Origin of the sequence: Rhodoplanes azumiensis, from assembly GCF_042682915.1 — a bacterium.
In the GTDB taxonomy this organism is placed as follows: Bacteria; Pseudomonadota; Alphaproteobacteria; order Rhizobiales; family Xanthobacteraceae; genus Rhodoplanes; species Rhodoplanes azumiensis.
In genome coordinates this window covers 168,629-224,627 of sequence record NZ_JBHUIW010000001.1, presented here as the reverse complement: position 1 = coordinate 224,627, position 55,999 = coordinate 168,629, and the positions used below count along the sequence as shown (strand labels likewise).

Annotated in this window: 50 protein-coding genes and 1 tRNA gene (1 of these 51 only partly in view); 29 read left to right on the top strand and 22 right to left on the bottom strand. The window is 70.8% G+C overall.

Annotation, left to right across the window (positions count from 1 at the left end):
• The 3 genes from ACFSOX_RS01030 to ACFSOX_RS01020 all read left to right on the top strand — a co-directional run.
• Positions 1–416 carry the 3' portion of an alpha-E domain-containing protein gene (locus tag ACFSOX_RS01030; protein ID WP_378475935.1) on the top strand. It extends 526 nt beyond the left edge of the window, so the window shows 416 of its 942 coding nt (coding positions 527–942); its start codon lies beyond the left edge, outside the window; the stop codon is at positions 414–416.
• 98 nt (positions 417–514) lie between these two features.
• Entirely contained in the window at positions 515–1,342 is an 828-nt protein-coding gene (locus ACFSOX_RS01025) for a transglutaminase family protein (protein ID WP_378475934.1), read from the top strand.
• 166 nt (positions 1,343–1,508) lie between these two features.
• Positions 1,509–2,255, top strand: coding sequence for a proteasome-type protease (locus ACFSOX_RS01020; protein ID WP_378476092.1), 747 nt, complete (start codon positions 1,509–1,511; stop codon positions 2,253–2,255).
• Positions 2,256–2,314: 59 nt separating this feature from the next.
• Here the strand turns inward: ACFSOX_RS01020 and ACFSOX_RS01015 are convergent, their stop codons facing one another.
• A complete protein-coding gene (locus tag ACFSOX_RS01015; protein WP_378475933.1) occupies positions 2,315–3,124 on the bottom strand; it encodes a class I SAM-dependent methyltransferase in 810 nt (269 codons plus the stop codon).
• Positions 3,125–3,507: 383 nt separating this feature from the next.
• A complete protein-coding gene (locus tag ACFSOX_RS01010; RefSeq protein WP_378475932.1) occupies positions 3,508–4,974 on the bottom strand; it encodes a caspase family protein in 1,467 nt (488 codons plus the stop codon).
• Between the two features lie 283 nt (positions 4,975–5,257).
• On the opposite strand from ACFSOX_RS01010, the gene ACFSOX_RS01005 reads away from it, so the two are divergent.
• Positions 5,258–6,031, top strand: coding sequence for an SDR family oxidoreductase (locus tag ACFSOX_RS01005; RefSeq protein ID WP_378475931.1), 774 nt, complete (start codon positions 5,258–5,260; stop codon positions 6,029–6,031).
• A gap of 312 nt (positions 6,032–6,343) precedes the next feature.
• On the opposite strand, the gene ACFSOX_RS01000 is transcribed toward ACFSOX_RS01005, so the two are convergent.
• Together ACFSOX_RS01000 and ACFSOX_RS00995 are read right to left on the bottom strand one after the other, a co-directional pair.
• Positions 6,344–9,352: a hybrid sensor histidine kinase/response regulator gene (locus ACFSOX_RS01000; RefSeq protein WP_378475930.1), complete on the bottom strand. Its 3,009-nt coding sequence runs from the start codon at positions 9,350–9,352 to the stop codon at positions 6,344–6,346.
• Between the two features lie 316 nt (positions 9,353–9,668).
• Positions 9,669–10,046, bottom strand: a complete 378-nt coding sequence (locus tag ACFSOX_RS00995; RefSeq protein ID WP_378475929.1) for a cyclophilin-like fold protein — start codon at positions 10,044–10,046, stop codon at positions 9,669–9,671.
• A 303-nt stretch (positions 10,047–10,349) separates the two neighbouring features.
• Here ACFSOX_RS00995 and ACFSOX_RS00990 point away from each other — a divergent pair, with 303 nt between their 5' ends.
• Entirely contained in the window at positions 10,350–11,600 is a 1,251-nt protein-coding gene (locus ACFSOX_RS00990; RefSeq protein WP_378476091.1) for a NupC/NupG family nucleoside CNT transporter, read from the top strand.
• A 100-nt stretch (positions 11,601–11,700) separates the two neighbouring features.
• Here the strand turns inward: ACFSOX_RS00990 and ACFSOX_RS00985 are convergent, their stop codons facing one another.
• The gene (locus ACFSOX_RS00985) at positions 11,701–12,189 is read right to left on the bottom strand and encodes a MarR family winged helix-turn-helix transcriptional regulator (protein WP_378475928.1); all 489 of its coding nucleotides are present in this window, start codon (positions 12,187–12,189) and stop codon (positions 11,701–11,703) included.
• Positions 12,190–12,599: 410 nt separating this feature from the next.
• Between ACFSOX_RS00985 and ACFSOX_RS00980 the strand changes: the two genes are divergently transcribed.
• Entirely contained in the window at positions 12,600–14,597 is a 1,998-nt protein-coding gene (locus ACFSOX_RS00980) for an FAD-binding monooxygenase (protein ID WP_378475927.1), read from the top strand.
• 11 nt (positions 14,598–14,608) lie between these two features.
• On the opposite strand, the gene ACFSOX_RS00975 is transcribed toward ACFSOX_RS00980, so the two are convergent.
• The 6 genes from ACFSOX_RS00975 to ACFSOX_RS00950 all read right to left on the bottom strand — a co-directional run bounded on the left by ACFSOX_RS00975 (position 14,609) and on the right by ACFSOX_RS00950 (position 19,880).
• Positions 14,609–15,187 carry a DUF29 domain-containing protein gene (locus ACFSOX_RS00975; RefSeq protein ID WP_378475926.1) on the bottom strand — a complete coding sequence of 193 codons (579 nt, stop codon included), beginning with the start codon at positions 15,185–15,187 and terminating at the stop codon, positions 14,609–14,611.
• An 89-nt stretch (positions 15,188–15,276) separates the two neighbouring features.
• Positions 15,277–15,630 (bottom strand): hypothetical protein, encoded by a 354-nt coding sequence (locus tag ACFSOX_RS00970; RefSeq protein ID WP_378475925.1) that lies wholly within the window; start codon positions 15,628–15,630, stop codon positions 15,277–15,279.
• A 147-nt stretch (positions 15,631–15,777) separates the two neighbouring features.
• Positions 15,778–16,017 (bottom strand): hypothetical protein, encoded by a 240-nt coding sequence (locus ACFSOX_RS00965; RefSeq protein ID WP_378475924.1) that lies wholly within the window; start codon positions 16,015–16,017, stop codon positions 15,778–15,780.
• A gap of 60 nt (positions 16,018–16,077) precedes the next feature.
• The gene (locus tag ACFSOX_RS00960; protein WP_378475923.1) at positions 16,078–17,706 is read right to left on the bottom strand and encodes a CTP synthase; all 1,629 of its coding nucleotides are present in this window, start codon (positions 17,704–17,706) and stop codon (positions 16,078–16,080) included.
• Between the two features lie 238 nt (positions 17,707–17,944).
• Positions 17,945–18,376, bottom strand: a complete 432-nt coding sequence (gene secG, locus ACFSOX_RS00955; protein ID WP_378475922.1) for a preprotein translocase subunit SecG — start codon at positions 18,374–18,376, stop codon at positions 17,945–17,947.
• Between the two features lie 376 nt (positions 18,377–18,752).
• On the bottom strand, positions 18,753–19,880 hold the full coding sequence (locus tag ACFSOX_RS00950; RefSeq protein ID WP_378475921.1) for an S-(hydroxymethyl)glutathione dehydrogenase/class III alcohol dehydrogenase: 1,128 nt from the start codon (positions 19,878–19,880) through the stop codon (positions 18,753–18,755).
• A 243-nt stretch (positions 19,881–20,123) separates the two neighbouring features.
• Here ACFSOX_RS00950 and ACFSOX_RS00945 point away from each other — a divergent pair, with 243 nt between their 5' ends.
• From ACFSOX_RS00945 to ACFSOX_RS00935, 3 genes are all read left to right on the top strand, one after another.
• Positions 20,124–21,323, top strand: a complete 1,200-nt coding sequence (locus ACFSOX_RS00945) for a GGDEF domain-containing protein (protein ID WP_378475920.1) — start codon at positions 20,124–20,126, stop codon at positions 21,321–21,323.
• A 138-nt stretch (positions 21,324–21,461) separates the two neighbouring features.
• A complete protein-coding gene (locus tag ACFSOX_RS00940) occupies positions 21,462–22,715 on the top strand; it encodes a GGDEF domain-containing protein (RefSeq protein ID WP_378475919.1) in 1,254 nt (417 codons plus the stop codon).
• Between the two features lie 302 nt (positions 22,716–23,017).
• Positions 23,018–23,094 (top strand) — tRNA-Arg (locus ACFSOX_RS00935).
• Between the two features lie 137 nt (positions 23,095–23,231).
• Here the strand turns inward: ACFSOX_RS00935 and ACFSOX_RS00930 are convergent.
• Positions 23,232–23,672: a MerR family transcriptional regulator gene (locus ACFSOX_RS00930; protein WP_378475918.1), complete on the bottom strand. Its 441-nt coding sequence runs from the start codon at positions 23,670–23,672 to the stop codon at positions 23,232–23,234.
• Between the two features lie 64 nt (positions 23,673–23,736).
• Between ACFSOX_RS00930 and ACFSOX_RS00925 the strand changes: the two genes are divergently transcribed.
• The 5 genes from ACFSOX_RS00925 (at position 23,737) to ACFSOX_RS00905 (ending at position 30,123) form a co-directional block, all read left to right on the top strand.
• Positions 23,737–25,896: a heavy metal translocating P-type ATPase gene (locus ACFSOX_RS00925; RefSeq protein WP_378475917.1), complete on the top strand. Its 2,160-nt coding sequence runs from the start codon at positions 23,737–23,739 to the stop codon at positions 25,894–25,896.
• A gap of 508 nt (positions 25,897–26,404) precedes the next feature.
• Complete coding sequence (locus ACFSOX_RS00920) at positions 26,405–26,983, top strand: TetR/AcrR family transcriptional regulator (RefSeq protein ID WP_378475916.1); 579 nt, start codon at positions 26,405–26,407, stop codon at positions 26,981–26,983.
• The gene (locus ACFSOX_RS00915; protein ID WP_378475915.1) at positions 26,980–27,783 is read left to right on the top strand and encodes an HlyD family secretion protein; all 804 of its coding nucleotides are present in this window, start codon (positions 26,980–26,982) and stop codon (positions 27,781–27,783) included. The genes ACFSOX_RS00920 and ACFSOX_RS00915 overlap by 4 nt, the downstream gene beginning before the upstream one ends.
• Complete coding sequence (locus ACFSOX_RS00910) at positions 27,780–28,766, top strand: ABC transporter ATP-binding protein (RefSeq protein WP_378475914.1); 987 nt, start codon at positions 27,780–27,782, stop codon at positions 28,764–28,766. The genes ACFSOX_RS00915 and ACFSOX_RS00910 overlap by 4 nt, the downstream gene beginning before the upstream one ends.
• Before the next feature lie 223 nt (positions 28,767–28,989).
• Positions 28,990–30,123 (top strand): ABC transporter permease, encoded by a 1,134-nt coding sequence (locus ACFSOX_RS00905; protein ID WP_378475913.1) that lies wholly within the window; start codon positions 28,990–28,992, stop codon positions 30,121–30,123.
• A gap of 117 nt (positions 30,124–30,240) precedes the next feature.
• Here the strand turns inward: ACFSOX_RS00905 and ACFSOX_RS00900 are convergent, their stop codons facing one another.
• Entirely contained in the window at positions 30,241–31,557 is a 1,317-nt protein-coding gene (locus tag ACFSOX_RS00900; protein WP_378475912.1) for a DUF2336 domain-containing protein, read from the bottom strand.
• Between the two features lie 265 nt (positions 31,558–31,822).
• Between ACFSOX_RS00900 and msrB the strand changes: the two genes are divergently transcribed.
• From msrB to ACFSOX_RS00880, 4 genes are all read left to right on the top strand, one after another.
• Complete coding sequence (gene msrB, locus ACFSOX_RS00895) at positions 31,823–32,236, top strand: peptide-methionine (R)-S-oxide reductase MsrB (RefSeq protein ID WP_378475911.1); 414 nt, start codon at positions 31,823–31,825, stop codon at positions 32,234–32,236.
• A 235-nt stretch (positions 32,237–32,471) separates the two neighbouring features.
• The gene (locus ACFSOX_RS00890; protein WP_378475910.1) at positions 32,472–33,665 is read left to right on the top strand and encodes a DNA cytosine methyltransferase; all 1,194 of its coding nucleotides are present in this window, start codon (positions 32,472–32,474) and stop codon (positions 33,663–33,665) included.
• Positions 33,662–34,081, top strand: a complete 420-nt coding sequence (locus ACFSOX_RS00885) for a very short patch repair endonuclease (RefSeq protein ID WP_378475909.1) — start codon at positions 33,662–33,664, stop codon at positions 34,079–34,081. The genes ACFSOX_RS00890 and ACFSOX_RS00885 overlap by 4 nt, the downstream gene beginning before the upstream one ends.
• Before the next feature lie 167 nt (positions 34,082–34,248).
• On the top strand, positions 34,249–35,106 hold the full coding sequence (locus tag ACFSOX_RS00880; protein WP_378475908.1) for a hypothetical protein: 858 nt from the start codon (positions 34,249–34,251) through the stop codon (positions 35,104–35,106).
• A 129-nt stretch (positions 35,107–35,235) separates the two neighbouring features.
• Here the strand turns inward: ACFSOX_RS00880 and ACFSOX_RS00875 are convergent, their stop codons facing one another.
• Complete coding sequence (locus tag ACFSOX_RS00875) at positions 35,236–35,853, bottom strand: transglutaminase-like cysteine peptidase (protein WP_378475907.1); 618 nt, start codon at positions 35,851–35,853, stop codon at positions 35,236–35,238.
• A 520-nt stretch (positions 35,854–36,373) separates the two neighbouring features.
• Positions 36,374–36,988 carry a PilZ domain-containing protein gene (locus ACFSOX_RS00870; RefSeq protein WP_378475906.1) on the bottom strand — a complete coding sequence of 205 codons (615 nt, stop codon included), beginning with the start codon at positions 36,986–36,988 and terminating at the stop codon, positions 36,374–36,376.
• A gap of 465 nt (positions 36,989–37,453) precedes the next feature.
• Between ACFSOX_RS00870 and ACFSOX_RS00865 the strand changes: the two genes are divergently transcribed.
• On the top strand, positions 37,454–38,263 hold the full coding sequence (locus tag ACFSOX_RS00865; RefSeq protein WP_378475905.1) for a TetR/AcrR family transcriptional regulator C-terminal domain-containing protein: 810 nt from the start codon (positions 37,454–37,456) through the stop codon (positions 38,261–38,263).
• Here ACFSOX_RS00865 and ACFSOX_RS00860 read toward each other — a convergent pair whose 3' ends face one another.
• A complete protein-coding gene (locus ACFSOX_RS00860) occupies positions 38,264–38,854 on the bottom strand; it encodes a PAS domain-containing protein (RefSeq protein ID WP_378475904.1) in 591 nt (196 codons plus the stop codon).
• A 353-nt stretch (positions 38,855–39,207) separates the two neighbouring features.
• Between ACFSOX_RS00860 and ACFSOX_RS00855 the strand changes: the two genes are divergently transcribed.
• Positions 39,208–39,942 carry a rhomboid family intramembrane serine protease gene (locus ACFSOX_RS00855; RefSeq protein WP_378475903.1) on the top strand — a complete coding sequence of 245 codons (735 nt, stop codon included), beginning with the start codon at positions 39,208–39,210 and terminating at the stop codon, positions 39,940–39,942.
• A gap of 346 nt (positions 39,943–40,288) precedes the next feature.
• Complete coding sequence (locus tag ACFSOX_RS00850) at positions 40,289–40,720, top strand: CBS domain-containing protein (protein WP_378475902.1); 432 nt, start codon at positions 40,289–40,291, stop codon at positions 40,718–40,720.
• 79 nt (positions 40,721–40,799) lie between these two features.
• Here ACFSOX_RS00850 and ACFSOX_RS00845 read toward each other — a convergent pair whose 3' ends face one another.
• Positions 40,800–42,758: a methyl-accepting chemotaxis protein gene (locus ACFSOX_RS00845; RefSeq protein ID WP_378475901.1), complete on the bottom strand. Its 1,959-nt coding sequence runs from the start codon at positions 42,756–42,758 to the stop codon at positions 40,800–40,802.
• A gap of 407 nt (positions 42,759–43,165) precedes the next feature.
• Between ACFSOX_RS00845 and ACFSOX_RS00840 the strand changes: the two genes are divergently transcribed.
• The 7 genes from ACFSOX_RS00840 to ACFSOX_RS00810 all read left to right on the top strand — a co-directional run bounded on the left by ACFSOX_RS00840 (position 43,166) and on the right by ACFSOX_RS00810 (position 50,057).
• Positions 43,166–44,419: a lytic murein transglycosylase gene (locus tag ACFSOX_RS00840; protein ID WP_378476090.1), complete on the top strand. Its 1,254-nt coding sequence runs from the start codon at positions 43,166–43,168 to the stop codon at positions 44,417–44,419.
• Positions 44,420–44,573: 154 nt separating this feature from the next.
• Positions 44,574–44,885: a DUF4242 domain-containing protein gene (locus ACFSOX_RS00835; RefSeq protein ID WP_378475900.1), complete on the top strand. Its 312-nt coding sequence runs from the start codon at positions 44,574–44,576 to the stop codon at positions 44,883–44,885.
• A 69-nt stretch (positions 44,886–44,954) separates the two neighbouring features.
• Positions 44,955–46,352, top strand: a complete 1,398-nt coding sequence (locus tag ACFSOX_RS00830; protein ID WP_378475899.1) for a cytochrome-c peroxidase — start codon at positions 44,955–44,957, stop codon at positions 46,350–46,352.
• Positions 46,349–47,083: a Crp/Fnr family transcriptional regulator gene (locus ACFSOX_RS00825; RefSeq protein ID WP_378475898.1), complete on the top strand. Its 735-nt coding sequence runs from the start codon at positions 46,349–46,351 to the stop codon at positions 47,081–47,083. Before ACFSOX_RS00830 ends, ACFSOX_RS00825 begins: the two co-directional genes overlap by 4 nt.
• Positions 47,084–47,203: 120 nt before the next feature.
• Complete coding sequence (locus ACFSOX_RS00820) at positions 47,204–49,045, top strand: thiamine pyrophosphate-binding protein (RefSeq protein WP_378475897.1); 1,842 nt, start codon at positions 47,204–47,206, stop codon at positions 49,043–49,045.
• A 127-nt stretch (positions 49,046–49,172) separates the two neighbouring features.
• Positions 49,173–49,439 (top strand): hypothetical protein, encoded by a 267-nt coding sequence (locus ACFSOX_RS00815; protein WP_378475896.1) that lies wholly within the window; start codon positions 49,173–49,175, stop codon positions 49,437–49,439.
• Between the two features lie 135 nt (positions 49,440–49,574).
• The gene (locus ACFSOX_RS00810) at positions 49,575–50,057 is read left to right on the top strand and encodes a hypothetical protein (RefSeq protein WP_378475895.1); all 483 of its coding nucleotides are present in this window, start codon (positions 49,575–49,577) and stop codon (positions 50,055–50,057) included.
• Positions 50,058–50,091: 34 nt separating this feature from the next.
• Here ACFSOX_RS00810 and ACFSOX_RS00805 read toward each other — a convergent pair whose 3' ends face one another.
• The 5 genes from ACFSOX_RS00805 to ACFSOX_RS00785 form a co-directional block, all read right to left on the bottom strand.
• Positions 50,092–50,463, bottom strand: a complete 372-nt coding sequence (locus ACFSOX_RS00805; RefSeq protein WP_378475894.1) for a hypothetical protein — start codon at positions 50,461–50,463, stop codon at positions 50,092–50,094.
• Positions 50,464–50,713: 250 nt separating this feature from the next.
• Positions 50,714–51,133, bottom strand: a complete 420-nt coding sequence (locus tag ACFSOX_RS00800) for a phosphate-starvation-inducible PsiE family protein (RefSeq protein WP_378475893.1) — start codon at positions 51,131–51,133, stop codon at positions 50,714–50,716.
• 115 nt (positions 51,134–51,248) lie between these two features.
• Complete coding sequence (locus ACFSOX_RS00795; RefSeq protein ID WP_378475892.1) at positions 51,249–51,680, bottom strand: response regulator; 432 nt, start codon at positions 51,678–51,680, stop codon at positions 51,249–51,251.
• Positions 51,681–51,876: 196 nt separating this feature from the next.
• Complete coding sequence (locus ACFSOX_RS00790) at positions 51,877–52,077, bottom strand: hypothetical protein (protein WP_378475891.1); 201 nt, start codon at positions 52,075–52,077, stop codon at positions 51,877–51,879.
• 621 nt (positions 52,078–52,698) lie between these two features.
• Positions 52,699–54,924, bottom strand: a complete 2,226-nt coding sequence (locus ACFSOX_RS00785) for a TonB-dependent receptor (protein WP_378475890.1) — start codon at positions 54,922–54,924, stop codon at positions 52,699–52,701.
• A 163-nt stretch (positions 54,925–55,087) separates the two neighbouring features.
• On the opposite strand from ACFSOX_RS00785, the gene ACFSOX_RS00780 reads away from it, so the two are divergent.
• Positions 55,088–55,984: an energy transducer TonB family protein gene (locus ACFSOX_RS00780; RefSeq protein WP_378475889.1), complete on the top strand. Its 897-nt coding sequence runs from the start codon at positions 55,088–55,090 to the stop codon at positions 55,982–55,984.
• Positions 55,985–55,999: the final 15 nt, after the last annotated feature.

Genomic DNA, 55,999 nt, shown 5'->3' with positions numbered 1-55,999 from the left:
GCATCCTCGACACCAAGTATCACCTGCTGCTGCCCGAGGACACGCATGTCGGCGGGCCGCTCGACTACTACCAGTGGGCCGCGATCCTGCGCTCGGTCTCGGCGCTGACCTCGTATCACTGGGTCTATCGCGAGAGCCTGAAGCCTTGGCTGATCGCCGACCTGTTGATCCTCAACCAGAAGATGCCACGGTCGCTCGCCAGCTGTTACGACAATCTGGTACGCTACTGCGACGACATCGCCGAGGCCTACGGCCGGCAGGGGGCGGCGCAGCGCAAGGCGCGCGGCATCCGCACCCGCTTGTCCAACCTCAAGATGGACGAGATCTTCCAGAGCGGCCTGCACGAATTCATCACCGTCTTCATCTCCGACAACAACGAGCTCGGCGGCACGATTTCGAAACAGTATCTGATGTGACGTTCGACCCGTGACGTTCGACCCGTGACATTCGCCACGACACTCGCCACGACACTCGACGTCACGTCTCCGCCGCCCGCGTCGCCACCGGCTGATCCATGCGCATTCGCGTCTCCCATCTGACGACCTACCGCTACGACCAGCCCGCCAGCCGGGTGATCCAGACGCTGCGCATGACGCCGCGGCCGCACGACGGCCAGCACGTCGTGCGCTGGCGCATCGACGTCTCCGCCGACTGTCGCCTGACCACCCAGGAGGACGCCTTCGGCAACATCACCCACGCCTTCTCGGCCGACGTGCCGACCGACCATCTCGAGGTGCTGGTGGAGGGCGAGGTGGAGACCCAGGACACCGACGGCATCGTGCGCGGCATCATCGAGCGGTTTCCGCCGAGCCTCTATCTGCGCGAGACCGACCTCACCCAAGCGGACCCGGCGATCGTCGCCTTCGCGCGCGACGCCACGGCCGGCGAGGCCGGCGGAACGATCGGCACGCTGCACGCGCTGGTCCGCGCCGTCCACGCCGAGGTGACGTTCGACACCGACCCGACCCATCCGGCGACCACGGCGTCGGAGGCGTTCAGCCTGCGCCGCGGCGTCTGCCAGGATCTGTCGCACGTGTTCATCGCGGCGGCACGCAGCCTCGGTATCCCGTGCCGCTACGTCGGCGGCTACTATTGGCGCAGCGACGGCATCACGGCCCAGGAGGCCGGCCACGCCTGGGTCGAGGCGCATGTCGCCGATCTCGGCTGGGTGGCGTTCGATCCGGCCCACGCGATGTGCGCCACCGACGCCCATGTCCGGGTCGCGGTGGGGCTCGACTATCTCGGCGCCGCGCCGGTGCGCGGCACACGCTTCGGCGGGCGCGGCGAGACGCTCGAAGTCGCCGTCCATGTCGACCAGGCGTTTCAGCAGGTCCAGAGCTGAGGACAACGGCCCACCGCCCCCGTGACGGCGGCGCGCGATCGTGCCTAGATGCGCGCCGGACCAGGAGGACTGAATGCTGCGGGCCGAACAGCGCCGGGTGATGCACCACGGCCGCGACGCCCGGGGGCGCGCCTCCGGAGGGTTGGACGCGAGGGGGCTCGACGGAATGACCTATTGCTGCGGAATCCTGGTGCGCGACGGGATCGTGATGATCGCCGACACGCGCACCAATGCCGGTCTCGACAACATCTCGACCTTCCGCAAGCTGCACGTGTTCTCCAATCCGGGCGAGCGCATCATGGCGATCGCCTCGGCCGGCAACCTGTCGCTCACCCAGTCGGTGTTGAGCCTGCTCAACGAGGGCCTGGAAAACCCGGACACCGGCGTGCGCGAGACGCTGATGAACGCGCCGACCATGTTCCAGGCGGCGCAGCGCATCGGCCGCGCCATCCGCTCGCTCGCCCACACCGAAGGCCCGGCGCTCGAGGCCGCGGACGTGAAGTTCGACCTGTCCTTCCTGTTCGGCGGCCAGATCAAGGGCGAGCGGCTGCGCCTCTTCATGATGTACTCGGCCGGCAACTTCATCGAGTGCACGCGCGACACGCCCTATCTGCAGATCGGCGAGCACAAGTACGGCAAGCCGGTGCTCGACCGCGCCATCACGCACGACAGCGACCTCTACGACGCGCTCAAGGTCGGACTGATCTCGTTCGACTCGACCATGCGCTCGAACCTGTCGGTCGGCATGCCGCTCGACACGCTGGTGGTGCGGCGCGACGCCTGCACGGCCGAGCTCGCCTACCGGATCGAGCCGGAGGAGCCCTACTTCCAGGATCTGCGCCGGCGCTGGTCGGCGGCGCTGCGCGCCGCGCATCTCGACATCCCCCGCCCGCCCTATCTGGACCGGATGTAGCGCCCTCGCGCCCGGCTGCCGCCGCCGGCGTCATACCGACCATGTCACATCGGCCGAGGTCATACCGGTCGGGTCAGGGCCTTGAGGGCGGCCGACAGGTGGCGCCGGACATTCAGCACGCGACGCAGCGGATCGGCCGTGCGCGCGAGCGCGGCGTCGCGGTCCTCGAAGGCGCCGGGACCGCCGCGCGGCGCGATGGTCGCGATCCGGCTCGGCGCCGCCGCGTGCGGCGCGAAGCTCACGGCGGCGAGATCGGACGGCCCGACATCGTCGCGCAACGCCAATCCGGAGAGCTGACGCCGCGCCCGCCAGCGCCCCGCGTCGGCCGCCGGCAGCTCGGGCTTCTGCAGCACCGCGACGGCGTCGTACCAGATGTTGCTGCGATAGACCGGGCGCCGCTGCACGTTGGTGTCCACGACCGTCAGGCCGCTCGCATGGGCGAGCGCCGGCAGGCCGTCCGGGTAATAGCGGAAACAGTCCTCCGGATAGCGATGGACATGCCCGGCGCTCGGCGCCGCCAGGAACGCGAGCCCGCGCGGCCGAAGAACCCGGGCGATCTCCTGCACGACACGCCAGGGATAGCGGGTGTGCTCGAGCACCTGGCTGCACAGCACGACGTCGCAGCTGTCGCCGTCGATCTCGCGCCAGTCGTAGCCGTCGGCGAGCACGACATCGACGTTCGGCCCCGCCGTGATGTCGGCGCCCCGATACGTCCAGCCGCGCGCCTCGATCGCGGCGCGGTGCGTGCCGGTCTCCGGGCCGCCGATCGCGCAGCTTCCGACGTCGAGCACCGCCAGCGGACCACCCGCGCACGGCGCGAGGTAGACGTCGAGAAACACCAGGAACTTGTCCATCGCCGAATCGTGCATCGCCGCGTCGCTCCTCTGATCCGCGACACAGCCCTACGTCGACAGACACAATTCAGCAATATCGAGACACATTCTGGGGTGGGGATCTCGGCCGGCGGAAATCGATCGCCGCAGGCCGGCGGCATGTCTGAAGCCTCTCCTTCGTCGTGCTTCGCCCAGGCGAGGACGCTGCATGATCTTCTTCGTCCCGCGGCGCGGACCGCCGGTCCGCGAGCCCGGGATCCATATCCCCTGTCTCGGTGGCTCACGAGACACAGGGCGTATCGATCCCGGGCGTGACGCTCGCGCGCCGCGCCGGGACGACAGACAGGCTGTTCAGCCGGCCACCGCCGCGCCCGTGCGAACGCGGGCCGGTCTCTGCTGTCGCTTCCCTGCCCGGCGGCTCACCGTCGGCCGAACCCGCCGAGCATCATGTTGAAGATCGGCGGCGGGCTGTTGTAGCGGGCGCCGCCCCCGCCGCCCCCGCTGTTGCGGCGCTCGCGCACCACCACCTTGCGCTCGGCCCGGCGGCTCGGCTTGGCGACGGCAGCAGGATCGTCGACCGCGGCCTCGGCGATGTCCTCCTTCAGGAGCGCCTGGTGCTGCGGGCCGTTGAGATAGCCCGAGGCAGGATAACCGCGCGCCGTCTGCCAGCGGGTGATCACGGCGCGGGTGTCGTCCGTGAACTTGCCGTCCGCCTTGGTGTCGAAGCCGAGCGCGGTCAGCCGCTTCTGCACGTCGCGCCGCTTGGCCTTGGTGAGGCCGAGCTTGTCCTCGGTGGCGAGGCTCGCCTCGGCCGTGAACAGCGCCGGGTCGGTCGCTGCCGCCGCCGCCTTCGGCTTGGCGGGTTGCGACTGCAGCGAGGCGATGCGGGCGAGCGCGATCGGGCGGAACTGGCCGTTCGGGAAGTTCAGCAGATAGGCGTTGAGCTCCTCGGGCTTGTTGGAGTCCTTGATGGTCCGCCAGAACTCGAGCTCCGCCTCCGACACGGCCGAGCGGGTCGGGCCGGACGTCACCGCCGCCGCGGCGGTGCCGCCGGACGGCGCCGGGTCGATCGCGGCGAGCGCCGGCGCACCCGTCGGGTTCAGGTAGACGGAGCCGGTGAGATTGGTGTGGCCCCACGGAAGCTGCTGCTTCTTGGTCTCCTCCGAGACCTGCGCCCGCACCCGGGTCATCGCCTGCTGGATCTCGATGCCGGGCGTCGCGATATGGGCGAGCAGCGCGCGGGTGAACGGGCTGTTGCCGCCGGTCTCGCCGTCGAGCGCGGTCTGGCCCGGGCCGGTCGCGAAGGCGATCAGGGTTCCCTCGCCCGACTTCATCTCGGCGAGACCGGACGACACCACCACGTTGCGGGTGCGGGTCGCCGAGCGGATCTTCGCCGCGAACGGATTGTCGCGGCAGGCGTCGAGCAGGACGAGCTTCACCTTGGCGTCGCTCATCGTCTGGTCGAGCGTGACATCGACGTCGATCGCCGCGCCGAACTTCACGTCCATCTCGGACTTGAGGTCGGCGTCGACCGGGATCAGGTAGTTCTTGCCGTTCACGGCGATGCCGTGTCCCGCGTAGAAGAACACGGCGACATCGGCACCCTGGGTCGACAGCGCGAAGTCGCGCAGCTTCGCCGTCATGGCGTCGCGGCCGAGATCCGTGCCCTCGACCACCTCGAAGCCGGCGTTGCGCAACAGGCTCGCCATCGCTTTGGCGTCGATCGCGGGGTTCGGCAGCGGGTCGACCGACTTGTAGGCGCCGTTGCCGACCACGAAGGCGACGCGCCGGTCCGCCTTTGCGTCCTCGGCCGCGACGGCAGCGACGAGGAGAGTCGCGAACGCGCACGCGACGAGACGCAAGGATGTCGAGGTGAGGTCGCGCATGGCCGGCACTCCGCCTTGTGGTCCGATTCGTGGTGCGCCTGGTGGACTTCACCGTGTGGCGCCCCACTGCGGGGGCATCGCGGATGGGATCGCGGTCGCGGGACGCCGTCCCCGAGCGGATCCGCACTGCACTGCGGGGAGCATACGTCACTGTCGCCACTGTTTGAAGACTATGTCGGAAAAGCGACCGATCACGTTTAAGATCAGAGCCGCCGGCCCGGTCCCGGGTCCGGACGATCCGAAAAAAACCGTTCCACGACAACCAGCCCGACGGAGGAAAGCCATGAGCACGGGGGCGACGCATGCGAAGATCGCGGTGGTGACGGGCGCCGGAACCGGAATCGGCCGCGCCGCCGCCCTCGCCCTGATGGCGGGGGGCTTCACCGTGGTGCTGGCCGGTCGCCGGCCCGAGATGCTCGAGGAAACCGCGCGGCTCGGCGCCGAGACCGGCGGCAGGAGCCTCTGCGTCCCGACCGACGTCTCCGACCCGGCCGCCATCAAGGCGCTGTTCGCAACCGTGCGAGAGACCTACGGGCGGCTCGACCTCCTGTTCAACAATGCCGGAATCGGGGCGCCCGCCGTGCCGATCGAGGATCTGCCCTACGAGACCTGGCGGAAGGTGGTCGACACCAACCTCACCGGGCCGTTCCTGTGCATCCAGGAGGCGGTGCGGATCATGAAGGCGCAGAGCCCGCGCGGCGGCCGCATCATCAACAACGGCTCGATCTCGGCCCATACGCCGCGGCCGCGCGCCGTCGCCTACACGTCCACCAAGCACGCCATCACGGGCCTGACCAAGCAGGTCGCGCTCGACGGTCGGCCGTTCGACATCTGCTGCGGCCAGATTGACATCGGCAACGCGGCGACGCCGCTGACCGAGCGGATGGCGCAGGGCCAGGGCGTGCTGCAGCCGGACGGCGAGTCGATGGTGGAGGCCCGCATGGACGTCGCCCATGCCGGCCAGGCGGTCGCCTACATGGCGAGCCTGCCGCTCGACGCCAACGTGCTGTTCCTCACCGTGATGGCCAACCAGATGCCGTTCGTCGGGCGGGGGTGAGCCGCCATCGGCCGCTGCGCACCCTGAGAGACGAAACGACGGTCCCGGTGCTCGCCCTCGTGCCCCGGGCAGGGCGTGGCAGGCCTTCGGCCTGCGGCGTCGCGGAGCCGGGGCCCAGCGGCGCCACGCCGAGCGCCACGCCGAGCGCCCCCACGGGGGCCGCACGACCCTGCCGCACGGCCGAGCGTTCGCCGCCCGCCGCGTTCGATCACCCCTGGAGCCCGGTTCAAGGCGCGTCGCGCCGCGCCCGGGACACGAGGCCTTCGCCGAGGCCGCACAGCGGAGCAGCGCGGTTCTGGTGACCGGCCCGCATCAAGCCGCGACGCCGGGCGCCGACGAGGCGCCGGCGTCGCGGTCGATCTGCACGACCACGCCGCCGAGCTCCTCGAACGCGGCCGTGAGCGCTTCGATCTGGCCGTCGAGGTCGCGGCTGCGGCCGGCGCGGGCATCCTCCTCCAGCCGGGCGGCGAGCGCGGCGAGGCGCGCGAAGCCGAGGGCGCCGGCCGCCCCCTTGAGCGTGTGCGCCTCCTGCTCGAGGCCGGCGGCCCCGGCGGCGGCATGCGAATGCAGCCGCGCGAGTCTTTCGCGCGCGTCGGTCAAGAAGGCCGCCAGCACCTTGCGGGCGCCGTCCGTCCCGATCTCCGCGCCGAGCCGGGCATAGGCGTCGCGGTCGAAGGCCGGCCGATCGGTCGGGGTCGGCTCCTCGTGCGGCACGGCGGGGTGGCCCGGATCGCCGGCGAGAGCACCGGCGGACGGGCGGCGCGCGGCACGGTCGCGCTTGGCGAGGAAACGGCGGATCGACGCCTCGAGCCGGTCGCGGGTGATCGGCTTGCCGACGAAGTCGTCCATCCCGGCCCCCCGGCAGGTCTCGGCGTCGTGCTTGAAGGCGTTGGCGGTCAGGGCGATCACGTGGACGGCGCCGGCCGGCGGCGGCAGGGCGCGGATCGCCCGCGTCGCCTGCAGACCGTCCATGCCCGGCATCATCATGTCCATGAAGACGAGGTCGTAGCCACCGCTCTGCACGGCGGCGACGGCAGCGGCGCCGTCGGCGACGAGGTCAATCGTGAAGCCGAGCCCTTCGAGCAGCTTCTGGGCGACGAGCTGGTTGGTCGGATTGTCCTCGGCCACCAGGATGCGCAACGGCGTCGCGTGGCCGAGGGGCGGCGGGTCGCCGTCGGGCGCGACCCCGCTCGGCTCCCCCCCGCCGGTCCCGGCCAGGATGGCGTCGCGCACCGCCTCGAAGGCGAGCGGCTTGTGCAGCATCGCGTCGAAGCCGACATACGGCGGCTGCGTCGTGGCGGCGTCCGCGAGAAGCACCAACCGGGCCGCGGCCATGCACGGCTCGGCCCGCAGCGAGCGGACGATCTCGGCCGAGGCGACCGTTTCGTCGATGACGATGCAGGTGAAGGGATGCGCCGTGACGGCGGCGTTCCACGCCATCGAGACGCCGAGCTCGCGGGTGTTGGCGGCGCTCGCCTCGGCACCGAGCAGCGCGAGCTGACGCACCAGCGCGGTGCGCGACACCGGATTGCGATCGACGACGAGGATGCGCGGCGCATCGGCCGCCATGCCGCCGAGAAGCGGCGTCTCGGGATCCTCCAGCGCGAGGTCGAGGCAGACCCGGAACGTCGACCCGTAGCCGGCGGCGCTGTCGACCGTGATGCTTCCGCCCATGTGCTCGACGAGGCGCCGGCAGATGGCGAGGCCGAGGCCGGTGCCGCCGAAACGGCGCGACACCGAGGTGTCGGCCTGGTAGTAGGCGGTGAACAGCCGCTCCATCGCCTCGGCCGGGATGCCGATGCCGGAATCGACGACGTCGAACGCGATGCCGACCCGCCGCGGCGTCTTCGACGCCACCACCGACACGTCGACCGTGACGCCGCCCATGTCGGTGAACTTGAGGCCGTTGGTGATCAGGTTGAGCAGCACTTGGCGGATGCGCGCGGGATCACCCACCACGGTGCGCGGCAGATCGGGCGTCAGGACCACGGCGAGGGCGAGGCCCTTCTGGGCGGCGCGCGCCGCGACGCCCCGCACCGTGCCCTCGACCAGGCGAGCGAGGTCGAACGGCACCGCCTCGAGCTGCAGGCAGCCCGCGTCGAGCTTGGAGAAGTCGAGCACGTCGTCGACGATGTGCAGAAGGTGCTCGGCGGACTCGCGCAGTGTGACGGCGAAGCGCGCCTGCTCTCCCTCGAGGCCGCTGTCGATCAACAGCCCCGACATGCCGATGACGCCGTTGAGCGGGGTGCGGATCTCGTGGCTCATCACGGCGATGAAGTCGGATCGCGTGCGGGCCGCCGCCTCGGCCGCCGCGGTCGCCCGCTGCAGGCCCCGCTGGTAGCGTTGGAGCAGCACAATGACGCCGACGATGATCAGCGTGAGCACGGCGGCGGCGACGAGGTAGCCGATGCGGTTGCGCTCGGCGGCGGCGAAGATCTCCTCGTCGGCGAGGCCGACCAGCACGAGGAGCGGCAGATCCTTGACGGCGCGGTAGCCGTAGGTGCGCGGGACGGCGTCGACCGGACTGCGCGATTCGTAATGGCCGACCGGCGTCCGCATCACGGTCGAAAAGAACGGGCTGCCGGCGAGCTTGAGGCCGATCACCGGCTCGCCGCTGCCGACCCGGATGCGGAGCACGCCGTCGGTGCCCACCAGCGAGATGACGCCTTTGCGTCCGAGGTCGATCGAATCGTAGAAGCGCGACAGATAGGCTGGATCCATCGACACCACGGCGACGCCGCGCAGGCCGCCGTCCGGTGCCGAGATGCGCCGCGAGAGATTGATGGTCCACTTGTTGCTCACGCGGCCGAACACCGGCTCGCTGATGAACAGCACGTCCTCGCCACCGGCCAGATGGACCCGGACATGGGCGCGATCGGAGAGATCGACCCGGGTGCGCCCCTCCGGATCGAAGTTGCTCATCAGGAAGCGACCGGTGGCGTCGATGATCGAGACCTGGACCGTGAAGTCGTTCGCCGCCTCGCTGACCCTCGCCCAGGGCCGGACGTCGAACCCGACCGGATCGCGGGCATAGAGCTCGCGCACGAACAGGAGCGTCTGGTCGGCCGCCCGGATCGAGCGGACGATGTGCTCCTCGAAGGCGCGGGCGAGATTGGCGGTGGTCTGCCGCGCCTCCTGGGCGGCGGCCCGGCGCTCCTCGTGGATGCCGTAGAGAGCGCCGGCCCAGATCGCGGCGATGCAGACGAGCCCGAGCAGCACGACGCCGTGGCGGCCGAGCCGACCGAGCCGCAGCCGGCCCGGCCATTCTCGGCCGAAAGCTGCGTCGAGCTTCGACAGGCCCTCGGACAGTCGCTTCGTCAAGGCGGACATCTCGGATTCTGCCGGGTCCATTTCCTCCGCCGTCCGGCGGATCGTCCCCGCGCTTCTGCGGGGGTGTCGTCGGCGCAACATGCCGCCGGTGCCGGCACGGAACCGTTAATGCCGCGCCGACAACGAGGGGTTTATTTTCCGACGATTGACGAGCCGTTGCCGCGGTCGGACGAAATATCGCCCGATCGGACGAGAATTCGCGGGGCGCATCGCCCATCCGGACGACAAAGGCCGAAGGCCGCCCGGTGGCCGGCCGAGCACCGGCTGAGCCGGAGCGGTGGTGCCGGCGGACGCGGGCCGTGGTCCCTCAATCGAGCCGGATCACCGTGACGCGCGCCCCCGCGGCGACGGCGGCGAGCGTCCTCACGTCGTCGTCGGCGCGGGCGAACAGGTTGCACGGCGCGGCGAGCCGGGTCTCTCCGTCCTGGCTGATCGGGGTGCGGCCGTAGCCGATGACGATCGCCGGCCCGTCCGGCCAGTAGGCGATCTCGCCCGGGGTGACGACGGCACGCGCCGCCGCCTCGCGAGGCGAGCGCACCGGCACCTCGAAATAGACCTCGTCGCCCCAGGTCAGCACCGAGGCCGTGAACGGCAGCGCCTCCAGCACGGCCGTGGCGGTCGGGCTGTCGTCGAGCAAGGTGGCGTCGATGGTCAGCAATCCGAAGTCGAAGCGAATCCGAGCCATTGCGGGTCTCCGCTGGCGGCAATGCCGCAACCATAACACGCCGGCGCGCCGCCGTCGGCCGGACCCGGGTGCTGCGACGTCGGAGCGCTACGCCGGAGCCCGGCACCTCCACGGGCGGCCCCGACAGGCCTGTCGGCGGGACCGGCCCGGGCGCGGTATCGAGGTGGCGCCGGCGCGCACGAATCCTGCTTTGATCGTCCCTGCGCGGACCGACCGGCGCGGACCGACCGGCGGGGTCCGACCGGCTTCGACCGCCCCGAACCGCGCCCCACAGCCGCCCTGGGAGCTCCAGCCGTGCCGTTCCTGCCGCAGCTTCAATCGGCCTTCGGGCTCCTCGTCCTGCTCGGCCTCGCCTTCGCGATCAGCGAGGATCGCGGCGCCGTGCGGCCCCGCACGGTGGCGCTGGCGCTCGCCCTGACGGTCGGCCTGGCGCTCTTGCTCCTGAAAGTACCGGGCGTGACGGCGGCGTTCTCGGGGATCGCCGCCGGGGTCGACGCCGTCGCGGCCGCGACCCGCGCCGGCACCGGCTTCGTGTTCGGCTATCTGGGCGGCGGTCCCCTGCCCTTCGACCCGAAGACGCCGGGCGCCGATTTCGTGCTCGCCTTCCAGGCGCTGCCGATCGTGCTGGTGGTCAGCGCGCTGACCACGCTGCTGTTCCACTGGGGGGTGCTGCAGCCGGTCGTGCGTGGCTTCTCGCTCATGCTGGAGCGGACGCTCGGCATCGGCGGCGCCGTCGGGCTGTCGACCGCGGCCAACATCTTCGTCGGCATGGTCGAGGCGCCGCTGTTCATCCGGCCGTATCTGGCCGGGCTGACGCGCGGCGAATTGTTCATGGTGATGACCGGCGGCATGGCCGGCATCGCCGGCACCGTGTTCGTGCTCTATGCGACCCTGCTGCGCGACGTGGTGCCGAACGTCGCCGGTCACCTCGCCGTCGCCTCGATCCTCGGCGCGCCGGCCGCCATCCTGGTGTCGCACCTGATGGTGCCGGACCCGGCCGGCGGCACCACCGCGGCGCCCACGACCGCGCCGGCCAAGATCGCCGACAGCACCATGGACGCGATCGTGCGCGGCACCACGGTCGGGCTCGAGCTGCTCCTCAACATCTGTGCCATGATCATCGTGCTGGTGGCGCTCGTGCACCTCGCCAACGCGATCCTCGGCCTGCTGCCCGACGTGATGGGCGCGCCCGTGACGCTGCAGCGCGGCCTCGGCCTCCTGATGGCGCCGGTGTGCTGGCTGCTCGGCCTCCCGTGGGATCAGGCCGTCACGGCCGGCGGGCTGATGGGCATCAAGACCGTCCTCAACGAGCTGATCGCCTATGTGGAGCTGTCGAAGCTGCCGGCTGACGCGCTCGATCCGCGCGCGCGCCTGATCCTCACCTACGCGATGTGCGGCTTCGCCAATTTCGGCAGCCTCGGCATCATGATCGGCGGGCTCGCCGCGATGGCCCCCGAGCGCCGCGACGAGATCGTGTCGCTCGGGCTGAAGTCGATCGTGTCCGGCACGCTCTCAACCTGCGTGATCGGCGCGACGGTGGGGACGATGGTGTGAGGACGCGGGCGAAACGAACGATCCGAACCATCCGAACGATCCGCGTGCATGTCCGGACTGCCCGACGGTCCCGGCGTCCTCGGCCGTCGCGCCACCCGGGCTACGGGCGGCCCCGTGCGGCGCCCTGGCCCACCATCTCGCGCCGCGGCGCACGGCTGAGATCGTTGCCCCCGGCGACCGCCTTTTGCAGCAGGCGAACGAGGTCGCGACCCTCCTGCGCCGTGAGGCCGCGCAGCATGGTGCGTTGGGCCGCCGCGACCGCCGGGCCGATCGCACGCAGCGTCTTCTTGCCGGCCGGCGTGAGGGTGAGGACGCGGGCACGGCGGTCGGTCGGGCTTTCCTCGCGCACCGTGAGGCCCTTCTGCACCAGCCGGTCGACGACGCCCCCGATGGTGGTGCGATCGTAGGCGATCAGACCGGCGAGACCGATCTGATCCGTTCCAGGGTGCGCATCGAGCGCGGCGAGCGCCGCGTATTGCACGGGCGTGAGGTCGAAGCCCGCCTTCTCCACCTCGGCGACGAAGCAGGCGACCGCGATCTGCTGGAACCGGCGCGCCAGATGGCCGGGCATGTTCTTGGGATCGTCCATGCGGGTCTCGCTCGTCCAGCGCTGGTCACGGTCGGGTGTCGCGCGATTGACAGCATACTGATCGTCAGTATGCTGATCAATAGACGCCGAACCGGGCGAACGCGCAAGCACGGCCGACCACCGGCAGGTCGCGGGTGGTTCCGACTCGGCCCCGTCATCCGGAGGTGCTCGCGAAGCGAGCCTCGAAGGATGAACGGCCCCGTCGCCGGCCGCCGCCCCACCGTTCTCGGGCTCGCCCGGGATCGACATCTTACGTCGGCAAGTCGGCAGGCCGACTTGCCGTGGCCCGGCGGCGTTTACGTTCGGGCCGCGCGAAGCGCGAATCCGAGTGCCGGGCACCTCAGCGTGACGGATCGAGACGGAATTTTCAAAGGCGGCCATCGGACAAGAGTCCGCCGACGGGAGGACGCATGCAGTTCCATCAGGACGGCTTCGTGCCGGGCGATCCGGCGATTTTCGACCCCGCCGAGCGATATCCGGCGGTCGCCGGCGCGCAGGGGCCGCTCCCTGCCGCGGTCGACGTGCTGATCGTCGGCTGCGGGCCGGCCGGGCTGACGCTCGCCGCCCAGCTCGCGGCGTTCGCGGACATCGAGACGTGCATCGTCGAGCAGAAGAGCGAGCCGATGCGGCGCGGCCAGGCCGACGGCATCGCCTGCCGCACCATGGAGATGTTCAACGCCTTCGGCTTCGCCGACCGGGTGCTGAAGGAGGCGTGCTGGATCACCGAGACGACGTTCTGGCGGCCGGACCCGGCGGCATCGGAAAAAATCGCGCGCAGCGGCGTCGTGCAGGACGTCGAGGACGGGCTCTCGGAGTTTCCGCACGTGGTGCTCAACCAGGCACGTGTGCACGACTTCTATCTGGAGCGCATGCGCAAGTCGGCCGCGAAGCTCGAGCCGTTCTACGCGCGGCGGGTCACGGGCCTCGTGCGCGACGACGACGGCGTCACCGTGACGCTGGAGCGCACGGGGCCGGACGGCACCGCGACCGGCGTGGTCGAGACCGTGCGGGCGCGTTACGTCGTGGGCTGCGACGGGGCGCGCAGCGCCGTGCGGACGGCGATCGGGCGCGAGCTGGTCGGAGACTCGGCGAACCACGCCTGGGGCGTTATGGATCTGCTCGCCGTCACGGATTTTCCCGATATCCGCTGCAAGGCGCTGATTCAGTCGGCGCACGAGGGCAGCATCATCGTGATCCCGCGCGAGGGCGGCCATCTGGTGCGGCTCTATGTCGAGCTGACCGCGCTCGACGCCGGCGAGCGGGTCGCGGCGCGCAACATCGGGCTCGACGCGCTGATCGCCAAGGCGCAGCGCATCCTCCATCCTTACAAGCTCGACCCGAAGGAGGTGCCGTGGTGGTCGGTCTACGAGATCGGCCAGCGCCTCACCGACAAGTTCGACGACGGCCCGGACCGTGACACGCCGGACGCCGCCGGCCACGGCGTCGCGAGGACGCCCCGCGTCTTCATCGCCGGCGACGCCTGCCACACCCACAGCCCGAAGGCCGGCCAGGGCATGAACGTCTCCATGCAGGACGCCTTCAATCTCGGCTGGAAGCTCGCCGCGGTCTTGCGCGGACGCAGCCCCGAGGCGCTGCTCGCCACCTATTCGGCCGAGCGGCGCGCCATCGCCAAGGAGCTGATCGACTTCGATCGCGAATGGGCGGCCCTGCTCGCCTCGGCGCACGCCGACGGCCGCGAGGTCGATCCCGAAGCGACGCGGCGCTACTTCGTCACCCACGGCCGCTACACGGCCGGCACGGCGACCCGCTACGCGCCGGCGCTGCTGACCGGCGACGGCCGACACCAGCATCTGGCGACCGGCTTCGTGGTCGGAACGCGCTTCCACTCGGCGCCCGTGGTGCGGCTCGCCGACGCCAAGCCCATGCATCTCGGCCACGTGGTCGAGGCGGACGGGCGCTTCCGGATTTTTGTCTTCGCCCCGGCCGGCGACCTGTCCGCCGAGGATTCCGCGGTGCGGCGGCTGTGCGACCGGCTCGCCGACGATCCGGCCTCGCCGGTGCGGCGACACACACGCGCCGACGAGGACATCGACGCCGTCATCGACGTGCGGGCGGTGTTCCAGGAGCACCATCGCGCCCTCGACATCGGGGCGCTGCCGGCCCTGCTGCTGCCGGCCAAGGGCCGCTTGGCCTTGCGCGACTACGAGAAGGTGTTTTGCGCCGACCATCGGGCCGGCCCGTCGGGCGGGCTGCCGGCGCAGGACATCTTCGAGATGCGGGGCATCGACCGTACCGCCGGCTGCGTGGTCGTGGTGCGGCCGGATCAGTACGTCGCCCAGGTGCTGCCGCTCGATGGCTACGCCGCCCTGGCCGCGTATTTCGACGGCTTCATGCAGCCGCAGCACGCGCCGGCCGCGCCTCGAATGGCGGAGGCCGTCGGCGCATAGGCCCGCCCGGCTCAGGCGGGCGCCGACGGCGGTGCCTGCAGCCGCGCCGCCAGGAGGGCGGGATCGATCCGCTCGCCCAAGAGGTCGTCGAGGCCGAATGGCGACGTCTCGGGAAGGCCTGCGCTGAACGCGGCGCTTTGGGTGCCTCGTGTACTCCGCCTCATGCTGTCCCGGGCCGAGCGCCAGATCGCGTCGATATCGATGCGCTGTGCCATGGATGGCGCATATCGATCGACCAGCTCGGAATGGAACGTGACGATCTCACCCTCCCAGTGACGCACTGCGTCCGATTGCGGCTCGATCGCGAGCTTCATCTGGTGGAGAAGGATTTGCCGGATCTGGCTCTTCACGGTGGCGAGCTCGGACCGTCCCACGCTCTCGATCTCCTCGGCGACGTTCGCGATGTCGAGGTCGTTCGGGAGGTCGCGGCGGTGGCCGAGTGCGCGGATCACCGCCGCCTGCTGCTCGGACCACAGCAGGATGTCCGCATCGTAGAGGGTCGGCGCGTCGACGGTCGGCCCGTCTGCCGACGTCGCACGAGCCGTTCGTGCTCGCGTCGCCTGCGCCTTGGTCGGGATGTCGTGGCTCATGCCGGCTCCGCCCGGGCCGCCCCGCCGCTCGGTGTTGCGTCCGCCATCATAGCAGAGGCGCCGTGCGGCGGCGTGCCGACGTCAGTGCCCTACTCCACGCCCTGCGCCATCAAGGGGGCCTTCCCGTAGAGCGGGTCGGCGATCGCGGTCGCCGGCGCCTGCGGCGTGCCGGTGAGGTGCGGCGAGAACGCCTCGAGGTCGTAGGGCCTGGCCGGGCGCACCAGCGTCACCGGCCCGAGCAGATCGGTCGCCTGGAGGGTTCCGAGCCGCAGCGGCGCGGCCGGCGCGAACCGGGCGGTCGGCGGTCCGACCTCGGTCCAGCCGAGGCCCGCGGTCCGCTCGCCGGCAGCCGGCATCGCGTCGCCGGCGACGGCGGACACCGCGCCCAAGACGAACAGAACGGCGGTGGCGAGCAACGACGCGCGCAGCGGGGACGAGACCATCGGTACGACTCCGGATCGGTTTCGAGATGTCGAGTCTAGCCCGGTCGGCCCCGGTCCCCCGAGTCACGTATGCGTGTGTGCACGCCCAGGCGCTCGTCGTCCGGAATCGTCATCCTCGCTCTGCGGGAAGCCTGCGATCGACGGCGCTCAGAACCAGCCGAGCGCGTTCAGCAGGTGCCGGCCGAAGCTGGTGCCGGTGTGGGTCGCGGCGAGACAGCGTTCGCGCTGCGCCCGCGCGCCGGCGTCGCCGCTGTAGTCCGCATTGGCGATGTGGCAGAGCCCCTGCGCGTTGGCGGACCGGTAGGTCTCCAATTCGACGATGGTGCCGGCGAAGGTCCAGGACAGGATCGCCAGCAGCGCCACCAGGACGGCGAGAAGGTGCTTCATCGGGGGTGTCCTTCCTGCAATGCGCCCGCCCCGGCCGGCCGGCGGCCCGGGCGGGGTCGGCTAGACCAGCCGGCTCTGCTCGACCGCGGCGCCGACGAAGGAGGCGAACAGCGGATGCGGCGCGAACGGTCGCGACTTCAGCTCGGGATGGAACTGGACGCCGATGAACCACGGATGGTCGACATACTCGACGATCTCGGGCAAGAGCCCGTCCGGCGACATGCCACAGAAGCGAAAGCCCTGTTGCTCCAGCCGGTCCTTGTAGCCGGTGTTGACCTCGTAGCGGTGGCGGTGGCGCTCGGAGATCTCGGTCGTGCCGTAGATGGCGGCGACCTTGCTGCCGCGGGCGAGCTCGGCCTGGTAGGCGCCGAGCCGCATGGTGCCGCCGAGATCGCCGCCCTGCGACCGCGTCTCCAGCTCGTTGCCGCGCATCCACTCGGTCATCAGGCCGACCACCGGCTCGGCGGTGGCGCCGAACTCGGTCGAGTTCGCCTCGGCGATGCCGCACAGGTTGCGGGCCGCCTCGACGACCGCCATCTGCATGCCGAAGCAGATGCCGAAATACGGCACCTTTCGCTCGCGGGCGAACTGGGCGGCGCGAATCTTCCCCTCGGCACCGCGCTGGCCGAAGCCGCCGGGCACGAGAATGCCGTGGACGTGCTCGAGGAACGGCGCCGGATCCTCGCGCTCGAACACCTCGCTCTCGATCCAGTCGAGATTGACCTTCACCTTGTTGGCGACGCCGCCGTGGCTCAACGCCTCGATGAGCGACTTGTAGGCGTCCTTCATGCCCGTGTACTTGCCCACGATGGCGATGGTGACGTCACCCTCGGGGTTGCGGATGCGCTCGTTGATGGTGCGCCAGCGCGTCAGATCGGGCTCGCGGTCGGCCGGCAGGCCGAAGGCGTGCAGCACCTCGGCGTCGAAGCCGGCGTCGTGATAGGCCTCCGGCACGGCGTAGATGTTGTCGGCGTCGCGCGCCTCGATCACGGCGCTCTCGCGCACGTTGCAGAACAGGCCGAGCTTGCGCCGCTCCTCCTTCGGGATCGGCCGGTCGGTCCGGCACAGCAGGATGTCGGGCTGGATGCCGATCGAGCGCAGCTCCTTGACGGAGTGCTGGGTCGGCTTGGTCTTCAGCTCGCCGGCCGAGGGGATGTAGGGCAAGAGCGTCAGGTGGATGTAGATGGCGCTGCCGCGCGGCACCTCGATGCCGAACTGGCGGATCGCCTCGAAATACGGCAGGCCCTCGATGTCGCCCACCGTGCCGCCGATCTCGACCAGGACGAAGTCGTAGCCTTCGCTGCCCTCGCGGACGAAATCCTTGATGGCGTTGGTGACGTGCGGGATCACCTGGATGGTGGCGCCGAGATAGTCGCCGCGCCGCTCCTTGGAGAGGATCTCCTGGTAGATGCGGCCCGTGGTGATGTTGTCCTGGCGGGTCGCCGGGCGGCCCGTGAAGCGCTCGTAGTGACCGAGGTCGAGATCGGTCTCGGCGCCGTCGTCGGTGACGAACACCTCGCCGTGCTGGTACGGCGACATGGTGCCCGGATCGACGTTCAAATAGGGGTCGAGCTTGCGCAGGCGGACCGAGTAGCCGCGCGCCTGCAGGAGCGCGCCGAGTGCCGCTGAAGCGAGGCCCTTGCCGAGGGAGGAGACCACGCCGCCGGTGATGAAGATGTACCGCGTCATGGGGCTCAACCTCTAGCCAAGCTGGAACGATTCGACGAGGTCTTTGCGCGCAAGGCAGACCCGACGATCCGCTCCGGGACTGGAACGTCATGAATTTTCAGGCCATCTCGCAATGGCTTGGCTCCAGATCCGGAGGCCCCGGGCGAGGCTCGCCCGGCCGTGGATGACGGGATGGTGATCGAGGGTTCGCGGCCCTTCGACCGCGGCCCGGACGCGCGCCGGCGGGAGCCGGCCGCCGTCACTGCGAGCGCGGCACTTCCGGGCCCGACGGGGCGGCCGGAGCGGGTGCCGACGGGGCCGGAGTCGCGGGCGCGGCAGGCGCACCCGGGGCGTCCGGCTGGCCGCGCTGGAGCTGGTCGAGGACGCCGCCGCCCGAGCCGATCGGCGCCGGGGCGCCGGGCGCCGGAGCGGCCGGGCCGTCGGCCGCCGGGATCACCGTGGTCGGCCGATGCGACAGGCCGGCCAGCACCGAGAGCAGGAGGCTGGTGACGAAGAACGCCGCGGCGAGGACCGCGGTCGCCCGGGTGAGCGCGTTGCCGGAGCCGCGGTTGCTCATGAAGCCGCCGCCACCGCCGATGCCGAGCGCCCCGCCCTCCGAACGCTGCAGGAGCACGAGCCCGATCAGGGCGAGCACGATCATCAGGTGGACGACGATGACGACGGTCTGCATGGAACGGTCCGCTCGAAACGACGCTGAAAAATCCCGGACATCCGGCCGTGGCTGACCCCGCCTCGCGGTTCCGAGGCGGGGGCCGACCGGCGACATATAGGGGCGGCGCGCCGCGTCTACACGATCCCGCCACGCATTTCCACCCGTTCCGCCCGGAAAAGCGGCAACCGGGCCATGGCGAGGTCGTCGCAGGCACCGATCGTCGGGGCGCCCGGGACGAGCCTCGTGTCCCGGGCGCGCCACATCGCGCCGTGACCCGGGACATGCAGCCGATCGCCCGATGGCTCGCCGGGCCGCCGTCTCCGCGGCCCCGGGGCCGCGGCTCTGCGGCGCGTCGTGCCGACAGCCCGACGCACCTTGTGGGGGCACGGCGCCGTCAATACACCACGACGCTGCGGATCGATTCGCCGGCGTGCATGAGGTCGAAGCCGCGGTTGATCTCGGCCAGCGGCAGCGTGTGGGTGATCATCGGGTCGATCTCGATCTTGCCCTGCATGTACCAGTCGACGATTTTCGGCACGTCGGTGCGGCCGCGGGCGCCGCCGAAGGCCGAGCCCTTCCACACCCGCCCGGTGACGAGCTGGAACGGCCGCGTCTGGATCTCGGCGCCGGCCGGCGCCACCCCGATGACCACCGAGACGCCCCAGCCGCGGTGGCAGCATTCGAGCGCCTGGCGCATCACCGTGACGTTGCCGGTGCAGTCGAACGTGTAATCGGCGCCGCCGATCTGGTCGGCCCCGCGCTTGGTGAGGTTCACCAGATACGGGACGAGGTCGCCGCCGATCTCCTTCGGGTTGACGAAATGCGTCATTCCGAAGCGCTCGCCCCACGCCTTCTTGTCGTTGTTGATGTCGACCCCGATGATCATGTCGGCGCCCACCAGACGCAGGCCCTGGATCACGTTGAGGCCGATGCCGCCGAGCCCGAACACCACGGCGGTCGATCCCGGCTCCACCTTCGCCGTGTTGATCACGGCGCCGATGCCGGTGGTCACGCCGCAGCCGATGTAGCAGACCTTGTCGAAGGGGGCGTCCTTGCGGATTTTCGCCACGGCGATCTCGGGCAGCACCGTGAAGTTGGCGAAGGTGGAGCAGCCCATGTAGTGGTGGATCGGCTTGCCTTCGAGCGCGAAGCGCGACGAGCCGTCCGGCATCAGCCCCTGCCCCTGGGTCGCGCGGATCGCAGTGCAGAGATTCGTCTTGCGCGACAGGCAGGACGGGCACTGCCGGCACTCCGGCGTGTAGAGCGGGATGACGTGGTCGCCCGGCTTCACCGAGGTCACGCCGGCGCCGACGGCGCGGACGATGCCGGCCCCCTCGTGGCCCAGAATCGCCGGGAACAGCCCCTCCGGGTCGGCCCCCGACAGCGTGAACTCGTCGGTGTGGCAGATGCCGGTGGCCATGATCTCGACCAGCACCTCGCCGTCACGCGGCCCCTCGAGCTGGACGGTCGTCACCTCGAGAGGCTTTCCGGCCTCGAACGCCACCGCCGCCTTCACGTCCATGCTGTCTCTCCTCGAATGGTTCTGCCGAGCCCTCCAGACCCATAGCAGCGGATTCGAGCCGCGCCCAATCCCCGCCCACCAGCCCCACGGCCAGATCCGTGTCGCACGGAACACCGGATAGTCGAAACCGGATCTTCACCCTCCCGGACTACCCTTCGACGAAGCTGCCGAGGCCGGTCGCGCCGTATCGCCCCCGCCACCGGCGCGGCGCAGCGCGGCGCCGCGAGGGCCGAGACGACGAGCATGCGCTTCGACCTACCGACCCTTTACATCGTCGCGATCCTGGCGACCGCGGCCAGCGGCGCGATGCTGCTCGTGGCCTGGTTGCAGAACCGGAAGGCGGCGACGCTCGCCTGGTGGGGCGGCGCGACCTTGCTGCTCGCCGTGGCCGCCGTGGTGGTCGTCGGGCGCGGCGTGCTGCCGGACACGGTCTCGATCGTCGTCGGCGGCAGCCTCTGGCTCGCCGCCTACGGCGGAATGTGGTGCGCGGCCCATGTCTTCGCCGGGGCGCGGCCGCGGCCGGCGGTCGCGGCGTTCGGGGCCGTCGTCTGGGTGATGCTGTGGCAGCTGCCGGCGTTCCGGGACTCGCAGGAGACCCGCCTGCAGGCGTTCTCCGTCCTGGCGGTCGTCATCCTGGCGCTGACCGCCCGGGCGTATGCCCGGATGCCGGAGCTCCGGCCGGTGTCGCGCGGGCTCGCCGTCGGGCTCCTGTCGATCCAGGCGGCGCTCTATGCGGTGCGCATCCCCTTCGCCGGCCACTTCGTCTTCCCGGTTCCGGCCGACCAGGTCGGGATCGTGGTCCCGCTGTGGATCATCGCCCTGTTCCTCGCGGCCGATTCCATGCCGTTCTTGGTGTTGGCGATGGCGAAGGATCGGGTCGAGACCGAGCTTCGCCGCGACGCGCTGCGCGATCCGCTGACCGGCGTCGCCAACCGGCGGGCGTTCTTCGACCGCGGCGAGCGGACGCTCGCCCGGACCCTCGCCGACGGCCGTCCGGCGGCACTGCTGATGATCGACCTCGACCTGTTCAAGCGGATCAACGACCGGCTCGGGCACGCCGCCGGCGACGCCGCGCTGCGGCTGTTCTGCGACGGCACCGCCGCCCTGCTCCGCCCGACCGACCTGCTCGCCCGCACCGGCGGCGAGGAGTTCGCATGCCTGCTGCCGGGCGCGGGCGTGACCGACGCGATGCAGATCGCCGAGCGCATCCGCGACTGGTTCGCCGGCCAGGGGCCGACGATCGGCACCACGGATCCGGTCTCGGTCAGCATCGGGGTCGCGGCGACCAGCGCGCTCGACCATGACCTGGCGGGGCTGATGGACCGCGCCGACCGCGCGCTCTACGCGGCCAAGGCGAACGGCCGCAACCGGGTGGAGTGGAGCGCGCCGGCACCCGCCGCCGCCCGGGACGACCGTGCGTCGGCCGCCTTCACGACCGCGTGACGGACGCCGCCGACATGGTTGACGAACCGTCGCCCGAGCCGCTTAAACTTTTACTCAATCGGGAACAGGACTCTCATCGGAATCGGCTAGAACCGGAGGCTCGCGCCGTGCCAAATGGACGCCGCGACCGGATCGCCGATGCACATTGATCAGCCCACCCTCTTCGCCGTGACTGCCTTCGCCGCGGCGATCAGCGGCTTCATGCTGCTGTTCGCCTGGCTGCAGGACCGGACGTCGACGACGCTCGCCTGGTGGGGCGGCGGGCTGCTGCTGGTCGTCGGCGGCACCGGCCTCGTGGTTCTGCGCGGGGTGATCCCGGACGAGATCTCGATCACCATCGGCAATCCGATCCAGCTGTTTGGTTACGGCATGATGTGGACCGGCGCCCGCACCTTCGAGGGGCGCAAGCCGCGCATGACGGTGCTGCTCGCCGTCTCGGTCGGTTGGATGGTGGCGTGCCAGTTCGACTTCTACTGGACCGACATGCCGCTGCGCATCCGTGTGTCGGCGATCCTCATCTCCTCCTATCTGCTGCTCACCGCGGCAGAGTATCTGCGGCCGAAAAACCCCGAGCTGGTCTCGCGTTGGCCGACCATCTTCATTCTGCTTCTGCAGGCCGTCGGCGTGCTGATCCGCATTCCGATCGCCGACAAGCTCGTGTTTCCCGCGCCCGAGAACTCCTTCACCGCGACCCTGGTGCCGCTCGGCGCGGCGGGCCTCGTGCTGTTCTCCTTCTCGCTCGCGTTCCTGGTGATGGCGATGTCGAAGGAGCGGCTGGTGCTGGAGCACAAGCGCACCGCACTGGTCGACCCGCTCACCGGCGTCGCCAACCGCCGCGCCTTCTTCGAGCGTGGCGAGCGCATCCTGCGGCGGCTGCTCGCCGGCGGCGGCGAGGCGGCGCTGCTGATGCTCGACATCGACAAGTTCAAGCACGTCAACGACACGTTCGGGCACCAGGCCGGCGACCGCGTGCTGTGCGCCTTCTGCGACACGGCCGAGCGGGTGCTGCGGCCGACCGACGTGCTCGGCCGCACCGGCGGCGAGGAGTTCGCCTGCCTGCTGCCGGGCGCCAGCCTCGCCGAGGCCTTCGCGGTCGCCGAGCGCATCCGCGTCGAGTTCGAAGTGTGCCGGCTCGACCTCGGGGCGGTGCGGCCGACCTCGACGGTCAGCGTCGGGGTGGCGACGACGAGCGACGTCGGCGGCAGCCTCGCGGCCCTGATGGCGGTGGCCGACCGCGCCCTCTACCGGGCCAAGGCGAACGGCCGCAACCGCGTCGAGACCCTCGCGGGTCCGCTGCTGGGCGGCCCGCTCGGTGGCCCGATGCCCGACGTCCCGCGCGCCCCCATGGTGCTGCGCGACGACGACCGCCAGGGCCAATCCGCCGTCGCGTGACCCGTGGCGGCGCAACCCGTGTCGGTGCAACCCCTGCCGGTGAAACCCCTGCCGCCTGGGTCGCGGTGGCATGACGCGACGGTCGTCTCGCCGTTCGGGGGCTCCGCACGAAACGCCGGTGATCGGCGGAGCGTCACCTGGTCCGACGCAGACCTCTTTCCACCCCCCACCGCGAATCCGACACGGGACACGCCTTCGGCGGGGAATTCCGGAGGCGGTCCTGCGGGGTCGATTTTTCGTCTCGATCGGCTATAAGGGTCGCCGGTCCGCCGCGGCGCCCACGCCGCGGCCGCGGGGCCGACGCGCTCGTAGCTCAGCCGGATAGAGCATCAGACTTCGAATCTGAGGGTCGGGAGTTCGAATCTCTCCGAGCGCGCCATCCAGATCGATCTCTCGGATCCGGCTTCGACACGATCGGGTAACGCCGGCGTCCGCACAGCACCTGGGGCGGCGGCCGGGACGGCCCGATGCCCCTCGGCGTGACCATCGCCGCCGCGATCCCCGCCCGCGCAACCCTCACGCCAGGGCGCCGTGGCGATGCGGCTCGGCCAGAATCTCGATCACCCGGCAGTCGGCGACGCGGCCGCAGGCGCATTCGTCGATCATGCGGGTGAGCTCGTCCTCCAGCGCCTTCAGCTTGGCGATGCGGGCCCGCACCTCGGCGAGGCGTGCCTTGGCGATGGCGTCGGCCTCGCCGCAGGGCTGCTCCGGCCGATCCTGCAGCGTCAGCAGCGTGCGGATCGCCTCGACGCCGAAGCCGAGCTCGCGGGCGTGGCGGACGAAGGCGAGCCGGCGCAGCTCCGCCCGCGTGTAGAGCCGCCGGTTCCCTTCGGTGCGGGCCGGCGCGGCCAAAAGGCCGATCTGCTCGTAATAGCGGATGGTCGGCACCTTGACGCCGCTGCGCTTCGCCGCCTCGCCGATCGGGACCGCATCGGCGGTGTCGGATCCGTGCATCATAGGGCTTGCTCCTCTAGTCGCTAGAGGATGTAGGACGTAGTCGGACGTTTGAAAGGGCCTGACGATGTCGGATGTGGTCGAGACGCGGTATCGCGTGACGGGAATGGATTGCGGATCCTGCGCCGCCAAGGTGGAGACGGCGGTGAGCCGGCTGCCCGGCGTGGCGGCGGTCGCCGTGTCGGCGACGACCGGCACCATGACGGTGACGCATCCGACCGGCACCGCAGCCCTGCCCGCCTTACGGCAGAGCCTGACGGCGCTGGGCTACGACGTCGCCCCCCTGGACACGCCGGCGCCCGGCGACACCGCCGCCGCCAACGGCGCTCACGATCACGCCCATGGTCATGACGGAGCGGACGGCGAGGCGCCGTGGTGGCGCAGCCGCAAGGGCACGCTCACGCTCGCCTGCGGGGCGGCGCTCGCCGCCGCTTATGCGGCCGGGCAGCTCGTCCCGGCGATCGAGACCGGCGCCTTTCTGGTGGCGCTGGCGGTCGGCCTCGTGCCGATCGCGCGCCGGGCCGTCGCCGCGGCGCGGGCCGGGACGCCGTTCTCGATCGAGATGCTGATGACCGTCGCGGCGGTCGGCGCCGTGCTGATCGGCGCCACCGAGGAGGCCGCCATGGTGGTCTTCCTGTTCCTGGTCGGCGAGCTCCTGGAGGGCGTCGCGGCCGGCCGCGCCCGCGACAGCATTCGCAGCCTCTCGGCCCTGGTGCCCAAGACCGCGCTCTTGGAGCGGAACGGCGCAACCGAGGAGGTGCCGGCCGACACGCTCGCCGTCGGCGCCGTCATCCTGGTACGGCCCGGCGACCGCATCGCCGCCGACGGCGTGGTGGTCGATGGCCGCGCCGCGGTCGACGAGTCGCCGGTGACGGGCGAGAGCGTGCCGGTGCAGAAGGCGCCAGGCGACGGCGTCTTCGCCGGCGCCATCGCGGCCGACGCGCTGCTGCGTGTACGGGTGACGGCGGCGGCGGCCGACAACACCATCGCCCGGGTGGTGCGGTTGGTCGCGGAGGCGCAGGACGCCAAGGCGCCGACCGAGCGCCTGATCGACCGCTTCGCCCGCTGGTACACGCCCGCCGTCGCGGTGGTCGCCGCGCTCGTCGCGGTCGCCCCGCCGCTGCTGCTCGGCGCGGCGTGGGGCGAGTGGATCTACAAGGGCCTCGCGCTTCTGCTGATCGGTTGCCCGTGTGCCCTCGTCATCTCGACGCCGGCCGCGATCGCCGCGGCGCTGTCGGCCGGCGCCCGGCACGGACTGCTGGTCAAGGGCGGCGCCGTGCTGGAGACGCTCGGCACGATCAAGCACGCCGCGCTCGACAAGACCGGCACGCTGACCGAAGGCAAGCCGCGCGTCACCGACCTTGTCGCGGTCGGCCGCAGCGAGCGGCAGGTGCTCTCCATGGCGGCGGCGCTGGAGTCCGGCTCCAATCATCCGCTGGCTTTGGCGATTCTAACGCGCGCAAAAGCCGAGACCGTACCGGTGCCGCCGGCTGCCGACGTGACGGCGCTGCCCGGCGAAGGCGTTTCCGGAACGCTCGGTGGCGAGACGCTGTTCCTGGGCTCCGCTCGGGCCGCAGCGGCGCGGGTCACGTTGTCGGTCGAGCTGAGCGGCAGGGTGGAACAATTCGAGCAGGAGGGCAAGACCGTCGCGGTGCTGCTCGCCGGGGAGACCGTGGTGGGCCTGATCGCGATGCGGGACGAGCCGCGCCCCGACGCGCGGGCCGGCCTGCGCGCTCTCGAGGCCGCCGGCATCGCGCCCGTGATGCTGACCGGCGACAATCCGCGCACCGCCGCCGCGATCGCGGCCGACCTCGGCATCGCGGTCCATGGCGGGCTGATGCCCGAGGACAAGCAGCGCATCGTGCGCGAGCTGCAGTCGAACGGCGGCGCCGTCGCCAAGGTGGGCGACGGCATCAACGACGCCCCGGCGCTCGCCGCCGCCGATGTCGGCATCGCGATGGGCGGCGGCACCGACGTGGCGCTGGAGACGGCCGACGCCGCCGTGCTGCACGGCCGTGTCATGGACGTCGCCCGCCTGGTCGCCCTGTCGCGCGCCGCGACGGCCAACATCCGCCAGAACATCCTCGTGGCGCTCGGGCTCAAGGCCGTGTTCCTGATCACCACCATCGCCGGCATCACCGGCCTGTGGCCGGCGATCCTGGCCGATACCGGCGCCACCGTGCTGGTCACGGCGAACGCCATGCGGCTCTTGGCGTGGCGGATGTGAGGTCGCGCCTCGCGGGCCGCGGACGCCTGCCCCGGCACGGCTCGCCGCGCCGCAGAGCCGGGGCTCGGGGGCACGTCAAAGGGACCAGCCGAGGCGCCCTCGGATCCCGGTTCGCGGCGCCTGGTGCCGCGCCCGGGACACGCGACCTCCTCCGCGGCGGACCAGCCGTGGTGGGCTCACCGCCGGCGACAAGCGCGCCCACGCAACCGTGAGCGGCGTGCGGTCCGACGAGGCTCGAGGAGGCTCGAGGAGGCGATCTGCGCCGTGCGAAGGATAGGCCGCCCCGGTCCGTAAGAGTGCGCATACGCCCATCTGACGATGCCACCGGGGTTGCGACCGCGACCGTCACGACATAAATATGACTGACCAGTCAGTCATAGAAATGGCCATGGATACGCCGAAGCCCACGAGACCGACGCGCGCGCCCCGGTCCGACACACGCGCTGTCCGCCCCACCCGACCGGCCACGCCTCCGTCGCCTCGCGTCGGCAGAGCCGAGAAGACCGCGATGCGGCGCGAGGCGATCCTGAAGGCGGCGCTCGACGAGTTCAGCGAGCGCGGCTTCGCGGCGGCCCGCCTCGACGACGTGGCCAGGCGCGCCGGCGTCGCCAAAGGCACCATCTACCTCTATTTCGAGGACAAGGAGGCGCTGTTCCAGGAGCTGATCCGGGCCACCCTCGGTCCGCTGATCGCCGAGCTCGGGCAGCTTCCGTCCCACGACGTGCCGGCCCGCGTCGCGCTCGAGCATCTGCTCGGCGTCTTCGCCAAGGAGATCTACGGCACGCCCCGCCGCCAGGTGATGCGCTTGGTGATGAACGAGGGGCCGCGCTTTCCGCGGCTCGCCGAATTCCACTATCGCAACGTCGTCGCGCCCGCGATGGCGGCGATGCGGGCGCTGCTGACGCGGGCCGTCGCGCGCGGCGAGATCCGGCACCCGGCCCTGGTCGACTTTCCGCAGCTCGTCGTCGCGCCCGGCCTGATGGCGGTGATCTGGGGCAGCCTGTTCGACCGGTGGGCGCCGCTCGACGTCGAGGCGTTGCTGCGCGCCCATCTCGACATCCTGTTCGATCGGGGAGAGCCGCGATGACCCGGTTCCGGACCCGCGCCGCCGTCGCGGTGAAGCTCCTGCTCGTCGCGGTGCTGAGCGTCGCCCTCGCCGGCTGCAACGACGGGCCGAAGACCTATCAGGGCTGGATCGAGGCGAACCTGATCTTCGTCGGCCCCGACGAGGCCGGCCGGGTGGAGACGCTCTCGGTGCGCGAGGGCGACAAGGTCGAGGCCAAGGCGCCGCTGTTCACCGTGGACGACGCGCTCCAGCGCGCCGAGGTGAACATGTACGAGGCGCAGCTCGAGAACGCGCAACAAGCCTATTCGCGGGCACAGACGCTGCTCAAGACCCAGTCCGGCACCCAGCGCAACTACGACGAGGCCGAAGCGGCGCTGCGCACCGCCAAGGCGCGGCTCGCCACGGCGCAGACGCATCTCGCCCGTCGGGTTCTCGTGAGCCCGGTGACCGGAACGGTGCAGCAGATCTACTTCCGCCCCGGCGAGATGGTGTCGGCCGGCAAGCCGGTGCTCGCCATCTTGCCGCCCGGCAACCTGAAGGTCCGCTTCTACGTGCCGCAGGAGACGCTGCCGCGCCTCGCCTACGGCGACACGGTGCGGGTGTCGTGCGACGGCTGCGCCGGCGACCTCACGGCGAAGGTGAGCTTCATCGCCCGCTCGGCCGAGTTCACGCCGCCCGTCATCTACAGCCTCCAGGAGCGCGACAAGCTCGTCTTCCTGATCGAGGCGATCCCGGACCGGCCGGAGGCCGTGCGGGTCGGCCAGCCCGTCGACGTCGCCCTCGGCGCCCCTGCGCCGGTCACGACCGGGGCGGCGCGATGACGGTCTCCGTTTCCTCCCCTGCCCCGGCCGTTTCGGCCGCGACCCCGCCCGACGATCCGCACGCGATCGCGATCGACGTCGAGGGACTGACGAAATCGTTCGGCAGCACCGTGGTGGTGCGTAACCTCACCATGCAGGTGCGGCGCGGCCTGATCTACGGCTTTCTCGGGCCCAACGGCTCGGGCAAGACGACGACCATCCGCATGCTGTGCGGCCTGCTCACGCCCGACTCCGGCCGCGGCACCTGCCTCGGCTACGACATTCGCAAGGACGCCGCCGCGATCAAGCGTCACGTCGGCTACATGACGCAGCGTTTCAGCCTCTATCAGGATCTCTCGGTGCGCGAGAACCTGGAGTTCGTCGCCCGCGTCTACGGGCTGCCCAACCCGCGCCGCGCCGCCCGCGACGCCATCGCCCGGCTCGGGCTCGAAGGCCGCGCCGAGCACCTCGCCGGCGCGCTGTCGGGAGGCTGGAAGCAGCGCCTCGCGCTCGGCGCCTGCACGCTGCCCGATCCGAAGCTCCTGCTCCTCGACGAGCCGACCGCCGGTGTCGACCCGAAGGCGCGGCGCGAGTTCTGGAACGAGATCCACGCGCTCGCCGCACAAGGGCTCACCGTGCTGGTCTCGACCCACTACATGGACGAGGCCGAGCGCTGTCACGAGATCGCCTACATCGCCTACGGGGATCTGCTGGCGCAGGGCACCGTGCCGGAGGTGATCGCGGCCTCGCATCTCACCACTTGGACCGTGTCGGGGCCGAACCTGGTCGCGCTCGCCGAGACGCTCTCGAAGCGCGACGGCATCACCATGGTGGCCCCGTTCGGCACCAGCCTGCACGTCTCCGGCCCGGACCACGACAAGGTGAATGCCGCGATCACCGACCTGCGCGCCGACCCGGCGCTGACGTGGGAGCAGGCCCAGCCGTCGCTCGAGGACGTCTTCATCGACCTGATGGGCCGGGCACAGCAGGGAGGCCGAGCGTGATCACTTCGGTCCGCCTGCGCTCGTCATGGCCGGGCTCGTCGCGACCATCCACGCCGCCTTCCGTCCTCACCCTGAGGAGGCTGCGAAGCAGCCGTCTCGAAGGGCGAGGACGGCCTCGGCGTTGGGGCCACATGGTTCGAGACGCGCTTCTGCGGAGCGCTCCTCACCACGAGGGTGGACCTTGTCGGGACGCTCGGCCGTTCCAGAGCACTCGGAGTCGGCCATGATCGGCACCGGCACCCTCATGTTCCTGCGCCGGGTCGGCGCCGTGCTGCTGAAGGAGGTGCTGCAGCTGCGGCGCGACCGGGTGTCGCTCGCCACCATGATCACCATTCCGCTGATGCAGCTCCTCCTGTTCGGCTACGCCATCAACACCCAGCCGCGCCATCTGCCGACCGCCGTGCTGCTGCAGGAGACGAGCGACGTCGGCCGCTCGATTCTGCGCGCGCTCGAGAACACGAAATACTTCACCATCGTGAAGGAGGCGCGCGACGAGGCGGAGTTCGACCGCCTGCTGCAGTCCGGCACCGTTCTGTTCGGAATCGAAATCCCGGCGAACTTCGAGCGCGATCTGCGACGCGGCGACCGCCCCGCGATCCTGGTCGCGGCCGACGCGACCGACCCGGTCGGCTCCGGCTCGGCGCTGGCGGCGCTGTCGAACGTCACCACCACGGCGCTGCGCTGGGATCGCTCCATTCCCGAGTTCACGCCGCCGCCCTTCGAGGTGCGGGCACATGCCCGCTACAATCCGGCCGCGGTGAGCCAGCTCAACATCGTGCCCGGCCTGCTCGGCACCATCCTGACACTCACCATGCTGATCTTCACGGCGCTCGCGGTGACGCGCGAGACCGAGCGCGGCACCATGGAGACGCTGCTCGCCATGCCGATCTCGCCGGTCGAGATCATGCTCGGCAAGATCGCGCCCTATGTGGTGATCGGGTTCCTGCAGGGCTCGCTGATCGTCGGCGCCGGCACGTTGCTGTTCGCGGTGCCGATCTTCGGCGATCTCGCGCTGCTCGCCGCGTTGACGACGCTGTTCATCGCCACCAACCTCTCGGTCGGCTACACGTTCTCGACGCTCGCCCAGAACCAGCTCCAGGCCATGCAGATGGCCATGATGTACTTCCTGCCGAACCTCCTGCTCTCGGGCTTCCTGTTCCCCTATGCCGGCATGCCGCAATGGGCACAGTATGTCGGTGAGACGTTGCCGCTGACGCATTATCTGCGCATCGTGCGCTCGATCATGCTGAAGGGCTCGACGCTCGCGGATCTGCGCTACGACACGCTGTCGCTGGTGGTGCTGATGCTGATCGCGATGACGATCGCGGTGACGCGGTTCAGACGAACGCTGGATTGAGCGACCTCCTCCGCAGCGACCCGATGCTCCGAAACGAAAATGAGCGCGCGCCCGCGTGGGCGCGCGCTCGACCGCGAGGCCTTCGCGCGGGGCGACCGTGCGAAACCTCCGGATCCGTCACAGCATGCGGCGGAATTCGGTGGTGGAGGGCGACTTCTTGGCCTTGAGGTAGCGCACCGCGCGGTCCGTCACGTCGCCCGAGAAGGTGATGTAGCGATCGAAGGCCGCCTTGTAGTCGACGCGCGCGTTGCGGGTCATCAGCACCGTGAAGACGCTCTTGGCGTCCGGCCAGCCGAGCCCGGCCGCCTTGCACAGCACCAGCGCGCCATCCTCGAAGCCGAGCCGCACCAGGTTGCGGATCGCCTCGGCCGGCACCTTGGTGAGACGGGCCAGCGTGTCGATCGTCTCTTCGAGCCGGCCGTCGCGCGCGGCGGCGACGAGCTGGCTGCGCAGCTTGGCCGTGTTCTCGTCGCGATCGGCGTCGGTCGGGCGGGTGCGGGCGGGCGTCCGGCTCGGCGTCTCCTCGTCGGCGGCCGTGGGCAGCATGCACTGCGCCATGCGCCGGCGCACGTCGGGATCGGGGTCGCGCAGAAGCTGCTGGCGCACCGGCTCGGCGACCAGCCGCACCAGCGCCGCGAACATGTCGGCCGGCAGCTCGCGGCGATGGACGATGTGCTTGGCGAGCTCCTCGTCCTGGCGGGCCCGGCCGGCGAGGCGCTGGAAACCGCCGCGCGAGATCAGGGCGCCGTCGTTGGCGGCGACGCGATGCGTGACGGCCGTGTCGCCGCGCTCGACCAGCACGTCGGTCACCTTCTCGGGCACCATGATGCGACCGGCGAGCGCGAAGAGATGCGCCTGGCTCTTGGCGCGGGCGATGCGCACCAGGAAATCTTCCGCCAGGATCGGCGAGCGCTCCAGCACCGGGCCGGAGACCGTGATGTCGTCGTCCTCGGCGAGGCGGTGGATCACCTTGACGGGGGCGCGCTGCACCGGCGCGATGCGCACCGAGAGCTGCGCCATCGCAATGTCGGTGGTGTTGTCGAGCAGATGGTGCATCACGGTGTCGAACAGCTCGAGCTGCTGTTCCGTGTAGGCATGGACGCCGCGCAGGAAGAGCTCGGCGACGCGGAGCACGTCGTCGCCGCGCTCGGCGCTGCGCAGTGCCTGCGGGTCCGGCAGCGCGGTCTCGTCGAGCTCGCCGTCCGTGAAGGCGACGCCGACCCGGTGGCGCTCGCGCCAGGCGATCGCGCAGTCGCGGGTGTCGCCGTCGAAGGAGAGGCTGAACGTCTCCGGCAGGCTGTCGATGTCCGAGACCAGCACGCATGCGCCACCGCGCGACACGTTGAGGACCGCACAGTCGCGGACGAGATCCTCGCCCGTGATCTGGCCCATCTTCAGCGTCAGGTAACGCGGATACTGGCGGCTCTGAGTCATGGATTCGGCTCCCGTCGGACGTCGCACGTTCTCCGACGGTCCCAAAATGCCATCACGCCCCATGACATTCGGTAAAATGAAAGATTCCGATTTGTCGTAATCTTGTGTTTCTCGGTGGCGTCTCGGGAGCACCGCGGCGGGACCGGCCCGCGCCCTCGCCCGCCCTGCCACGGTGCAAAATCCGGCTCGAACCACCACATGTGGGCCGTGACGCCGCCCGCGGGCGCGCCCCGGGCGCCCCGCCGACCCGACCAGGAGACCCCCGATGGACACGCGCACGACCGAGAAGACCTATCCGGTGACCCGCACCGAGGAGGAGTGGCGCCGCCTGCTCACCCCGGAGCAGTACCAGGTGATGCGCCGGCACGGCACCGAGGCGCCGGGGAGCTGCTCGCTCCTGCACGAGAAACGTCCGGGCGCCTTCGTGTGCGCCGGTTGCAGGCAGAAGCTGTTCGTCGGCAAGACCAAGTTCGAGAGCGGCACCGGCTGGCCGAGCTTCAACGACCCGGTGCCCGGGGCGGTGGAGACCACGACCGACCGCAGCTGGGGCATGGTGCGCACCGAGGTGCATTGCAGCCGCTGCGGCAGCCATCTCGGCCACGTCTTCCCGGACGGCCCGCCGCCGACCGGCCAGCGCTACTGCATCAACGGCGTCGCGCTGAATTTCGAGCCGGAATGAGCGATCGTCGCCGAGCCGGGGTACCGGCCCGGCGACCGCGACGAAACGCAGTGGATCGCCGGAGCCGGCACTTTCCTGCCCGTGAACAATGTGAGAACATTCTTACCTCAGTGACGCCCGGAAGGGCTTCGATTCGGCGTGCGGGAAAGTGCGCGGCACATCACGAGCGTCTGTACACTCGTGTCTCGATCCGGCCGATTCGGCGGTCGCACGGACGGACCAGGGCAGGAACGGCATGAAGGTCGCGGGGCTTTTCGCGGGGATCGGCGGGCTCGAGCGCGGCCTCTCGGCTGCCGGGCACGAGAGCCTGATGCTCTGCGAAGTCTGGGAGCCGGCCCGGACCGTCCTCGCAGCCCGCTTCCCCGACGTGCCGCTCGCGCCCGACGTGACGGCGCTGCGCGCGCTGCCCGGCGGCACCGACGTCGTCGTCGCCGGGTTTCCCTGCCAGGATCTGAGCCAGGCCGGGATGACGGCCGGCATCGCCGGCAAGCGGTCCGGGCTCGTCGGCCACGTGTTCCGGTTGCTCGACCGACGCCCGGCGCCTTGGGTCGTCTTGGAAAACGTCTCCTTCATGCTGCATCTCGACCAGGGCAAGGCATTGCGCCTGCTCGTCGAGGCGTTCGAAGAGCGCGGCTACCGTTGGGCCTATCGGGTGGTGAACTCGCTCGCCTTCCTGCCGCAGCGGCGCGAGCGGGTGCTGTTCGTGGCGACGCGGACCGACTGCGATCCGGCCGACGTCCTGCTCGCCGACGACCGGTCGCCGCCGGAGCGGCCGACGGCGCTCGACACCCATGCCCACGGCTTCTATTGGACCGAGGGCATCCGCGGACTCGGCTGGGCACCGGACGCCGTTCCGACGCTGAAGAACGGCTCGACGGTCGGCATCGCCTCGCCGCCGGCGATCCTCCTGCCGACCGGCCAGGTGATCACCCCCGATATCCGCGACGCCGAGCGTCTGCAGGGGTTTCCGACGGACTGGACGGCGCCCGCGGCGATGGTCGGACGCGCGTCGCTGCGGTGGTCGCTGGTCGGCAATGCCGTGACGGTCCCGGTCGCCGAGTGGCTGGGCCGCCGGCTGGCGATGCCGGGGCGGTACGACATCTCACGCGACGCCCCGCTCGGGACCGACGGACGCTGGCCCAAGGCGGCGCGCTTCGACGGCGTGACGCGCCGCCGGGTGGAGATCGGCGCCTTTCCGGTGCGACGCGCCCGCCCGCCGCTCGCCGACTTCCTTCGTCACCACGGCAAGCCGCTGTCGGTGCGGGCGACGCGCGGGTTCCTCGAGCGGACCGGACGCAGCCGGCTGCGGTTTCCGCCGGGGTTCCTGGAGCGTGTCCGGCTCCATCTGGAGCGGATGGAGGGCGGCGCCGGCCCGGACCGCGCTGCACCGGGCCGTGGCGAGCGGGTGCCGGCGCTCGCGGCCGAATGAGGCCGCCGAAGCCCGCGGATCCACGCCGCAGTGCGCTGATGGCGAAAGTCCGCCAGCGCGGCACGGCGGCCGAGCTCGCCGTCGCCGCGGTCCTGCGCGCCGCGGGGCACGCCTATCGTCTCAACGTGCGGGCGCTTCCGGGATCGCCCGACTTCGCCAACCGAACGAAAAAATGGGCCGTGTTCGTCCACGGCTGTTTCTGGCACCGCCATCCCGGCTGCGCCCGCACCACGACGCCGAAGACCAATGCGGCCTTCTGGCAGGCGAAGTTCGAGGCCAACCAGCGGCGCGACGCGGCGGCCGTGCAGAGCCTGCGCGATGCTGGGTTCACGGTGGTGATCGTCTGGGAGTGCGAGACCGAGAACGCCGCGAGCCTGCGAGCGAAGCTCCAGAGATCCCTGAAGCGCGTCGCGTAGATGTGGCCCAGGCGGTCGATCATCGACGCATAATGATAGATGTCGCCCGGCTGCGGTGCCGGCGGCGTCTCGACCAGCGTCAGTGGCGTGCCGTCGTTGACGCAGCGGACGACGACGATCGACAGCGCGTCGTAGCCGGTGTCGCCGGGCTTCGATCGCCGTGGGAGTTGTCGGATCTTGTCGATCGCGAGTGTAGCGTCGCGCGGCTGCGCATGTATGCTCCAGTCGGGATCGCCTGCGCGGTTCTTCTTGTTGAGATCCGGACTGAGATAGCGCTCGGCGACGTTCACCATCGTGAAGCCGGCCGCGATCGCCTGATCCGTCGCGCCGTGGACGGTCAGGTGCGACGAGTTCAGTTCGTCGTAGAGGCGCGGCAGCGCGCGCTGGTGTGCCGTCATGCAGGCTTTCGCTTCGAGGGCCATCAGCACGCCGCCGACCGGGGCGCGCTTCAGCGTCGGCAACCTCGCGAGGGCGTCGCGCTCGCCGTCGAGCAGATCGATGCCGTAGTCGAGCCTCATGCCGGCGAGATCGCGATCCGCCGGCCCTGTTTCGGCGCCGGATGGCGTGCACAGAACCAGATCGAGGTTCTTCTTCCGGTCGTGCACGAAGTCGCGCATTTCGTGATTGATGCCGAAGCCGACACGTCCGTCTTCCACGTGACGGCGGAGCAAGGAACACGTCCGGAGGAGATCGAAGACGATCGACCAGCACGCCACCTTCGAGTGGTGATCACTGCGCGACAGATACTGCCATCGATTGCCCCAGCGATCCTCGCGCTCGGGTTTGGAAAGGGTTCGGACGAGAATCCCCGGACCGTGCATCACGTGCCCACGATCGCGACTCGCGTGTCGCGCGAACCGAGATTTAGCGAATCCGTCGCCGAAGTCGACGATGTTCGACGTGAGGCTCCGAATCGCAGAAGGCCCCGCTCACGCGGGGCCTTCTCGAAAAGGGGTGCGGCCGGCTCTTGGGGGAGAGCCGGCCGCGCGCAACCCGGTCTGGGACGGGGAGGGGTGGGGACGTGACCGGACTGCGAAACTCCTGATCCTTTGTCGTCGCCCGCGGGCGACAGGTTCACGGGGATTTTTCCCACGATGTTCAGTCGTTTGCCGGTGGACCGGCGCGGGCGGGCGCCGGGACCGCGGCGCCGTCGCCTAACGGGGCGCCGCGGTGGAGATCGCGCGGCCGTCGCCGAGCGAGACCCACAGGTTCGGGTCGGACTGCGACTGGCGCTTGACGAACCGGTAGCCGGTCTCCGACCAGGGGAGGATCTCGTCGACCTGGTTGTCGAGCACGAACTCGCCCTTGTCGGTCTTGACGGTCAGCACCGCGTGGCCTTCGTCCTTGCGGTCGCGCACGACCGTGATGAGCAGGGCCTCGCGGGGCCAGCCGGCGTCGATCAGCATGCGCCGCTTGAGCAGCACGTAGTCCTCGCAATCGCCGTAGCCGTCGTCCGGATAGGACCACTTCTCGACGACGCCCCAGTGATCCATGTCGGTCAGGGGCTTGATGGTCTCGTTCGCCCAGCGGTTGACGCGGACGAGGTCGCGCCAGGCGCGCGGCGACAGCACGACGTCGCGCGGGGCGGTCGGGGCGGTCGCGCAATCGCGCGGCCGGTCGGCACAGAACGAGACCCAGCCGATCGGCGGACGGGCCGTATCCTGCACGGAGGCGAAGAGCGGACGATCGAGCGCGTCGGCCTGTCCGACCAGCACGCCGAGCAGTGCGGCGGACCATGCAGCAGCCAGAGCGCGTCTGGGACGACACTTCATCGTTGACCCCTCCCGTCTACAGGGTCAACTCTCCCATACAACCTTTGAATTGCCGCTAAGTCGATGCGCTTAACTCAAGGCAATACTAGATCAATACAGTCCTTTGTTTAATTCGAATGCGGGGCGACTTTGATTAAAATGCCAGACAACTGGATTTGACTCAATTTTTAGCGATCTGCCGACGGCGCGTTTGAAATCAGCATGTTAGCCCCCTGCCCCGAGGTCGCCGCATTCGGCTGAACGCGCCGTCGCCGCCTCGCGCGGGGTCGCTGCGGCAGTCCCGGACGTGGCGCGACAGGCCGGATGGGCGTGCTGCGGCGGCTCCGGCGCGGCACGGTTTGTTTACCAGAGGTGGAGGATCGGGACTCGCAGCGGCATGGCGCCGGCCGGCGCACCGGCGAAATCCGGCCAGCCGCGGCATCGCCGAGAGCGCGCGAAGACGGCGCCGGTCATGCGGCGCATGTCCGGCGGCGATCGTCCGAGATCGCGACGGGCGTGATTCGGCCGGCGCCCGCCCCGCTCAGGGGTGCAGGCTCTCCTCGATGAAATCGGGATGCTGCAGCCGGGTGAACTCGACCGCGAAGCCGCCCTCGAGATGGCGCACCACCCGGCCCTGGATCTTGCCGACCATGATCAGGGCGCCGATCGGCGGCCGCTGGTCGGTCGCGACGGCGGCACCCGACAGCGACGCGTCGATGATGCGGACCCGCAGGTTCAGCCCGTTCGGCATGACGATGTGGGTGAACGGGTTGTGCGGCACGAAGCGGCCGTGGCGGCGGTCCTCGGGCAGGTTGAGGATGTCGCGGTTGGCGAGCCAGGTGAGCTGGGCGGCGAGCTTGTCGCGCTTGCGCGGCGTCGCCGAGAAGGTCATGGCGAAGCCGGTCGGGAACACTCGGGTCACGGTCCCTTCGAGGCGGCCGACGTGGTCCACATAGGCGACGACGCGCTCGCCCATGTGGCCGGCCACCGGGGCGATCATGGCGAGCCCGCCCGGCGACATGTTGACGACCTGGCACGGGAACTCGCGCCGGTCCGACAGCATGTAGCGGCCGAGCAGGTTGACGGTGACCCGCTGGAACCGGCGGCGTTCGTCGGCGAGCGCGAGAAGGCTCGGCTTGCGCGCGGCCAGTGCCATTGCCCGAATTCTCCTGATTTCTCCAATCGAGCTTAGGAGCCGAGCGTTAACGAGGCCTTGAAGATCGTCCCCCGGGGCCGCAATGGGGCGAGCAGCGACCCGACTGCGACCCTACGACTGCGACAGTGGTCGGGACACCGAAGGGGGCGGCGGAGCGGTCACGAGGGGGACATCTCGGACGACCACTCCGCCGCAGGCGCGGGCGACGCCGGACCCGAAGGCAAGAAGGGTCCGCCCACGCTGTCGCATTGCCCGGCCGGGTTCAGGGGGGGCTGCCTCGGCCGGCGGTCGGTCGGGCATTGACCGAACCGTTCGGTTCGATTGACTAGCCGATATGGAACGGGATATCAAGAGCGAACCGAACCGTTCGGTTCGATAAAGTTCGTCACGGTGTCGCGGGCGCCCCCCGCCCCGTGCCGCGCCGTGGCCGTGGTGTCTGGCGCTCGCAATGGCGAGGAACCGAAGATGCGTGACGAAATCGGCCGGGTGACGTCCGAGGCTGCCGCTGCGACCCGGCTCCCTTCCCGAGCGAGCGAGGGCACCGCAGGCCCGGCCGCCGGCCGGATGGACGGCGCCGTGGTCCGGCGCGGCCGGACACCGGCCGGAACCGACCCGGCGAAACGCCGGCAGATCCTGGAAGGCGCCGCGCGGGTGTTCTCGGCGATGGGATTCGACGCCGCCTCGATGAACGACATCGCGCGCGACGCGGGCGTCTCCAAGGGCACCCTCTACGTGTATTTCGAGCACAAGGAGGAGCTGTTCTGCGCGCTGATCGCCGACCAGCGGCACAAGCACCTGGCCGCGCTGAAGGCGCTGATCGACGACGGGCCGGACGTGCGCGCCACCCTCACCCGCTGGGCGACCGCCTATGTCACGCTGCTCACCACCGACTGGGCCGTGCGGGTGCAGCGCGTCGTGCTCGGCGTCACCGAGCGGATGCCGGAGATCGGCCGCAGCTTCTTCACCGAGGGGCCCGGCTGCGGGATCTCGATCCTGTCCGACTACTTCGATCGGATGACGGCGCGCGGCCTGCTCGCGATCGACGACACCACGCTCGCCTCGTGGCAGTTCAGCGAGCTCGTCCATGCGAGCCTGCTGCGGCCCCTGCTCTATCGCTGGCACGACGGGCCGCCGAGCCCGGAGGAGATCGCCCGGGTGATCGGCCACGCGGTCGAGATGTTCCTGGCCTATTATGGGCCGAAACCGGCCACGCCGAAACCGGCCACGCCGAAACCGGCCACGCCGGACCCGGCCGGCCCGAACGGAAAGGCCTGATCAGCCGACTCGGCCACCCTCCAGCACCACCAGACGCGGGCGCGTCCGCTCCGGGAGCGGCGCCGGCACCAGGCTCGGCGACGACCACGGGGTCAGGTTGCGGAAGGCGCCGATCCGGATCCGCCGGACCGGCGAGATTCCCAGCCAGTACGGGATCTCGAGCGGCACCAGGAGCCCGAGCAGCCGCTCGTGCAGCGAGCGGCGGTGGGCGAGCGGCAGCAGCACGAGTTCGAGCGGAATCGGCGGCTCGGTGTCGGTGAGGCCGACCGCCCCGGCCGCGAGGGCGGCGGCCTCGTCGGCGGCCCCGCCGAGCAGCGCCGTGACCAGCGGGCGGCTCTCCGTTTCCCACAGATCGACGAAGGCCGTGCCCTTGAGCTCGCGGCCGGCGAGGCCGCACAGCCGCGTGCCGGCGAGCCGGAACGGGAAGCCCGCGGCCGGATCGAAGGTGAGGACGAAGCTGTCGCCGAGAACCTTGCGCAACGCGCCGGGATCGAGCTCGTCGCGCTCCGGCGCCGGACGAGCGCCGCGCAGCGTCGTCCAGTATCGGAACAGCTCGCGGCTCGACGGGTGCTTCATGGGCTCGATCTGCATGGGTCGCACGGTGCGTCCGGGCGAACTGTCCGGAAGCGGGACAGCGGCACCACCGCCGTCCCCCGACTCGATCGATCAGCACGCCCCGGGCCTTCTTAGCCGTTGCGACTTGCGCCCGGGCGTTTACGTCCGATCAAGGTTAACGGCGCGTCCGGAGCCGCCGCTGCGCCCCTCTCCCGGATCGGTCCAGGGGCTGCGACGCCCCGTCGGTCGACAGGCATTTTTCCAGCAACGAGCGAATGTTGTTCCGCTGTCCTCACCGCGCTTGGCAATAATTCTTGCGGCCGTCCGGCCGGCTGCCGCTTGCAGGGCAAGGATGCACGGCCTATCAGAGCGGGCCACCCAGGGACTTCATGTCGCGACGCACCGAGCCCATCTTCAATCTCCCGAGCGTGATCGCGGGCTTGGTCGCAGCGTTCGGCCTCGTTCATGCGTTCCGCGAGCTGGTGCTCGCGCCGTCCCAGGACGTCGACTTCCTCTTGCTGTTCGCGTTCATCCCGGCCCGCTACGGAGCGATGCCGGGGATCGACATCGCCCTGCCGGGGGGGCTCGCCGCCGACATCTGGACTTTCGTCACCTACGCCTTCATCCACGGCGACTTCACCCACCTCGGCGTCAACGTGCTGTGGCTGCTCCCCTTCGGCAGCGCGGTGGCGCGTCGCTTCGAGACCCTTCGGTTCATCGGCTTCTTCGTCGTCACGGCCGCGGCCGGGGCCGCCGTCCATCTCGCCACCCACCCGGGGGAGCTCTTGCCGATGATCGGCGCCTCGGCGGCCATCTCGGGCTTCATGGCGGCGGCGATCCGCTTCGTGTTCCAGGTCGGCGGCCCGCTCGGGGTGTTCCGCAACACCGACCACACCGCCTATCTGGTGCCGGCCGCGCCGCTGGTCGACACGCTGAAGGATCCCCGCATCCTCGGCTTCCTGGCCGTCTGGTTCGGCCTCAACATCTTGTTCGGGCTCGGCTCGGTCGGCATGCTCGGGGTCGACCAGCCGGTCGCGTGGCAGGCCCATATCGGCGGCTTCGTCGCCGGCCTCCTGTTGTTTCCCTTGTTCGACCCGGTGCCGGTCCCGCGCGCCGTGGAATGAGCCGTCGGACGGCGTCGATCCGGTTCGCGCCGTCCGCGAACAGGCGCCGCCGAGGCCCGGTGGCGAGTGGCGAAAACGTTTTCGGGGCGGCCATCCGCCCCCCCCCCGGGCGAGCCGCCGCCGGTCGTCCCATCCCGGGGATTTGAAGCGCGCCGGGGCCAGCGCCCCCCGGTCGACGCCATCGGGGCGCCTTGCCGCCCTGCTTGAAACAACCCATGATCGTGACACCGGCTGCGGTTGGGCGGGAACCGAAGGGCGAGCCGACGGCTTGTCGCTCCAGGCCCGCCCCGGCGGCCGGTCAACGGTAGAAAGCGCCGGCCACACGGCCCGCGCCAGGGAGGCAAACGTGACCGTCAAGACGATCCTGGCCCGCAAGGGCACCGACGTCGTCACCATCGATCCGACCGCGACCGTCGCCGCCGCGACCAAGATGCTCACCGAACGGGGCATCGGCGCCGTGGTGGTGACGGGCACCGAGGGCCGGACCATCGGGATCGTGTCGGAGCGCGACATCGTCAAGGCGCTCGGCGCCCGCGGCGCCGCTGCGCTCGACGTGCCGGTGTCCGAGATCATGACCCGCAAGGTCGTCACCTGCGCCCAGCACGACACCATCGGCGAGCTGATGCAGACGATGACGGAGGGCAAGTTCCGTCACGTGCCGGTGGTCGAGCAGGACCGCCTCGTCGGCATCGTGTCGATCGGCGACGTGGTGAAGTCGCGGCTCGAGCAGATGGAGAAGGAGTCGAACGCGCTGCGCGACTACATCCGCACGGCGTGATCGACCACCCGACAGGCACGAGAAAACCCCGGCGCCGCTGACGCCGGGGTCGATCGATCGTGGCCGCGGCTGGACCGTCTCATGCGGCCCGCACGGTGCGCAGGAATTCCTCCAGCTCGACCTTGAGATGCTCGCTCTCGCGGGTGAGCGAGTTCGCGGCGGTCAGCACCTGGGCCGACGACGACCCGGTCTCGCTGGCGCCGCGGCTGACGTCGACGATGTTGTTCGCCACCTCGGTGGTGCCGCGCGCCGCCTGCTGGACGTTGCGGGCGATCTCCTGGGTCGCGGCGCCCTGCTGCTCGACCGCCGCGGCGATGTTGCCGGCGATCTCCGACACCCGGTTGATGGTGCGGCCGATCTCCTTGATGGCCCCGACCGAGTCGGCGGTCGCCGCCTGCATGCCGGTGATCTGGGCGGAGATCTCGTCGGTCGCCTTGGCGGTCTGGGCGGCCAGCGCCTTGACCTCCTGGGCGACGACCGCGAAGCCCTTGCCGGCCTCGCCGGCCCGCGCCGCCTCGATGGTGGCGTTGAGGGCGAGGAGATTGGTCTGCTCGGCGATCGCGGTGATGAACTTGACCACGTCGCCGATCCGGCTGGCGAGCTTCGAGAGTTCGCCGATGCGGTTGTCGGTGCGCACCGCCTGCTCGACGGCCTGCGAGGCGATGGTGCTCGACTCCTGGACCTGACGGGCGATCTCGGCCACCGAGGCGGCCAGTTCCTCGGCCGAGGCGGCGACCGTCTGGACGTTGGACGAGGCCTGGGTGGAGGCGCTCGCCACCGTGTTGGAGAGGCGCTGCGTCGTCTCCGCCGTGGCGGTGAGGCGACGCGCCTCGGCCTCGAGCTGGCTCGCCGCGCTCGACACGTTGCCGACGATGTTGCCGACCGCCGACTCGAACCCGTCGGCGAGCTTCGCCATCTCGGCCTTGCGGGCGGCCGCCGCGGCCTTGGAGGCCGCCTCGCGCTCCTCGGCCTCGCGGGTCGCCTTCTCGACCGCGACGACCTTGAACCGCTCGACCGCCTTGGCCATGTCGCCGATCTCGTCGCGGCGGCCGAGGCCGGGCAAGGCCACCTCCATGTGGCCCTCGGCGAGCTCGCGCATCGCCTTGGTCATCGCCTTCAGCGGGCGCGCCAGGCTGGCGCCGATGAGGAAGCCGATGCCGGCGACCGCCACCAGCGCGACGCCCATGGCGATCAGGATCTGTCGGCGGGTGTCCTCGCGCGCCTCGGCGTTCATGGCCGTGGCGTCGGCGTAGAGCTTGTCGATCGAGGTCTTGATCTGGTCGACCACGGGCGAGACGTTGCCGAACTCGACCTTGGTGAGCGTCGTGGCCAGCTCGATCGCCTCGGCGGCCTTGATCCACTCGTTGAAGTCACGCTCGTAGGTCGCGAGACGGTCGAGCATCTGCTTCTTGGTCGAGGCCGGCAGCGCGGCCGACTGGAAGGCGCTCACGAAGGCGGCCAGCGCCTTCTTGAAGCTGGTCTGCGAGAGGCCGTCCTGGCGCAGCATGAACTCGCGCTCGTAGCGGCGCACCGGATGGATGCCGGCGACCAGGCGGGCGTCGTCGAACTTGTCGAGCTCGTTCTCGATCTGCCGCACCGTGTTGCGCAGCGCGCCTTCGAGCCCGCTGTCGTTGGTGAGACCCATGGTCCGCTTGGCGCCGACCGCCGTGGCGAAATGGGTGGCGTAGCGCTCCATGCCGGCGCGTGCCTTCCCGGCCTTCTCGGCGAGATCGGCCTCGCCCATGTCGGCCAGCTTGGCCTGCAGATCCTTGAACCCCGCCAGCATCTTCGACACCGCCTGCTCGTGATCGCGCAGGCGCGCCTCCTCGCCGGTCAGCATGAACTCCTTCTCGGCGTCGCGGGCCTGGAACATGCCGGCCGAGACGTCGGTCGCGAGCTTGGCGACGGCGCTGGCTCGGTCGGCGGCGCGCTCGTAGCGCTCCTGGGTGTTGGCGCCGACGAGGTAGAACCCGCCGACGAAGCACAGGCCGAGCAGACCGACGGCGCCGATGGCCGCGATCTTCACCTGAAGGCTCAAGCGGAAGCTTGGAAGCGACATTGCGGACCCCGGAACTCTCACCACGATGTGGATTAGTCCTCGCACGGCGGGGTTAAAAAGCTGTTGTGGCAAATCGGCCGCAATAACGTGGCCAGCCTTTTTCACGGCATTTCATTACCTTCGCGCGTGTCGAACAGCGTATTCTCGGCGGCGTTCGGCGGCAATTTCGCCGTGTTGCTTCAATGTGGTTACCAGCGACACAACGGAAACGGGCTAGTCGCGACCGGATTTTCCGAGACCTCGATCGACCGACTCCCAATCGCGCGAAAAGGCCTTAGGATTCGGACCCGATCTCGTCGCGAATCGCCCGGGAGGATCGCGTGCGCCAGCGTGCCGAGCCGAGTGCCGCCCCCCTCGCCCCCGCGTGCCCGGCCGACGCGCCGCGCCTGGACGCTGCACGCACCGGGGTGCCGACGGCCCTCACCCGGCGGGCGTTCGCCGTCGCCGTCGCGGCGGGGCTCGCCGCCGTCCTCCCGGTCGGCGGTGAGGTCGCGGCAGCGCCCTCCTTCGACCAATGGCGCGCGAGCTTCCGGGCCAAGGCGCTTCGGCGCGGCGTCTCGGGCGAGACCTACGATCGGGTGATGACCGGGCTGAAGCCGGACACCGGCGTCTACGCCCTGCAGCGCGCGCAGCCCGAGTTCCAGGAGGAGCTCTGGCAGTATCTCAACCGCCGTGTCTCCGACTGGCGCATCGTCACCGGGCGGCAGCGTGCCGCCGAGCAGCGCGCGCTGCTCGATCGCATCGAGCGCGAGTACCGGGTCGATCGCTTCATCGTGCTGGCGCTGTGGGGCGTCGAGTCGAGCTACGGCGACGTCATCGACAATCGAAAGTACATGCGCCCGGTGCTGCCGGCGCTCGCCGCCCTCGCCTATGGCGAGCCGCGCCGGCGCGCCTACTGGGAGCAGGAGCTGATCAATGCGCTGATCATCGTCGATCGCGGCTGGGGCGATCCCGACCAGATGATCGGCTCGTGGGCCGGCGCCATGGGCCACACCCAGTGGATGCCCGAGGTGTGGCTCAACATGGGCGTCGATTTCGACGGCGACGGCCGCATCTCGCCGTTCGGCCGGCCCGACGACGCCCTCGCCGGCGCCGCCCGCTATCTCCTGGTGCGCGGCAAGTACGCCCAGGGCGAGGCCTGGGGCTGCGAGGCGCGGCTGCCGGCCGGGTTCAACATGCGCCTGGCCGACCGCCGGACGTATCGCACCTACGCCAAGTGGGCCGAGCTCGGCGTGACGCGGGCCGACGGTGCCCCGTTCGCGCATCCCGGCCATCAGGTCCGGCTCACCGTGCCGGAGCCCGGCGGCCCGGCCTTCCTGATCGGCCGGAACTTCCAGTCCGTCCACGCCTACAATCCGGCCTTCTCCTACGCGCTGTCGATCGTCCATCTGGCCGACCGGCTGCGCGGCCAGGGACCGTTCGTGCAGGGCTTTCCGGGCGGCGAGCGCACCCCGACGCTGGCCGAGGTGCAGGAGATCCAGCGCCGCCTCACGGCGGCCGGCTTCGACACCGGCGGCAGCGACGGCCGCGTCGGCAGCACCACCATGAAGGCCGTCGCCGCCTTCCAGCGCAAAGCCGGCATGGAGGTCGACGGCTATGCCGGCCTGAAGGTTTTGGCCCGGCTGCGCCAGGGCGGGTGACGCGGCATCGGCACCGCCGCGCGCCCCCGACATCCCTGCCGGCGTGTCCGTCTCCACCGTCGGTCTCGGCCGCTTCGTATCCTCGGCTACAGATCGGCCGGGCGGCCGGGCCTAGCGTTCGGGTGGCGCGCTCCTGCGCCCTGGAGACCTCGCGATGCGCCCCCTTCGCCTGTTCATCGACACCCACGACAAGCGCACCGAAACCTTCCCCGACGGGCTGACCCGCGAGCAGTTCGCGGCCTTCTTCTCGACCTTCGAGTCCGCCTGCCGGGACGAGGGGGTGGTCATCCTTCGGTCGCATGTCGGCCTCGGCGACGGCCGCGCCTTCTGCCTGACCATGGCGCCCGACGCCGACGCGGTGCGCCGAGCGCATGACCGCGTCGGCCTGCCGTTCGACGACATCACCGAGGTGGAGATCGCCGATCCGGCGGACACCCTGCTGCGCGCGGCGGTGCCGGCCGGCTGATCGGACGGAAATCCGGCGGCGTCCCCACGGCGCCGCGCCACCAATGTGCCGCTGTTCGAGAGGCCCCTCGTGATCGTCGATCTGTCCGACCTGCTGCCGGCGAGCACGCTCGCCGTCGGGACCGCGGCGGCCGTCCTCGTCCTTCTGGTCCGCCATGACCTCGTACCGGCCGGCCGGCTCGTCTCCGGCTCGGCGGAGGGCCGCCGCTGGCTGCTCGGTGGGACGCTCGGTATCGGCGTGATCGCGTTCGCGCTCAAGACGGCGATCATCGTCGCCGTGGCGGCGCTCCCGCATCGGACCATCGCGCCGCTGACCGCCGCCGCTCACCGGCCAGAGCGGCCGGCCGACGCCGCAGACCCGGCCCCCCGTTCGGATGCGCTGGCCGCTCCCCCGCCCGGCCGCATCTGGCGCCCGCTGCCCGCGGTCGCCCCGGCTCCGCCGGACAACCCCACCACCCCCGAGAAGGCGGCGCTTGGCGAACGCCTGTTCCACGATCCGATCCTGTCGCTCGACCGGACCGTATCGTGCGCCTCCTGCCACGATGTCCGCACTGGTGCCGGCGCCGACGGCCGCGCGACCGGCGTCGGGGTCGGGGGGGCTGTCGGACGGCGCAATGTCCCCACAGTGTGGAACGCCGCTTTCCAGGCCCGGCTGTTCTGGGACGGGCGGGCGGGCTCGCTGGAGGAGCAGGCGATCGGTCCGCTGTTCGCCCCGGACGAGATGGCAATGCCATCCGGCGCCGTGGTCGAGGCACGGATCACGGCCGATCCGTCCTATCGGGAGGCGTTCGCGCGTGCCTTCGGCGACGACCGGCCGGTGACCCTGCGCCGCGTCCTGCAGGCGATCGCTGCGTATGAACGGACCCTGGTGGCGGCCGACACGCCCTACGACCGCTTCGTCGCCGGCGATGCCGACGCCATGACGCCGGCACAGACGCGAGGCATGTGGCTGTTCGGCACGATCGGCTGCACGATCTGCCACGCCGGCGCGAACTTCAGCGGCGCCTCGCTGGTCGGTCCGAAGACGCCTTATGCCGCCCTGCTGACCGACCGGTCGGAGGAGGCGCGCCGCCGCCGCCTCGCCGACGACAAGGGCCGCGCCCGGCCGGGCGAAGCCCACGGCGTGTGGCGCATCCCGTCGCTGCGCAACGTCGCCCTGACGGCCCCTTATTTCCACAACGGCCGGGTCGACGACCTGCACGAGGCCGTCCGGATCATGGCGACGGCACAGCTCAACATCACGATCAGCGACGACTCCCGTCTGCGCCGGCGACCGGTCTGGTCGCCCGAAGACCGGACGTTCTCGTCGGTCGACCGCATCGTCCTCGACCGCCGCGACATCGACGATCTGGTCGCGTTCCTGCATGCGCTCTCGAGCGATCGGCTCGCCGCCCGTGTCACCGCCCGCCCGACATCCGGAGGTGCTATGGTGACGCAGCAGGTCTCGTCGTCCGGGGCGCAAAGATGAGCACAGCCGAGCGGATCGCGGCGTTTCGCGGCATGTCGGACGACGGACGGCGGCTGGTCGACAGCGGCGCCGCCGTTCGTCGCCTCGTCGCCGGCCGGACCATCATCACCAAGGGGCAGGCCGTGTCGGGCGCCTATTTCGTGCTCGACGGGCGCCTGCGTGTCTACACTCTGCTGCCCGGAGGCCGGGAAGCGACCCTCTACTTCCTCGGGCCCGGCGAAACCTGCGTCCTGGCCCTCAACAGCCTGTTCAACGACCTCCGCTATCCGGCCTGGGTGGCGACCGAGACGGCGACCACGGTCGCGGTCTTGCCGGGCAGCGTCTACGGCGCGCTGTTCGCCACCGAGCAGACCGTGCGAGACCTGACGGTCCGCACGCTGTCCACCCTGGTGTTCCGCCTGATGGACGAGCTCGACCACGTTCACGCCTCGACCGTCGAGCAGCGGCTCGCCGGCTTCTTGCTGGTCCGAGCGAGCGGCAGCGGCGAGATCCACCACACCCAGCAGGAGATCGCCGGCCACATCGGCACCACCCGGGAGATGGTCGCCCGGTTGGTCGGGCGCATGGTGCGCCGGGGATGGATCGCCACCGGGCGCGGACGGATCGCGGTGCTCCGTCCGGCCGCGCTGGCGGCGCTGGCGCAGGATGAGCCGCCCGGCGACCATCCCCGGCCCGCCTCCGCGACCCGGAGCCCGAAGCCGAGGTGCAAGCCCGCCCCTTGCCCGGCCTGACCGGCGCCGGTCGCAGCTCCGGCGTGCCGGCACGGCCCGTCGACGGCGTGGTCCCATCGTTGCATGCGACGAGCGGATCGCGTCTTCTGGCGCGACCCCGCAAAGCAGGATCCCCGATCGATGACTTCCGATATTCGCGCCGGCCGACCCGTGTCCCGGGCCGGGGACACTCCCTCTGTCGGCACAGAGGCCGTCGACCGCCCCGCCGGCCTCGCCCCCGCCAACGCCGCGCAGTTCGGCAGCGACGTCGTCGCCGAGATGCTGCGCCGCCTCGACGTGCCGTGGATCGCGCTCAATCCGGGCGCCAGCTACCGCGGCCTGCACGACAGCCTGGTCAATCATCTGGGCAACACGGCGCCGCAGATGCTGCTCTGCCTGCACGAGGAATCGGCCGTCGCCATCGCCCACGGCTGGGCCAAGGTGACGGGCCGCGCCATGGCGGTCGCGGTGCATTCGAACGTCGGACTGATGCATGCCACCATGGGCATCTTCAACGCCTGGTGCGACCGGATGCCGATGCTGATCCTCGGCGCCACCGGCCCGGTCGACGCGGCGAAGCGGCGGCCGTGGATCGAGTGGATCCACACGGCCCGCGACCAGGCCGCGCTGGTGCGGCATTACACCAAATGGGACGACCAGCCGGCCTCGCCGGGCGCCGCCCGCGAGGCCTTGATGCGCGCCTGGTGGCTCGCCAACAGCGCCCCGCAGGCGCCGACCTATGTGGTGCTCGACGTCGAGCTGCAGGAGGCGGCGTTGCCGGCCCCCCTGCCCGCGCTCGAGACGGCCCGCTTCATGCCGCCCGTCGTCGCCGGGCCGCCGGGCGAGCTCGTGGCGCGCGCCGCCGACCTCCTCGCCAACGCCGAGCGGCCGCTGATCCTCGCCGGCCGGGTGTCGCGCGATGCCGCCGCCTGGGACCGCCGCGTCGCCCTCGCCGAGGCGATCGGGGCGCGCGTCGCCACCAACCTGAAGACCGGCACGGCCTTCCCGACCGACCATCCGCTCCATCCGTGGCCGATCTCGACCTTCCCGGGCGAGGGGCTGATCGCGGCGATGCGCGAGGCCGACGTGATCCTCAGCCTCGACTGGATCGACCTCGCCGGCACGCTGTCGGTGCTGAAGACGACGCCGGCCGCGACCGTGATCCAGGTGTCGCTCGACCACCAGCTCCACAACGGCTGGAGCATGGACCATCAGGGCCTGCCGCCCGTGGACCTGATGATCGCGGCCGACCCGGACGCGACCGTGGCGGCGCTCCTCCCCGCCCTCGGCGATCGGCGCAAGACGACCGCGACGTTGGTCACGGCCGTACCGGTCGCGGCCGTGCCGGCACCGGTCGCCGCACCGCCTGCCGACGGTCCGATTTCGGTGGAAGACCTCGCCCGCACCCTGCACGCGGCGCTGGGGGACCGACCGGCGGCGCTCGCCCACACGACCATCTCGTGGCAAGGCCAATGGTGGCCGTTCCGCCATCCGCTCGATTTCCTCGGCTCGGACGGCGGCGGCGGGCTCGGTGCCGGGCCCGGTCTCGCGGTCGGGGCCGCGCTCGCCCTGAAGGATACCGATCGTCTGGCGGTCGCGGTGTGCGGCGACGGCGACTTCCTGATGGGGGTCACGGCGCTGTGGACGGCCGTCCACTATCGGCTGCCGCTGCTGATCGTGATCGCCAACAACCGCTCCTTCTACAACGACGAGGTCCATCAGGAGCGGGTCGCGCGGATGCGCGGCCGGCCGGTGGAGAACAAGTGGATCGGCCAGCGCATCGACGAGCCGGCGATCGATCTCGCCGCGATGGCACGGGCACAGGGGGCGACCGGCTTCGGCCCGGTCGAGCGCGGCGACGCGCTCGCCCCGACGCTCGCCGAGGCGGTCGCCGCGGCGCGCGCCGGACAGGTCGTGGTGGTCGATGTCAGCGTCGCGCCGGGCTACGGCGCGGTCGCCGCGGCGCTCACCCGGGCGCCGTGACCGCGGGCGTGCCGGTCTCCATGCGCGGGACGCGCACGCGGTGCGCGCGCTCGCCCCCCTCACGTGATCCGCTTATCCTTGAGGACTAGCGGCGTTCCGCTAGAATAACGCCGAAGGGGAGGTCGCCATGGGATTGGTCGCCACCACCTTGGTGTCCGAGACGGCGGTGCATGCCCGCTTCTCGGATCAGTCGGACGTGTCCAACGCGACGCTGTGGTTCGAGCTCCAGGTTCCGCTCGCGGATCTGGACATCGACGAGCCGCGCACGGCCCACCCACGCAATTCGGAAGCCCGGTTCATCGGTGCCGCCAAGCTCGCGGCGCTGCGCCATCTCTACAAGATCATCGGGAGCGAGATCGTGCGGCTGCAGGACGAGCAGCGCGCCGGCGGCTGAACACCCCGCCGCCGAGCGCGACCGCCGGCCGGCCCTGGGTCGGACGGCACATTCACCATGTCGCGGGAGACTCGCGCGGCCGGGAGGCGAAGCCGGCTATGATCGGCTCGGACCGCTCCGCTCACGGCACCGCTCATGGCACCGAACATGCGCCTCGCGACCCGCCTGACGATCCTCGCCGCCGCGCTGCTGGCTGCCGTGACCCTGTCCGGGGCCGCACCATGCGCCGTCGCCGCGCCGTCGTCCGGCGGCGACGACGACGCCGTGTTTCAAGCCGCCGTGGCCGAGGCGGAGAGCCGCAACCGCGCCGCCTTGCGGGCGATCGCGGATCGCGACCGACCGCGAGCGAAAGCGGAGCTCGCCGGGCTGCGCGACGCTTTCGGCCGGCTGGCCGAGCGCTTCGGCAAGACCCGAATCCTCGCCCTCCGCGGCGAGACCGAGGGCGTCACGCTGCTGGTCGATCTGCCGATGCGGATCGTGACGGCGCAGATGATGGTCGACTTCGGCCGCGCCGATGTCGCCACGTCGTCGCTGGTCGCGGTGTGCCGGCTCCTGGTCACGCTGCACGTCCCGCCCGATCCGGCCGCCGCGGCGGCCTGCGAGGCGGAGCCGCGCTGAATTTCGCGGCAGCCGAGGCCGTGCGATTGCGCGATCAGCGGCCGTCACCGCGTCGCTTGCCGACCACCACCCGCTTCACCATGCCCTGCAGCCGTCGTGCCGGTGAGATCGGCACGGCCGCCGCGCTCGCATCCGGCCGCTGACGGCGCCGCCGCGGCTCGCCCGGCGTCGCCGAGACGTCGGGAAGCCGGCGCTTGATGCGACCCATGATCTCGTCGACGACGAGGTCGAGCAGGGCGCGGGCGATCTGGGTCCGATCCGCCGATCGACGCGCCGGGCCGACCGACTCGGTCGCGCCCGGCCGGGTCGCGCCGGACCGGGCCGCGGGGCCGGTCCGGCTCGGCCGCGCGGACGTGGCACGCCCGCCCCGACCGGCCGCGTCGTCGCGGTCGTCGATCTCCGTCATCGCATGGCCTCCTGCCGCAGTTCGGTCGTGCGCGAAGGCCGGCTTTCCTTGCGCGGATCGAAGGTTCGCCGGCGGACGGAATACGCCGCGTTCCGTCCATGATGGTCCGGCGACGGTTCCACCGCGGAACCGTGACGCCCTTCGACTGTAACGGCAGAGTCGCCCCGATGGGATCACCATACCGTTGCGACGAGAGGTCGCTGTGCACCGCGATAACGGGGTTTCTTGTCAGCCCGGTGTCTTACTCCGGCTACTCCCCGTTGGCTTCGGTACGGTTACGCTCCCGGCGCTCGGACGCATGCCGATAGGTGATGACGACACAGGCCAGCGCCAGGACGAGAATCGCACCGCTCTCGTAGAGCAGATTGACGGGCGGCTGATCCTTGCCCTGAAGGATGACCAGCCGCGACAGCGCCGTGATGGCGATGAACAGCGGCAGTGTGATGGGAATCTTCTTGGAGTCGTAATAGACGCCGACCATGCCCAGCACCTCGACATAGATGAACATCAAGAGGAGGTCTTTCAGCTCCACCTTGATGCGCAGGATGATCGCGTAGACCTCCTGGCCCATCGCCACCACGGTGAAGAGCGCGATCCCGAGCAGGAACGCGTCCTCGACCCGGTGGATGATCCGCCCGACCGTGCCGTCCTTGAATGACGGTTTCGCCATGCGATGGCCTCACGCCGAAATCCTTGCGTCGGGCGATTCGCTCCGGCACCGACGGTAACGCATGGTGGCGCCCCGGACGGCCGCCGTCGAGGCCGTTCGGGGTCGCAGGGCATGCTCAAGCGGGGGCCACCATGGCGCGCTCGAAGCAGGCCTTCAGGGCGCCGATATCGATCGGCTTCGCGAGCCCGTCGAGCAGCTTCAGCTCACGTCGGCGCGCCGTCGCCTTCACGGCGTCGACGCTCGCCGCGTCCATGCCGCTGACCAGCACGATCGGCCTGTCGAAGGCGAGCCGCGCCAGCGACTCCAGCATGTCGTGAGCGGTCGCGGCCCCCAGCACGACGTCCAGCGTGACCAGATCGAAGGCATGCGAGCCGACCAGCAGCTCGGCCTCCTCCACGCTCGCGGCCCCGATGGCGGCGAAGCCGGTCCGGTCGGCCACCCGACAGATGATCGTGCGGGATGTGATGTCGTCGTCGATGACCAGAACGGTCTTGCGGATCGCGCCTTCCTGCAGTGCGGCCCCGGCCGGGCCTGCGGCGAAGAGCAAGATGTGTCCTCCGAATCGCTTTTCGACGTCCCCGTCCCCGATTATCGGCACAGATCCTAATGAATCTCGATATGCGACGGCCCGCCGCCCGACGACAGCCGCTGGCGCGGCGACGCACGCGACGACGGACGATCCGGTGACGACGTCGACGATGCGGGACAGGAGCCTCGTGCGGCGGGCGCCGCCGGGCCAAGGATCAACGGCGCGCCTGCGGACCGTGCTTGGCGTGCCACTTTGGACCCGGTCCGCGCATGTAGTGCGCCTCGGGCCGGTACGGATCCAGCACCGAGAGAAGGCCGCGGCGCCAGGTGGCCGTGAGAGCGCAGACATGGTCGCGGGCCCGCGATACGCCGCGGGTCAAGGGCAGCACGCCGATCGACAGGCTCCGCCCCGCCATTCGGGTGTCCTCACATCGCGGAACCTCGGCGGGAGACCGGTCGGTGCGGCCGGACCCGCATCACGACATCGAAATAGTCGCCGCCCCGAACGGTGGGAGGGGCCTGCCGGGTGCCGCAGGTCCGGCACACCAGCACGGCGGCCGAACGCGGCCGTTCCGTCGAGCGTGGGCGCTGGACCGTGCAGGGCGTCGCGACGGAGACCAGCACGTCGTCGCAGATCCCACAGAGCACCGGAGCCGTGTCGTCGGGGGTCGCCATCGACGGATCCTCTCGCAGGGCCATCGCCACAGGATGGGCGAGGCAAGTGAATCATTCCCGTTGCATGGCGGAAATCGGGATGAGCCCGCTTGGTAGGATTGCGAACTGATGAATAACTATGCAGAAGGCGAACGTAATACCTCTTTCTCGATCGATCGTGGGGCGCGGCGCGACCTCGTTTTCCGCGCTTGTGTCACAGACGCCGCTCCGACGTCAGGACCGAGGCGTCTCCTTCACGATGCTCCGCGACGGCGAGGGCTTTGCAGAATTGCACCGACATCCCGGGGCGGCGCGCCGGCGCCGAGCCGGGAGGGCGTGTCATGCAAAGCGCCTGCTCTCGCGGGCGGCTCGAAAGGATCTGATCAGAACCGCAGCGTCGCGAACGCCCGGAACGTGCGGCCCGGCAGCAGCACCTCGTCCTTGCGGAACGAGACGCTGTTGCGGATGTCGTCGTCGAGCAGATTGTCGCCGACGGCGCCGATCGTGAAGGACGTGAAGGGCGAGCCCGGGTCGCGGATCTTGTCCGTGTAGCTCAGCTCGGCCTTCAGGAGGTTGTAGCCCGGAGTCGCCGTCTCGTTCACACCCGGGTCGTCCTGCGCGAAGGCGTGGATGAAGTTGACGCGGGCGAGCCAGTTGGCGTCGCGCCACGACAGGCCGCCACCGAGCCGCATCGGCGGAATGCGCGGTACGTTGGCGCCGCCCTCGAAGGTGGCGCGCAGATAGTCGTACTGACCCTCGAGCGTGACGATGCCGCCGGCGAGGCGGGCCACGTCGAGCTGGGAGTAGAGCTCGACGCCGCGGAAGGTCGCGTCGAGCTGGGTGTAGATGACCTGCATGAACTCGCCGTTCGGATCGCCGCAGGTGTCGTAGTCCTCGCCGCACAGGTTGCCGGTGAGCTGACGAAAGATGAAGCCGTCGAACTTGCGATAATAGGCGTTGGCCTCGAAGCGCCAGTCGCCGCTCTGCCGCTTCAGGCCGAGCTCGACCGCGTTCATCTTCTCCTTCTGCAGGTTGGCGTCGCCGATCTCGAACGTGCCGGTGGCGTCGTGGGCGCCGTGGGCGTAGAGCTCGAGCGGTCCGGGGGCGCGCTCCTTGTGCTCCACCGTCAGGCTCGCGGTCACGGCCCAGGGCAGATCCTTCACCAGCGCGGCGCTGACGCTCATCGGCACGAAGCTGCGCGAGGCGGCGGCCGAGGTCGGCTCGTCGCCGGTGAACACCAGCGACGGGAACGTGAAGGCGATGCCGCTGATCTTGGCATACTCGACGCGCCCGGCCGCGACCAGCGACCAGGTCGGCGCGATGCGGAGCTGCTCGAGCGTGTAGACGGCAGCCCGGTCGGTGGTGCTCGGGCCGATCAGACCGCCGGCCTCGCCGCCGCTGTTCAGATCGCGATGCCCGGTGTCGGCGCCGATCACGCCGGTCAACTCGCCGAACGCGGTCGCCACCGGCACATGGGCGAGCTCGGCGCGCGCCTCCTGCTGGCGATTGACGAAAGTCGCCCGCGTGCCGTCGATGCCCAGCTCGTCGAGCCCCATCTCGTGGTGCTTGTAGTTGGTGGCGCCGACCCACCAGCGGACCGCCTCGAAGGCGCCGCCGTCGAGCCGCCACGCGCCGCGCCCCGTGACCTTGGTCTGCTCCATCGCGATGCGCGTGTCGTTGATCGCGCTCTCGGTGCCGGGGATGTGATAGACGCTCTGGTAGTGCTGGATGCCGAGCCCGGCAAAGCCGCCGTCGAAGAAGCGCGTCACCGCCGCCGACTCGCCGCTGGCGCCGATCTTGGTGTTGGGCTGCACGCCACCCGGAATCCGGTAGTCGTCGGCGTGGCGGCCGTAGGCGTCGACGTGCAGCACGGTCTTGTCATGCACGGCGTCGACCAGCACGGCGCCGTCGTAGCCGCGATCGACGGTCGCGCCGGAGGCGCGAATCTCGCCGTGGACGCCCTGCCGGGGCAGCACCTCGGGGATGCGGTCGTTGGTGGCGCTGGCGATGCCGCCGATCGCCTGCGACGAGTAGCGCAGCGTGCCGGGACCGCGGATGATCTCGATCTTCTTGGCCGCGAGCGGATCGATCGGAACGCCGTGATCCTCGCCGAGATCGGACACGTCGTGCGAGCCGATGCCGTTCTCCTGAACGCGCACCCGCACCGATTCGAGGCCGCGGATCACCGGCCGGCTGGCGCCCGGCGCGAAGGTCGTCGAGGTGACGCCGGGCCGGGTGAACACCACGTCGCCCATCTGGGCGGCGGGATCGCGGATGATCTGGCTTTCGGTGGCTGTCGTCGCCGGACCCGTGGAGGTCGCCCGGACGCCCGACGGCATGCTCTGCAGGGCCGTGGTCACCGGCTCGTCCCAGCGCGGCCCCACCGGGGTGGCGGGCGCCGCGACCCCGGCCGGAGCGGCCGGGGCCGGGGTCGCCGCCGGCGCGGGTCGCGGGCGGGGACGCACGCGCGCCGTGGCCGCAGGCTTCGGCTTTGGTTTGGGCTGCGCCACCGTCACGGCCGGCAGCTCCGGCGGTTGCTGCGCGACGCCTTCGCCTCCCGTCACGAGAACACTGGCGGCTCCCAGGAGCCAGAGGCGATGGACCTTCATTTCGGAGTTCCCTGAGTACGAATTGTTATGTTATTACGTTGTTCGCGACCCTCCCCGTCAACGGCTCCGCGAATGCCGATCGCCGATCGCCGGGACACTGTGGTCGATGCGCCACATCATGCCGACCACCGCGTCGGCAGGGGTTCTCACGTCTCGAAAACGCATGGATTTCACGGCCGACAGAGACCCGCCGACGACCGAGCCGGCGGCCGATTCGCTGCCGGCCGGCATGGCCGGACTGACGGCGGAGCGCGCCGCGCCGGCCGTCTCGGTGGGCGGTGACGTCGCGCATTGGCGCACGGCGGTGCTGCTGGCGCTCGGGCTGCACGCGGCGGTCGCCGGCGCCCTGCTGGCGCGGCCCGCGTCGCCCCCGCCCGACCCGGACGGCGGCGCGCCCGTGGTGGTGATCGAGCTCGCCGTGGTCGCCGCGGCGCCGGAGACGCCGCCGGCCGACCTGGCGCCGGCGCCGGTCGCCGAAGCGGCTCCCGAGCCGCCACCACCGCCGCTCGAGGCGGCGCCGCCCGAACCCGTCGTCGACGAGCCCCCGCCGCCCACCGAGCCATCGCCCGAGAGATCGCCCGAGCCGCCGAAGCCGGCCGATCCGGACGGCATCCCGGAGCCCACGCCGCCGCTCCCGCCGCCGAAGGCGGCCGAGCCGCTGCCGGTCGCGGAGCCGCCCGTGGCCGCGGCGCCACCCGCCGCGGCCACCCCGGCGCCGAAGCCGGCGACCGCGGCACCCGGTGTCGTCGCGCAGGCGCCGCCGGCCGTGATGGCGCGCTGGCAGACGCTGCTGCTGGCCGAGCTCCACCGCAAGAAGCGCTATCCGGGGGCGGCGCGCGGGCGCACCGGCACGGCCCGCGTGGCCTTCACGATCGACCGGGACGGGCACGTGCTGACGCGATCGATCGCGACGTCGTCCGGCTCGGCCGTCCTCGACGCGGAGGCGCTCGCCCTGCTCGACCGCGTGTCGCCGCTGCCGGCGCCGCCGCCCGAGCTGGCGGAGGCGGCGCTGTCCTTCGTGGTGCCGGTCCGCTTCACCAAGAGCGCGGCGGCGCGCTGACCCGCCGCGCCGGTC

Excerpts from the sequence above, each read along its gene's own strand:
- ACFSOX_RS00965 (WP_378475924.1), bottom strand. The coding sequence starts at position 16,017 with ATGAAGCACCTTCTCGCCGTCCTGGTGGCGCTGCTGGCGATCCTGTCC.
- ACFSOX_RS00915 (WP_378475915.1), top strand. The coding sequence starts at position 26,980 with ATGACCCGGTTCCGGACCCGCGCCGCCGTCGCGGTGAAGCTCCTGCTC.
- ACFSOX_RS00885 (WP_378475909.1), top strand. The coding sequence starts at position 33,662 with ATGAGGCCGCCGAAGCCCGCGGATCCACGCCGCAGTGCGCTGATGGCG.
- ACFSOX_RS00940 (WP_378475919.1), top strand. The coding sequence starts at position 21,462 with ATGCACATTGATCAGCCCACCCTCTTCGCCGTGACTGCCTTCGCCGCG.
- ACFSOX_RS00815 (WP_378475896.1), top strand. The coding sequence starts at position 49,173 with ATGGGATTGGTCGCCACCACCTTGGTGTCCGAGACGGCGGTGCATGCC.
- ACFSOX_RS00825 (WP_378475898.1), top strand. The coding sequence starts at position 46,349 with ATGAGCACAGCCGAGCGGATCGCGGCGTTTCGCGGCATGTCGGACGAC.
- ACFSOX_RS00785 (WP_378475890.1), bottom strand. The coding sequence starts at position 54,924 with ATGAAGGTCCATCGCCTCTGGCTCCTGGGAGCCGCCAGTGTTCTCGTG.
- ACFSOX_RS01025 (WP_378475934.1), top strand. The coding sequence starts at position 515 with ATGCGCATTCGCGTCTCCCATCTGACGACCTACCGCTACGACCAGCCC.
- ACFSOX_RS00800 (WP_378475893.1), bottom strand. The coding sequence starts at position 51,133 with ATGGCGAAACCGTCATTCAAGGACGGCACGGTCGGGCGGATCATCCAC.
- secG (WP_378475922.1), bottom strand. The coding sequence starts at position 18,376 with ATGCAGACCGTCGTCATCGTCGTCCACCTGATGATCGTGCTCGCCCTG.
- ACFSOX_RS00905 (WP_378475913.1), top strand. The coding sequence starts at position 28,990 with ATGATCGGCACCGGCACCCTCATGTTCCTGCGCCGGGTCGGCGCCGTG.
- ACFSOX_RS00950 (WP_378475921.1), bottom strand. The coding sequence starts at position 19,880 with ATGGACGTGAAGGCGGCGGTGGCGTTCGAGGCCGGAAAGCCTCTCGAG.
- ACFSOX_RS00900 (WP_378475912.1), bottom strand. The coding sequence starts at position 31,557 with ATGACTCAGAGCCGCCAGTATCCGCGTTACCTGACGCTGAAGATGGGC.
- ACFSOX_RS01015 (WP_378475933.1), bottom strand. The coding sequence starts at position 3,124 with ATGCACGATTCGGCGATGGACAAGTTCCTGGTGTTTCTCGACGTCTAC.
- ACFSOX_RS00890 (WP_378475910.1), top strand. The coding sequence starts at position 32,472 with ATGAAGGTCGCGGGGCTTTTCGCGGGGATCGGCGGGCTCGAGCGCGGC.
- ACFSOX_RS00810 (WP_378475895.1), top strand. The coding sequence starts at position 49,575 with ATGGCACCGAACATGCGCCTCGCGACCCGCCTGACGATCCTCGCCGCC.
- ACFSOX_RS01020 (WP_378476092.1), top strand. The coding sequence starts at position 1,509 with ATGACCTATTGCTGCGGAATCCTGGTGCGCGACGGGATCGTGATGATC.
- ACFSOX_RS01005 (WP_378475931.1), top strand. The coding sequence starts at position 5,258 with ATGAGCACGGGGGCGACGCATGCGAAGATCGCGGTGGTGACGGGCGCC.
- ACFSOX_RS00780 (WP_378475889.1), top strand. The coding sequence starts at position 55,088 with ATGGATTTCACGGCCGACAGAGACCCGCCGACGACCGAGCCGGCGGCC.
- ACFSOX_RS00820 (WP_378475897.1), top strand. The coding sequence starts at position 47,204 with ATGACTTCCGATATTCGCGCCGGCCGACCCGTGTCCCGGGCCGGGGAC.
- ACFSOX_RS00980 (WP_378475927.1), top strand. The coding sequence starts at position 12,600 with ATGCAGTTCCATCAGGACGGCTTCGTGCCGGGCGATCCGGCGATTTTC.
- ACFSOX_RS00860 (WP_378475904.1), bottom strand. The coding sequence starts at position 38,854 with ATGCAGATCGAGCCCATGAAGCACCCGTCGAGCCGCGAGCTGTTCCGA.
- ACFSOX_RS00835 (WP_378475900.1), top strand. The coding sequence starts at position 44,574 with ATGCGCCCCCTTCGCCTGTTCATCGACACCCACGACAAGCGCACCGAA.
- ACFSOX_RS00930 (WP_378475918.1), bottom strand. The coding sequence starts at position 23,672 with ATGATGCACGGATCCGACACCGCCGATGCGGTCCCGATCGGCGAGGCG.
- ACFSOX_RS00920 (WP_378475916.1), top strand. The coding sequence starts at position 26,405 with ATGCGGCGCGAGGCGATCCTGAAGGCGGCGCTCGACGAGTTCAGCGAG.
- ACFSOX_RS00975 (WP_378475926.1), bottom strand. The coding sequence starts at position 15,187 with ATGAGCCACGACATCCCGACCAAGGCGCAGGCGACGCGAGCACGAACG.
- ACFSOX_RS00865 (WP_378475905.1), top strand. The coding sequence starts at position 37,454 with ATGCGTGACGAAATCGGCCGGGTGACGTCCGAGGCTGCCGCTGCGACC.
- ACFSOX_RS00945 (WP_378475920.1), top strand. The coding sequence starts at position 20,124 with ATGCGCTTCGACCTACCGACCCTTTACATCGTCGCGATCCTGGCGACC.
- ACFSOX_RS00985 (WP_378475928.1), bottom strand. The coding sequence starts at position 12,189 with ATGGACGATCCCAAGAACATGCCCGGCCATCTGGCGCGCCGGTTCCAG.
- ACFSOX_RS00855 (WP_378475903.1), top strand. The coding sequence starts at position 39,208 with ATGTCGCGACGCACCGAGCCCATCTTCAATCTCCCGAGCGTGATCGCG.
- ACFSOX_RS00925 (WP_378475917.1), top strand. The coding sequence starts at position 23,737 with ATGTCGGATGTGGTCGAGACGCGGTATCGCGTGACGGGAATGGATTGC.
- ACFSOX_RS00870 (WP_378475906.1), bottom strand. The coding sequence starts at position 36,988 with ATGGCACTGGCCGCGCGCAAGCCGAGCCTTCTCGCGCTCGCCGACGAA.
- ACFSOX_RS00910 (WP_378475914.1), top strand. The coding sequence starts at position 27,780 with ATGACGGTCTCCGTTTCCTCCCCTGCCCCGGCCGTTTCGGCCGCGACC.
- ACFSOX_RS00960 (WP_378475923.1), bottom strand. The coding sequence starts at position 17,706 with ATGACGCGGTACATCTTCATCACCGGCGGCGTGGTCTCCTCCCTCGGC.
- ACFSOX_RS00805 (WP_378475894.1), bottom strand. The coding sequence starts at position 50,463 with ATGACGGAGATCGACGACCGCGACGACGCGGCCGGTCGGGGCGGGCGT.
- ACFSOX_RS00875 (WP_378475907.1), bottom strand. The coding sequence starts at position 35,853 with ATGAAGTGTCGTCCCAGACGCGCTCTGGCTGCTGCATGGTCCGCCGCA.
- ACFSOX_RS00970 (WP_378475925.1), bottom strand. The coding sequence starts at position 15,630 with ATGGTCTCGTCCCCGCTGCGCGCGTCGTTGCTCGCCACCGCCGTTCTG.
- ACFSOX_RS00995 (WP_378475929.1), bottom strand. The coding sequence starts at position 10,046 with ATGGCTCGGATTCGCTTCGACTTCGGATTGCTGACCATCGACGCCACC.
- ACFSOX_RS00790 (WP_378475891.1), bottom strand. The coding sequence starts at position 52,077 with ATGGCGGGGCGGAGCCTGTCGATCGGCGTGCTGCCCTTGACCCGCGGC.
- ACFSOX_RS01010 (WP_378475932.1), bottom strand. The coding sequence starts at position 4,974 with ATGCGCGACCTCACCTCGACATCCTTGCGTCTCGTCGCGTGCGCGTTC.
- msrB (WP_378475911.1), top strand. The coding sequence starts at position 31,823 with ATGGACACGCGCACGACCGAGAAGACCTATCCGGTGACCCGCACCGAG.